General features: G+C 41.5%; 49 protein-coding genes and 1 other annotated feature (1 of these 50 running past the window's edge). Of the genes, 32 read left to right on the top strand and 17 right to left on the bottom strand.

All coding sequences use genetic code 11. The annotated features are described in order from the left end of the window. From xerD to ACN0T8_RS08390, 7 genes are all read left to right on the top strand, one after another. Positions 1-655 carry the 3' portion of a site-specific tyrosine recombinase XerD gene (gene xerD, locus ACN0T8_RS08420; RefSeq protein ID WP_417880185.1) on the top strand. 242 nt of this gene lie to the left of the window's left edge, so only the last 655 of its 897 coding nucleotides appear in the window; its start codon lies beyond the left edge, outside the window; it ends in the stop codon at positions 653-655. 48 nt (positions 656-703) lie between these two features. Next, positions 704-1,480 (top strand): bifunctional protein-disulfide isomerase/oxidoreductase DsbC, encoded by a 777-nt coding sequence (gene dsbC, locus ACN0T8_RS08415; RefSeq protein WP_417880184.1) that lies wholly within the window; start codon positions 704-706, stop codon positions 1,478-1,480. Then, on the top strand, positions 1,480-1,818 hold the full coding sequence (gene yqfB, locus ACN0T8_RS08410) for a N(4)-acetylcytidine aminohydrolase (RefSeq protein ID WP_417880183.1): 339 nt from the start codon (positions 1,480-1,482) through the stop codon (positions 1,816-1,818). Before dsbC ends, yqfB begins: the two co-directional genes overlap by 1 nt. 26 nt (positions 1,819-1,844) lie before the next feature. Next, on the top strand, positions 1,845-3,614 hold the full coding sequence (gene recJ / locus ACN0T8_RS08405) for a single-stranded-DNA-specific exonuclease RecJ (protein ID WP_417880182.1): 1,770 nt from the start codon (positions 1,845-1,847) through the stop codon (positions 3,612-3,614). Between the two features lie 114 nt (positions 3,615-3,728). Then, a protein-coding gene (prfB, locus tag ACN0T8_RS08400) for a peptide chain release factor 2 (RefSeq protein ID WP_417880181.1) occupies positions 3,729-4,827 on the top strand; the annotation gives its coding sequence in 2 pieces (ribosomal slippage) (positions 3,729-3,803 and positions 3,805-4,827; 1,098 coding nt in all). Between the two features lie 72 nt (positions 4,828-4,899). Continuing rightward, positions 4,900-6,423 carry a lysine--tRNA ligase gene (gene lysS, locus ACN0T8_RS08395; RefSeq protein ID WP_417880180.1) on the top strand — a complete coding sequence of 508 codons (1,524 nt, stop codon included), beginning with the start codon at positions 4,900-4,902 and terminating at the stop codon, positions 6,421-6,423. Positions 6,424-6,623: 200 nt separating this feature from the next. After that, on the top strand, positions 6,624-7,958 hold the full coding sequence (locus ACN0T8_RS08390; protein WP_417880179.1) for a sigma-54-dependent transcriptional regulator: 1,335 nt from the start codon (positions 6,624-6,626) through the stop codon (positions 7,956-7,958). Positions 7,959-8,055: 97 nt separating this feature from the next. Here ACN0T8_RS08390 and ACN0T8_RS08385 read toward each other — a convergent pair whose 3' ends face one another. Beyond that, positions 8,056-9,090, bottom strand: coding sequence for an NADP(H)-dependent aldo-keto reductase (locus ACN0T8_RS08385; RefSeq protein WP_417880178.1), 1,035 nt, complete (start codon positions 9,088-9,090; stop codon positions 8,056-8,058). Positions 9,091-9,241: 151 nt separating this feature from the next. Between ACN0T8_RS08385 and ACN0T8_RS08380 the strand changes: the two genes are divergently transcribed. Continuing rightward, positions 9,242-9,550: a DUF6482 family protein gene (locus ACN0T8_RS08380; RefSeq protein WP_417880177.1), complete on the top strand. Its 309-nt coding sequence runs from the start codon at positions 9,242-9,244 to the stop codon at positions 9,548-9,550. A gap of 40 nt (positions 9,551-9,590) precedes the next feature. Here the strand turns inward: ACN0T8_RS08380 and mutH are convergent, their stop codons facing one another. Further along, on the bottom strand, positions 9,591-10,265 hold the full coding sequence (mutH, locus tag ACN0T8_RS08375) for a DNA mismatch repair endonuclease MutH (RefSeq protein ID WP_417880176.1): 675 nt from the start codon (positions 10,263-10,265) through the stop codon (positions 9,591-9,593). Positions 10,266-10,871: 606 nt separating this feature from the next. Here mutH and rppH point away from each other — a divergent pair. From rppH to ACN0T8_RS08345, 6 genes are all read left to right on the top strand, one after another. Beyond that, the gene (gene rppH / locus ACN0T8_RS08370; protein WP_417880175.1) at positions 10,872-11,387 is read left to right on the top strand and encodes an RNA pyrophosphohydrolase; all 516 of its coding nucleotides are present in this window, start codon (positions 10,872-10,874) and stop codon (positions 11,385-11,387) included. Positions 11,388-11,436: 49 nt separating this feature from the next. Then, positions 11,437-13,686 (top strand): phosphoenolpyruvate--protein phosphotransferase, encoded by a 2,250-nt coding sequence (gene ptsP / locus ACN0T8_RS08365; RefSeq protein ID WP_417880174.1) that lies wholly within the window; start codon positions 11,437-11,439, stop codon positions 13,684-13,686. A 187-nt stretch (positions 13,687-13,873) separates the two neighbouring features. Continuing rightward, positions 13,874-14,713: a prolipoprotein diacylglyceryl transferase gene (lgt, locus tag ACN0T8_RS08360; protein WP_417880173.1), complete on the top strand. Its 840-nt coding sequence runs from the start codon at positions 13,874-13,876 to the stop codon at positions 14,711-14,713. A gap of 3 nt (positions 14,714-14,716) precedes the next feature. Then, positions 14,717-15,568 (top strand): thymidylate synthase, encoded by an 852-nt coding sequence (locus tag ACN0T8_RS08355; RefSeq protein WP_417880172.1) that lies wholly within the window; start codon positions 14,717-14,719, stop codon positions 15,566-15,568. Positions 15,569-15,696: 128 nt separating this feature from the next. Further along, on the top strand, positions 15,697-16,623 hold the full coding sequence (gene nhaR, locus ACN0T8_RS08350; RefSeq protein ID WP_417880171.1) for a transcriptional activator NhaR: 927 nt from the start codon (positions 15,697-15,699) through the stop codon (positions 16,621-16,623). A gap of 4 nt (positions 16,624-16,627) precedes the next feature. Then, complete coding sequence (locus ACN0T8_RS08345) at positions 16,628-16,924, top strand: ArsR/SmtB family transcription factor (protein ID WP_417880170.1); 297 nt, start codon at positions 16,628-16,630, stop codon at positions 16,922-16,924. Between the two features lie 99 nt (positions 16,925-17,023). Here ACN0T8_RS08345 and rpsT read toward each other — a convergent pair whose 3' ends face one another. Next, positions 17,024-17,284 (bottom strand): 30S ribosomal protein S20, encoded by a 261-nt coding sequence (gene rpsT / locus ACN0T8_RS08340; RefSeq protein WP_089124807.1) that lies wholly within the window; start codon positions 17,282-17,284, stop codon positions 17,024-17,026. 559 nt (positions 17,285-17,843) lie between these two features. On the opposite strand from rpsT, the gene murJ reads away from it, so the two are divergent. The 8 genes from murJ (at position 17,844) to ACN0T8_RS08300 (ending at position 27,841) form a co-directional block, all read left to right on the top strand. After that, on the top strand, positions 17,844-19,400 hold the full coding sequence (gene murJ, locus ACN0T8_RS08335; protein ID WP_417880169.1) for a murein biosynthesis integral membrane protein MurJ: 1,557 nt from the start codon (positions 17,844-17,846) through the stop codon (positions 19,398-19,400). A 99-nt stretch (positions 19,401-19,499) separates the two neighbouring features. Continuing rightward, entirely contained in the window at positions 19,500-20,483 is a 984-nt protein-coding gene (gene ribF, locus ACN0T8_RS08330; RefSeq protein ID WP_417880168.1) for a bifunctional riboflavin kinase/FAD synthetase, read from the top strand. Positions 20,484-20,544: 61 nt separating this feature from the next. Continuing rightward, the gene (gene ileS / locus ACN0T8_RS08325; RefSeq protein ID WP_417880167.1) at positions 20,545-23,403 is read left to right on the top strand and encodes an isoleucine--tRNA ligase; all 2,859 of its coding nucleotides are present in this window, start codon (positions 20,545-20,547) and stop codon (positions 23,401-23,403) included. Then, a complete protein-coding gene (gene lspA, locus ACN0T8_RS08320; protein ID WP_417880166.1) occupies positions 23,403-23,906 on the top strand; it encodes a signal peptidase II in 504 nt (167 codons plus the stop codon). Before ileS ends, lspA begins: the two co-directional genes overlap by 1 nt. Positions 23,907-24,025: 119 nt before the next feature. Continuing rightward, positions 24,026-24,454: an FKBP-type peptidyl-prolyl cis-trans isomerase gene (gene fkpB / locus ACN0T8_RS08315; protein WP_417880165.1), complete on the top strand. Its 429-nt coding sequence runs from the start codon at positions 24,026-24,028 to the stop codon at positions 24,452-24,454. Between the two features lie 82 nt (positions 24,455-24,536). Then, positions 24,537-25,493 carry a 4-hydroxy-3-methylbut-2-enyl diphosphate reductase gene (gene ispH, locus ACN0T8_RS08310; RefSeq protein ID WP_417880164.1) on the top strand — a complete coding sequence of 319 codons (957 nt, stop codon included), beginning with the start codon at positions 24,537-24,539 and terminating at the stop codon, positions 25,491-25,493. Positions 25,494-26,280: 787 nt separating this feature from the next. Continuing rightward, entirely contained in the window at positions 26,281-26,424 is a 144-nt protein-coding gene (locus tag ACN0T8_RS08305; protein ID WP_417880163.1) for a hypothetical protein, read from the top strand. 34 nt (positions 26,425-26,458) lie between these two features. Continuing rightward, a complete protein-coding gene (locus ACN0T8_RS08300; protein WP_417880162.1) occupies positions 26,459-27,841 on the top strand; it encodes a hypothetical protein in 1,383 nt (460 codons plus the stop codon). A gap of 317 nt (positions 27,842-28,158) precedes the next feature. Here the strand turns inward: ACN0T8_RS08300 and ACN0T8_RS08295 are convergent, their stop codons facing one another. Beyond that, complete coding sequence (locus ACN0T8_RS08295; protein WP_417880161.1) at positions 28,159-29,649, bottom strand: carbon starvation protein A; 1,491 nt, start codon at positions 29,647-29,649, stop codon at positions 28,159-28,161. Positions 29,650-29,907: 258 nt separating this feature from the next. On the opposite strand from ACN0T8_RS08295, the gene ACN0T8_RS08290 reads away from it, so the two are divergent. Continuing rightward, positions 29,908-30,255, top strand: coding sequence for a DUF2799 domain-containing protein (locus tag ACN0T8_RS08290; RefSeq protein WP_417880282.1), 348 nt, complete (start codon positions 29,908-29,910; stop codon positions 30,253-30,255). 45 nt (positions 30,256-30,300) lie between these two features. Continuing rightward, positions 30,301-32,085, top strand: coding sequence for a cation:proton antiporter (locus tag ACN0T8_RS08285; protein WP_417880160.1), 1,785 nt, complete (start codon positions 30,301-30,303; stop codon positions 32,083-32,085). Positions 32,086-32,282: 197 nt separating this feature from the next. On the opposite strand, the gene btsR is transcribed toward ACN0T8_RS08285, so the two are convergent. Next, on the bottom strand, positions 32,283-33,017 hold the full coding sequence (gene btsR, locus ACN0T8_RS08280) for a two-component system response regulator BtsR (protein WP_417880159.1): 735 nt from the start codon (positions 33,015-33,017) through the stop codon (positions 32,283-32,285). A 10-nt stretch (positions 33,018-33,027) separates the two neighbouring features. Next, positions 33,028-34,707 carry a LytS/YhcK type 5TM receptor domain-containing protein gene (locus ACN0T8_RS08275; protein WP_417880158.1) on the bottom strand — a complete coding sequence of 560 codons (1,680 nt, stop codon included), beginning with the start codon at positions 34,705-34,707 and terminating at the stop codon, positions 33,028-33,030. A gap of 210 nt (positions 34,708-34,917) precedes the next feature. Here ACN0T8_RS08275 and ACN0T8_RS08270 point away from each other — a divergent pair, with 210 nt between their 5' ends. Together ACN0T8_RS08270 and tyrA are read left to right on the top strand one after the other, a co-directional pair. Next, positions 34,918-35,991: a 3-deoxy-7-phosphoheptulonate synthase gene (locus ACN0T8_RS08270; RefSeq protein ID WP_417880157.1), complete on the top strand. Its 1,074-nt coding sequence runs from the start codon at positions 34,918-34,920 to the stop codon at positions 35,989-35,991. Positions 35,992-36,164: 173 nt separating this feature from the next. Then, positions 36,165-37,295 carry a bifunctional chorismate mutase/prephenate dehydrogenase gene (gene tyrA, locus ACN0T8_RS08265; protein ID WP_417880156.1) on the top strand — a complete coding sequence of 377 codons (1,131 nt, stop codon included), beginning with the start codon at positions 36,165-36,167 and terminating at the stop codon, positions 37,293-37,295. 122 nt (positions 37,296-37,417) lie between these two features. Here tyrA and ACN0T8_RS08260 read toward each other — a convergent pair whose 3' ends face one another. Both ACN0T8_RS08260 and ettA read right to left on the bottom strand, forming a co-directional pair. Further along, on the bottom strand, positions 37,418-38,488 hold the full coding sequence (locus ACN0T8_RS08260) for a M23 family metallopeptidase (RefSeq protein WP_417880155.1): 1,071 nt from the start codon (positions 38,486-38,488) through the stop codon (positions 37,418-37,420). A gap of 249 nt (positions 38,489-38,737) precedes the next feature. Next, positions 38,738-40,405 (bottom strand): energy-dependent translational throttle protein EttA, encoded by a 1,668-nt coding sequence (gene ettA, locus ACN0T8_RS08255; RefSeq protein ID WP_417880154.1) that lies wholly within the window; start codon positions 40,403-40,405, stop codon positions 38,738-38,740. 214 nt (positions 40,406-40,619) lie between these two features. On the opposite strand from ettA, the gene ACN0T8_RS08250 reads away from it, so the two are divergent. After that, positions 40,620-42,614 (top strand): transglycosylase SLT domain-containing protein, encoded by a 1,995-nt coding sequence (locus ACN0T8_RS08250; RefSeq protein ID WP_417880153.1) that lies wholly within the window; start codon positions 40,620-40,622, stop codon positions 42,612-42,614. A gap of 4 nt (positions 42,615-42,618) precedes the next feature. Continuing rightward, positions 42,619-42,957 (top strand): trp operon repressor, encoded by a 339-nt coding sequence (trpR, locus tag ACN0T8_RS08245; RefSeq protein WP_417880152.1) that lies wholly within the window; start codon positions 42,619-42,621, stop codon positions 42,955-42,957. A gap of 13 nt (positions 42,958-42,970) precedes the next feature. Here the strand turns inward: trpR and yjjX are convergent, their stop codons facing one another. The 4 genes from yjjX to ACN0T8_RS08225 all read right to left on the bottom strand — a co-directional run bounded on the left by yjjX (position 42,971) and on the right by ACN0T8_RS08225 (position 46,427). Then, positions 42,971-43,516, bottom strand: coding sequence for an inosine/xanthosine triphosphatase (yjjX, locus tag ACN0T8_RS08240; RefSeq protein ID WP_417880151.1), 546 nt, complete (start codon positions 43,514-43,516; stop codon positions 42,971-42,973). Further along, complete coding sequence (gene pheA, locus ACN0T8_RS08235; RefSeq protein WP_417880150.1) at positions 43,517-44,737, bottom strand: prephenate dehydratase; 1,221 nt, start codon at positions 44,735-44,737, stop codon at positions 43,517-43,519. A gap of 11 nt (positions 44,738-44,748) precedes the next feature. Beyond that, positions 44,749-44,869 (bottom strand) — a sequence feature (Phe leader region). A gap of 110 nt (positions 44,870-44,979) precedes the next feature. After that, positions 44,980-45,318, bottom strand: coding sequence for a ribosome hibernation-promoting factor, HPF/YfiA family (gene hpf / locus ACN0T8_RS08230; protein WP_417880149.1), 339 nt, complete (start codon positions 45,316-45,318; stop codon positions 44,980-44,982). A 380-nt stretch (positions 45,319-45,698) separates the two neighbouring features. Beyond that, positions 45,699-46,427 (bottom strand): outer membrane protein assembly factor BamD, encoded by a 729-nt coding sequence (locus ACN0T8_RS08225; protein WP_417880148.1) that lies wholly within the window; start codon positions 46,425-46,427, stop codon positions 45,699-45,701. Positions 46,428-46,587: 160 nt separating this feature from the next. Between ACN0T8_RS08225 and rluD the strand changes: the two genes are divergently transcribed. The 3 genes from rluD to clpB all read left to right on the top strand — a co-directional run bounded on the left by rluD (position 46,588) and on the right by clpB (position 50,978). Continuing rightward, the gene (gene rluD / locus ACN0T8_RS08220; RefSeq protein ID WP_417880147.1) at positions 46,588-47,559 is read left to right on the top strand and encodes a 23S rRNA pseudouridine(1911/1915/1917) synthase RluD; all 972 of its coding nucleotides are present in this window, start codon (positions 46,588-46,590) and stop codon (positions 47,557-47,559) included. A 6-nt stretch (positions 47,560-47,565) separates the two neighbouring features. Continuing rightward, a complete protein-coding gene (gene pgeF, locus ACN0T8_RS08215) occupies positions 47,566-48,303 on the top strand; it encodes a peptidoglycan editing factor PgeF (protein ID WP_417880146.1) in 738 nt (245 codons plus the stop codon). 98 nt (positions 48,304-48,401) lie between these two features. Beyond that, positions 48,402-50,978 carry an ATP-dependent chaperone ClpB gene (gene clpB, locus ACN0T8_RS08210; protein WP_417880145.1) on the top strand — a complete coding sequence of 859 codons (2,577 nt, stop codon included), beginning with the start codon at positions 48,402-48,404 and terminating at the stop codon, positions 50,976-50,978. Between the two features lie 62 nt (positions 50,979-51,040). Here the strand turns inward: clpB and ACN0T8_RS08205 are convergent, their stop codons facing one another. The 5 genes from ACN0T8_RS08205 to ACN0T8_RS08185 form a co-directional block, all read right to left on the bottom strand. Further along, positions 51,041-52,030: an isopenicillin N synthase family dioxygenase gene (locus ACN0T8_RS08205; RefSeq protein ID WP_417880144.1), complete on the bottom strand. Its 990-nt coding sequence runs from the start codon at positions 52,028-52,030 to the stop codon at positions 51,041-51,043. A 116-nt stretch (positions 52,031-52,146) separates the two neighbouring features. Further along, positions 52,147-52,620: a nucleoside deaminase gene (locus ACN0T8_RS08200; protein WP_417880143.1), complete on the bottom strand. Its 474-nt coding sequence runs from the start codon at positions 52,618-52,620 to the stop codon at positions 52,147-52,149. A gap of 11 nt (positions 52,621-52,631) precedes the next feature. Then, positions 52,632-53,405, bottom strand: coding sequence for an ABC transporter permease (locus ACN0T8_RS08195; protein ID WP_417880142.1), 774 nt, complete (start codon positions 53,403-53,405; stop codon positions 52,632-52,634). Between the two features lie 50 nt (positions 53,406-53,455). Beyond that, complete coding sequence (locus ACN0T8_RS08190; protein ID WP_417880141.1) at positions 53,456-54,271, bottom strand: ABC transporter ATP-binding protein; 816 nt, start codon at positions 54,269-54,271, stop codon at positions 53,456-53,458. Continuing rightward, on the bottom strand, positions 54,268-55,275 hold the full coding sequence (locus tag ACN0T8_RS08185; RefSeq protein WP_417880140.1) for an ABC transporter substrate-binding protein: 1,008 nt from the start codon (positions 55,273-55,275) through the stop codon (positions 54,268-54,270). Before ACN0T8_RS08185 ends, ACN0T8_RS08190 begins: the two co-directional genes overlap by 4 nt. 486 nt (positions 55,276-55,761) lie before the next feature. Here ACN0T8_RS08185 and ACN0T8_RS08180 point away from each other — a divergent pair, with 486 nt between their 5' ends. Then, on the top strand, positions 55,762-57,114 hold the full coding sequence (locus ACN0T8_RS08180; protein WP_417880139.1) for an amidohydrolase family protein: 1,353 nt from the start codon (positions 55,762-55,764) through the stop codon (positions 57,112-57,114). Positions 57,115-57,671 lie beyond the last annotated feature (557 nt).

The following is a 57,671-nucleotide window of genomic DNA, read 5'->3' as shown; positions in this document are numbered from 1 at the left end:
ATTATTTCAATATTTTACTCGTGAGAAGTTGCGTAGCGACGATCCTAGCGCGTTATTAATTGCCCCTAAGTTGCCGAAACGCTTGCCGAAAGATTTATCTGAGCAACAGATTGAAGCTTTGCTCGATGCACCAATTGTTGAAGACCCTCTAGAACTACGTGATAAAGCCATGCTAGAACTGCTTTATGCTACCGGCTTACGTGTGACTGAATTGGTGAGTTTGACCATGGAAAATATGAGCCTGCGCCAAGGAGTAGTGCGCGTGATGGGCAAGGGGGGTAAAGAGCGTCTCGTACCGATGGGAGAAAATGCTATTGAATGGATTGAAACCTACATAGAGCAAGGTCGCCCGGCATTATTGGGTGAGAAAAGCTCAGATGTGGTTTTCCCGAGTAAACGTGCTCGGCAAATGACCCGTCAAACCTTTTGGCATCGCATTAAATTTTATGCTCAACATGCTGGTATTGATTCTGAAGCGCTGTCTCCACACGTATTACGCCATGCCTTTGCGACGCATTTACTCAATCATGGTGCTGACTTGAGAGTGGTGCAAATGCTGCTCGGACATAGTGACTTATCGACCACACAAATTTATACTCATGTGGCAACCGAAAGATTAAAACAAATCCACCAAGAGCATCACCCTAGAGCTTAGTTCTAGGATGTGTTATTGGACAACTTTTATCCATATTGTAGGTGTTTTATGCATTTTGCTTCTTTGTTTGATTCAATTAACGTTAAGTCAGTTTGTGCTAAAGGAGCATTGGCTTTTTCCGCATTGATATTTTCACTATTGAGTTTGCCAAGTTTTGCGAGCACAGAAGCTAATCAAGCTGAAATCAGTGCACGCTTTGTGAATCTTGGCATTAAAGTGACAGAGGTCGCGCCATCACCGATTGATGGTTTATATGAAGTGATCACGAATCAAGGCATTTTCTTTTCGAGTGCGACGGGTGACTTTTTTATTCAAGGCAAAATGTACAGCCTAGATAAACAAGGTAACTTCAGTGATTTAATGGCGAAAAAATACGCGAAGCAAGTTGAGAAGTTTGCTGATGATATGATCGTCTATAAAGCCAAAGATCAAAAATATGTGGTAACGGTATTTACCGATATTACTTGTGGTTACTGCGTAAAACTGCATAAAGAAATACAAAAATATAACGATCTAGGTATTACGGTTCGTTATATGGCATACCCTCGTCAAGGGCCGACTGGTGATGTTGCGCAAGCGATGGCTAAAGTATGGTGCGCAGATGATCGTAAAAAAGCTTTGGATGATGTGAAGATCAATCGCAGTTTTGATTTTGATAGTAACAATTTACCTAAATGTCAGAAAATGATCAGTGAGCAATATGCTTTTGGTGCTCAATTAGGCATTAGTGGTACGCCTGCCATTTTATTGTCTAATGGCCGAATAGTAGGTGGTTACTTACCAGCTAACGATTTACTTGAGGCGCTAGACGCTGAAAATTTATAATGAATAATCTATCTAACACACCGACCGAAATGACATTTTTTGCTCGCTTTGAAGACGATATTCTGACGGGCAAAAAGACCATTACTATTCGAGATGAAGCAGAAAGTCATTATGTGCCTGGCAGCGTAGTGACAGTATCGACCTTAGAGCAAGGGCGAGTCTTCTGCCAATTGAAAATATTATCCGTCACGCCGGTATTATTATCTCAACTTACCGAATTTCATGCCGAGCAAGAGAACATGACATTGCCTCAATTGAAATCCGTGATTCAAGACATTTACCCCGGTTTAGAACAGTTATTTGTGATTGATTATCAGCTTTATTCTACAAATGCTTAAACTCTCCTTAACCAATTAAGAGTATTATGACGACTATTTCTCGCCGACCTGATGTTGATCTTTCTATCTTACCTGAGTCGATTTCACCCTTATTACGTCGCATTTATATTAATCGTCAGATCCAGAATGTCAGCCAATTAGAAAAGGGCGCGAAAGGACTACACTCTTATCAGGCGTTGCATGGTATTGAGCTTGCAGTGTCGTTATTGTTTCAAGCGATTAAACAGAAACAACGTATTATCGTGGTTGGTGATTTTGATGCGGATGGCGCGACCAGTTCGGCTTTATCTGTACTCGCGATTCGTATGCTAGGTAGTAGTAATGTCGACTACCTAGTGCCTAATCGTTTTGAAGATGGTTATGGCCTAAGCCCTGAAGTGGTCGATCAAGCGATTGAGCGCGGCGCGCAAGTGATCATGACAGTGGATAATGGCGTCTCTTCTATTGAAGGGGTGCGTTATGCCAAGGAGCAAGGGTTAATTGTGATCGTCACCGACCACCATTTACCTGGTCATGAATTGCCAAATGCCGATGCGATGGTTAATCCTAACCTGCAACAATGCTCTTTTCCTTCAAAAGCATTAGCGGGTGTCGGTGTGGCGTTTTATCTCATGCTGGCTCTACGTGCTGAAATGCGAACGCAACAATGGTTTGCTCAACAAAATATCCCCGAGCCTAATTTAGCAGAACTGTTAGATATAGTCGCACTCGGCACCGTAGCCGATGTGGTACCACTGGATGAAAATAATCGAATTTTAGTTCATCAAGGCTTGCAAAGAATTCGTGCTGGTAAAGCGCGCCCGGGCATTCAAGCGTTAATTGAAGTGGCAAAACGTGATGCTAAGCGTCTTGTGGCAGCAGACTTTGGCTTTGCGCTAGGGCCAAGAATTAATGCGGCTGGACGCCTTGAAGATATGTCGTTTGGGGTCGAGTTATTACTGAGCAACAATATTCATGCCGCGCGCCGCATGGCCAGTGAACTGGATGGTTTAAACCACATGCGCCGTGAAATTGAGCAAGGCATGAAGCAAGAAGCAATGGCATTTTGTGAGCGTTTGCTGAACGCGAAAGGCGGCCTAGAAGATAAGTCGAATTTGCCGTATGGCTTAACTTTATTTCAAGCCGATTGGCACCAAGGGGTAATTGGAATTTTAGCCTCACGTATTAAAGATGAATTTCATCGTCCAGTGATCGCATTTGCCGACGGCGGTGAGTTGTCGAATGGAGAGCTTTCTTTAAAAGGATCATGTCGTTCGATTCCCGGGCTTCATATGCGTGATGTTTTGGATAAGATCGACACTCAAAACCCTGGGATCATTGTAAAATTTGGTGGTCATGCGATGGCAGCGGGTTTAACGATCTACCAAAATAAATTCGAACAATTCTCTCGCTTGTTTGATTTGGCGGTACGCGAAGAGCTTGATGAATCAGCGCTGGAAGGTGTAATTTTATCCGATGGTGAATTAAAGCCAGAAGAATTTTCGATGCATACCGCAGAAGAGTTACGTGCTGGTGGTCCTTGGGGGCAAGCTTTCCCTGAGCCGATTTTTGATGGTGAATTCAAATTATTGCATCAAAAACTGGTGGGTGAAAAACATTTAAAAATGATGTTAGAGCCGCTGTTTAAAGGTCATCCAACAGGCATTATGATTGATGCGATCGCCTTTAATGTTGATTTACGCCGTTGGCCAGATGCTTCCGTGAAAACCGTTCACTTAGCTTATAAACTTGATATAAATGAGTTTCGTGGCAATCAATCATTGCAATTGATGGTTGATCATCTAGAAGCTAAATGAAACGAGTAAAATTCCTGTATATTCATCATCAATTTAGGTAGAATTCTGCGCCTATCTATGCATTGAAAATAGCATGGAAAATGAATTTATTTCTCAAATAAGTGATAAGCCAACATGTTTGAAATCAATCCGATTAAAAACCGCCTTCAGGACGTTGCCGAGCGCACCAATGTTCTGAGGGGGTATCTTTGACTACGATGCTAAGAAAGAGCGTCTAGAAGAAGTCAATGCCGAACTTGAACAACCTGATGTCTGGAATGAACCTGAGCGCGCTCAAGCCTTAGGTAAAGAACGTTCAGCTTTAGAAGCGGTTGTTGACACTATTGATCAACTGGATCAAGGTTGTGATGATGTTGAAGGACTATTAGAACTTGCGGTTGAAGAGCAAGATCAAGAAACCTTTGACGAGATCGAACCTGAACTTGCCGATCTTGAAGCGAAATTAGAAAAGCTTGAGTTCCGCCGCATGTTCGCTGGTGATCACGATGCTTCTGATTGTTATATCGATTTACAATCAGGCTCTGGTGGTACCGAAGCACAAGATTGGACTTCGATGATGCTACGTATGTATTTACGTTGGGCAGAAGCCAAAGGGTTCAAGACGGAAGTGATTGAAGTATCAGAAGGGGATGTGGCTGGCCTTAAAGGCGCGACAGTCCGTATTTCTGGTGAATATGCTTATGGTTGGCTACGTACCGAAACCGGCGTGCATCGCTTAGTTCGTAAATCACCATTTGATTCAGGTGGTCGCCGTCATACCTCATTTGCGTCGGCATTTATTTACCCTGAGATTGATGACAACATCGAAATTGATATTAACCCATCGGATTTACGTATCGATGTATATCGTGCATCTGGTGCCGGTGGTCAGCACGTAAACACCACGGAATCGGCGGTACGTATTACGCACGTACCAACGAATATTGTGGTGCAATGTCAAAATGATCGTTCTCAGCATAAAAATAAAGATCAGGCGATGAAGCAGCTTCGTGCAAAATTGTTTGAGTTTGAATTGCAAAAGCAAAATGCTGAAAAACAAGCCAATGAAGATTCGAAATCTGATATCGGTTGGGGCAGCCAAATTCGCTCTTATGTATTAGATGATTCTCGTATTAAAGATCTTCGCACAGGCGTGGAAAACCGAAATACTCAAGCAGTATTAGATGGCGATCTTGATAAATTTATTGAAGCAAGCTTGAAGTCAGGACTCTAATTTCAGCAACAAGCTAAGCGCAAAGAATTCCTCTTCTTTTAGAAGATAACTCATTTTTTATAAGGGCACATGATGACTGAATCAAACAGCCAAAACCAAATTGATGCAGCAGAAGAAAATAAACTGATCGCTGAGCGTCGTTCTAAATTGGATCACATCCGTCAAAGCTGTAAAGCAAACGGCCACCCAAATGATTTTCGTCGTGAGCACTTAGCGGCAGATCTTCAAGCGGAATTTGGTGAAAAATCAAAAGAAGAATTAGAAACGCTGAATCATATTGTCGCGATTGCTGGTCGTGTAATGGCAAAACGTGGTCCATTCCTCGTGATTCAAGAAACCTCTGGCCGTATCCAAGCGTACGCTGCGAAAGATGTACAAAAAGAATTAAAAGAGAAATACCAAGGTCTGGATATCGGTGACATCATCGGTGTGAAAGGGGCATTGCATAAGTCAGGTAAAGGCGATCTTTACGTGAATATGGAATCATACGAGTTGCTGACTAAAGCACTACGTCCACTGCCTGAAAAATTCCATGGCTTAACTGACCAAGAAATGCGTTACCGTCAGCGTTATGTTGACCTGATTGTAAACGAAGATTCACGTACTGCTTTCATTATTCGCTCTAAGCTTGTGATGGCAATTCGTAACTTCATGGCGAAAAAAGGCTTCCTAGAAGTTGAAACGCCAATGATGCACGTTATCCCTGGAGGTGCAACAGCGCGTCCATTTATTACTCACCACAATGCGTTAGATATTGATATGTACCTACGTGTTGCTCCAGAGCTTTATTTGAAGCGTTTAGTTGTCGGTGGTTTTGATCGCGTATTTGAAGTAAACCGTAACTTCCGTAATGAAGGTCTATCGCCTCGCCATAACCCAGAATTCACTATGATGGAATTCTACATGGCGTATGCGGATTACAACGATCTTATGGATCTTACTGAAGAAATGCTAAGTACAGTTGCGATTGAAGTGCTGGGTGAAACCTCTATGCCTTACGGCGAAGAGCGTGTTGAGTTCGGTGGTAAATATGCACGTATGAGCATGATCGATGCAATCAAACAATACAATCCAGACCATGCTGATATTGCTAACTTAAATGAAGAAACGGTAAAAGATCGTGACTTTATGGTTAAGATTGCTAAATCAGTTCATGTCGAAGTAGAAAGTTTCTGGACTTGTGGTCAACTACTTGAAGAGATCTTTGGTGAAACCGCTGAACCTCAACTTATTCAGCCTACCTTCATTACAGGTTACCCAGCAGATATTTCACCACTGGCTCGTCGCAGTGATTCGAATCCCTTCTTTACTGATCGATTTGAATTCTTTATCGGTGGCCGTGAAGTGGCGAATGGTTTCTCTGAACTCAATGATGCAGAAGACCAAGATGCACGCTTTAAAGCACAGGTTGAAGCCAAAGATGCAGGTGATGATGAAGCGATGTTCTACGATGCTGACTACATTACAGCACTTGAACACGGTTTGCCGCCAACAGCGGGTCAAGGTATCGGTATCGATCGTCTAGCCATGCTATTTACAGATACTCATACTATTCGTGACGTGATCCTATTCCCAGCAATGCGTCCACAGCAATAAGTGAGAAAGTAATACCGGATTATTGCCCACCATCTCATTGGTGGGTTTTTTTTATCTGAAATTCGAAAAAAATATTCTAAGCATCTATTTTTATTAAATAAACTGTCCGTCTCAAAAATAAGAACCCCTTTCATAGCTTTAATAATGTTGTCCTGTGTATGATTCCTTATCTGATGAATAAGTAGTCAAAAGGATACGATATGGAAAAGTATTTCCGAATGAATTCGCTACCGGGTTCGCTTTTAGTGATTGGAGGGCGACTCGATACTTGGCATGAGAAAGTAGTACTCGCAGGTTGGAAAGTGGAACGCTGTGGCGATTTAAGGCTCGGTCAAACCATGATCGAGCGAATTGGTCCGTGTATTGGGCTGATTGATCTTACGAATGATGACTTCAGTTTAAGTGCGATTGCCTATTTAGTTACTAATAATAAACATGTCCGTTGGATGGCTTACATAAAAGAGCACCAACTCAATCAAGATTCTATTTGTCAGTTCATCGTTAACTTCTGTATTGATTTCTTCACTTTGCCTATGCCAGAAAAACTATTGTTAAGCAGTATTGGCCATCAGTTAGGCATGTTGAAAATAGAGAAGAAGGTATGGCCAGAAAATATGTTGGATAACCAAGCTCTCTTAGTCGGTGATTCTTTATCAACTAAGCGCTTGCGTGAGCAGGTTAAACGTATTGCCAATACTGATGCTAATATTATTATTGCGGGTGAAAGAGGGGTTGGGAAACAGCTCGTCGGAAAATTAATTCATGACGCTTCATCACGTAGCACATGTGCTTTTGTGGTTGTTAATTGCAGTGCTTTACCAGAAAAACGTTTTGAAAGAGAGGTTTTTGGTTTTGAAAGAGAAAGCCAAACACCAGGCTTTAAAACTAAACTTGAAGAGGCAGACCAAGGAACCTTACTGCTGAAAGACATTACTGCATTGCCAAAAAGCCAACAAACTCATTTATTGCACTTTATTAATAATCCAGTTATTCAGACTGATAATGGCGAAAAAACCTTAGATATTCGAATTATAGTTTCAAGCCATAATAATCTTGAGCAAAAGGTACAAGAATCGGAGTTTTCTGCTGAGTTGTATTATCTATTAAAAATTCTTAAAGTGCATGTCACCCCTCTGAAAGATCGTTGTGGTGATATTGCCAGTATAGCGCATTATTATATTCAACAATTTAGTCGAGAATATAACACTCAAGCTCGTAATCTTTCTTCTCAAGCTCTTAAGGCTTTAACCCAATATCATTGGCCCGGAAATGTCAGAGAATTACTTAATCAAATTAAACGAGCAGTCTTAGTTTCTGATGGAATAGTGGTTGAATTAGAGCATTTTGATTTACCGTCTCAAAGCCAAAAAATTCGCACCTTAAAAATGATCAGAGAAGATTCTGAAAAAGAAGCACTAGTGAAAGTATTAGAGGCACATGATGGACAAGTATCGCTCGCTGCGAAAGAGCTGAAGATATCGAGAGCAACTATGTATCGCTTGCTTGGTAAACATAAATTGGTCTCAGAGGCGTGAAACGATAACGGCTTACTGGTGGTTATGAATCACCTACGACAGAAAAGGGAAGTGCTCACTTACTTCCCTTTGTGTTTTTAAAATTATTAAGTATGAATTATGGACAAGGATTAGGGTACTGAACACCTACTTGATGAAGATCTTGCAGTAGTTCGTCAGAGAGTTGGGTATCGATACTATCAATGTTCGCTTTTAGCTGTTCCATTGTGGTGGCACCGATAATATTCGACGCAACAAATGGGCGTTGATTAACAAATGCTAATGCCATTTGTACCGGATCAATATCGTGTTTTTTAGCAATATCGATGTAGGCTTGGGTTGCGGCCTCACCTTGTGGCGTAAAGTAACGAACAAAGCGTTCAAATAAGCTACAACGAGCGCCATCTGGTCGAGCGCCATTGAGATACTTGCCACTTAATACCCCAAATGCTAGTGGCGAATAAGCCAGTAACTCGACACCTTCATGATGACTAATTTCTGATAGACCAACTTCAAAGCTGCGGTTGAGTAGGTTATACGGGTTTTGAATCGATACGATCCTTGGCAAATCATGCTTTTCCGCTAAACGTAGCAACGTCATCACGCCCCATGGAGTTTCATTTGATACACCGATATAACGAGTTTTACCCGCTTTCACTAACTCCGCTAATGCTTCTAATGTTTCGATAAGAGTGACTTCTTGCTGTTCATCTAAATAAGGGTAGTTGAGTTGTCCAAAGCGGTTGTTATTACGTTGAGGCCAATGTATTTGGTACAAGTCAACGTAATCGGTTTTGAGACGTTGTAAGCTGCTATCCATTGCGAGATGAATATTACGACGATCGAGACTCATGTTTTCACGAATGTGAGACATACGGCCTGGGCCTGCCACTTTGGTCGCCAAAATGATTTTTTCGCGTTTACTTGATTTTTCTAGCCAATGACCAATATATTCTTCGGTGGATCCTTGGGTGCTAGGCTTTGGCGGAACAGGATACATTTCTGCGGTATCGATGAAGTTAACCCCCCTTTCGAGCGCATAATCTAATTGTTCGAAAGCTTCTTTTTGAGTGTTCTGTTCACCATAGGTCATTGTACCTAAAGCTATTTTACTGACTTCTAAATTAGAGTGCGGGATTTTGTGGTATTTCATTGCACATCCTTGGGCGATCGTTGAAAAATCATATAAATGGTTTGTTCAATATATAGCAAAAAAGCTCGAGTAGTAAGTCAGTTAGCTAAGGTTAGATTTTTGTTCTAGACTGGAATATAACACCATGAATTGTCCTGAGTGGGAGGTAAGGATGAGAAAACAGCAATTGGATCACTGGTTGCAAGCGAGTAAAAATGAGGAGTGTGACCCTCCTAAAGTATTTGTGGTGAGTTGTGCTGATCTTTCCCACTATTCACTTGCTGTTGAATATAAACATCGACTTGAGCCGATCATGGAAAAAGATCAATTAGCTTATTTCAATTCTTTAGAATCGGTAAAGGATGAGTTAAAAAAATTAGGCTTATCCAGTGCTTATCTTAGATTGCATAATGCTTATGATGAATTTGGCGCTGAGGGACTCGATCTTTTTCAGGATATTGAATTACATCTCGCTTCTTAGTGGATTAAGTGGCAGGGTTTTACTAGGTAACAGACGGTGGCTATGAAGATCGTTGCAAATGATTTAGTAAAATATTCGCTGTGAATTGTTTCCGTAAATAAAAGCCTCTTGGTAAGGCCTTGATAGGCTGCCCATTGGCACTATAGGCTTCTGTTACCACTTTACTATTGGCCGCTTTAGGTCGTAGCTGCATTACTTCCCCGTGCTTGGCCGTAATCTGCTCTACCTTCCCTAGTACGATAAATTCCATCAACTCTTCCCAATCTTGTTGAAGTTGTTGTTCTTCTTGAGCACTTGGAGACCATAAGATTGGACGACCAACTCGGCGTTCAGCAAGAGGGATATCTCGTTCACCTTCAACCGGGATCCATAATACTTTTGCGAGTTTATGCTTAACATGGCTATTCTGCCAGGTTAGCCCATTGACTCCGGTTAAGGGGGCAACAGATATAAATGTAGTTTCCAATGGTTGACCATTAAATCCAATTGGAATGGTTTTTAATTCAATGCCTAAATGCTCAAAATCTGGTTGAGCTTTACTGCCAGATTCGGCACCTAAATGCCATTCAAGTAATTGTCCTACCCAACCTTTTTCCCGTTTGAGATTTTCGGGAACAGTAATACCAGCTTGGTGTGCTAAAGAAGCAAAAGAACGAGCAACAATCTTTTCGGCTCGTTGCATCAATTCTTGTTCTGTCTTAGGGGGTAACGGCATAGCAAATGATCTGATTAAAAAACAAGGGTTCTATAGTACATTATTTTTAACAAGGATCTTATTCGCTTTGATCTTATTATGTTGTTAAATTAACTTATCCACAGGTTTTTTTCTGGATGGTGAAAATAAAAGTGATGACGATCACTTTATTCACATTTGCTGTAATAAAAGAATATGTATGAGTCCTTTTTGAGCGCTTTAGTATGATCTAATGTGGATAATATAAATCATGATGGATCTTTGACCGATCTGTGCCTATAAAAGATCCTAAAGATCTTTTATTTGTCTTCAATTGGATTTTTGTTCCTATTGTTATGTTTTTAAATAACTTTATTCTATTTTCGCATGACAGTTTGACTGTTGTATTTGAGTGTTAAATAAGCCATTTAATGGTTTTATCGTTTTCTTCACACATTTATTCACAGAAATAGTGAATAAATGCCACAGCAACTCAATTTTTGTGTTGATAACTTATTATTTAAGCTAATTTGATTAAAAAGTGGATGTTAGGTAATAAAAAACGCGATATTGTGCTCTTGAAATTTGCCCCTTTTGTGGATATGTGAAAAAATCACTGGTAACAGAGATTTATATTAGAGGTTAGCCGTGATAGATGGCGATGGTTACCGCTTAAATGTGGGAATTGTAATATGTAACAACCATGGTCAGGTATTCTGGGCAAAACGATACGGGCAGCATTCTTGGCAATTTCCACAAGGTGGGATTGATGACGGTGAAACACCGGAACAAGCACTATTTCGTGAATTGTATGAAGAAGTTGGGCTAACAAAGAAAGATGTGAAAATCATTGGAGTCAGTCGTCATTGGTTAAAATATAAATTACCAAAACGTCTGGTGAGATGGGATTCCAAGCCTGTGTGTATTGGCCAAAAACAGAAATGGTTTTTACTACGGTTAGAGTGTGATGAATCAAACATCAATATGAACCGTGGACGAACCCCTGAATTCGATGGTTGGCGTTGGGTGAGTTTTTGGTATCCAGTCAGACAAGTGGTTTCTTTTAAAAGGGATGTATATCGACGAGCAATGAAAGAATTTGCTTCGATTGCGATGCCTTTTCGAGATCCTAAAATGAAAGGTAAGAGAAAAGTGCGTCGATAAGTCTTTATCTGGTTAATAACTAGGTAAGACCTCATAAAGGTGAATGTGAATGCTTATTCAACTAAGGGACATCGTTGAACAAGTATCTAAAGCAGACGATCTTCGTCAAGCATTAGATATTTTGGTAAAGGATACTTGTAAAGCGATGCACACAGAGTGTTGCACCGTTTATTTAGCCAATAACGAGCAAAGTCGTTTGGAGCTAATGGCCACCCAAGGGCTAAAGTTTTCTGGCCAAACTATTCACATTCCTTTTGAAGAAGGTTTAGTAGGGCTGGTTCGTCGCAGCGCCGAACCTCTCAATCTATCTTATGCACAAAAACATCCCAATTTTAAATATTTCCCTGAGCTTGGGGAAAATGTTTATCAATCTTTCCTCGGAACTCCGATCATTCACCGCCGCCAGATATTAGGCGTGTTAGTGATTCAGCAACGATCACCAAGATCATTTAGTGAAGTAGAAGAATCGTTCCTCGTGACACTTGCCGCTCAGTTGGCGGTCATTCTTGCTCATTCTCAAGCCCAAGGTCAATGGCAACTCAATGACCATCAAGTCCATTCCTATAAAGGCATAGCAGCTTCGTCTGGCATTGCAATTGGTCAAATTTGGTGGGATGACACTCATCCAGATCTTTCCCAAATTGCTCCAGCTTCTTGTTTAGATATTAATCAAGATCAAGAGTGGCTGGCGCTTGCGATTGAAAGTGCGATTGCGGATTTTCGCCGGATGCGTAAGCGTTTTGATAGTGAATTAAATAAAGATACTTTAGCAATCTTTGAGCTATTTGTTCACTTATTGCATGATCCTATGCTGCGTGCCGATTTGAATAAACAGATAGAGAAAGGCGATCGAGCGGATTGGGCGTTAAGACAAGTCGTCGAGCTTTATGCTGAGCGTTTTGCCAGCATGAGTGACTCTTATTTACGAGAACGATCCAACGACATTAAAGAGCTTGGACAGAGATTACTGTATTTCTTACACAATAGTGAAGTTCGAACTCCTAGTTTTAAAAATCCGGTTATTTTGGTGGTTAGGGAACTGACTGCTTCAATATTGGCTGCGATTCCTAAAGATAAGCTGCTTGCGGTTATTTCATTGGAAGGTGCCGCGAATTCACATGCGGCCATTTTATCTCGTGCACTTGGTATTCCTGCCATCATGGGCGCGCAACTTAAACCAGAATCGATATCGGGTAAATTCGGTATCGTAGATGGTTATAGTGGTGATATCTTTGTTGAACCTGCTGCCCAATTACTTACCGAATATCAATCGTTAGCTAATGAAGAAGAAGAACTTTCAGATTTAGTTGCTCAGGAATTATCGGAACCCGCCGCTACCCAAGATGGCAAGCGAGTAGAATTGATGCTCAATGCCGGCCTTAGTGCCGATACCAATATTGCGGTTAACCAAGGCGTTGATGGGGTTGGTTTGTATCGTACGGAAATTTCGTTTTTATTGCATAATCGCTTTCCTTCCGAAGAAGAACAAACCCAACAATACCGCACGATTTTAGCGACTTATCCGGATAAACGCGTGGTAATGCGAACCTTAGATATCGGTGGTGATAAAGCATTACCTTACTTCCCAATTGAAGAAGATAACCCTTTTCTAGGGTGGCGTGGCATCCGTTTTACTTTAGATCATCCAGATATCTTTTTAATTCAACTACGCTCAATGTTAAAAGCCAGTACCGGGCTAGGTAATTTAAATATTATGTTACCTATGGTGTCGGGATGCCAAGAGATTGATGAATCTCTGATCTTGATAGAGCGTGCTTATCAAGATGTGTCGCAGGTCGATCCTAATATTCAGCGGCCACAAATCGGTATTATGCTCGAAGTACCTTCAATGCTGTATTTATTACCGTTAGTGGCGCATAAAGTGGATTTTGTATCAGTTGGTACTAACGATTTAACTCAATATCTACTGGCGGTTGATCGAAATAACTCTCGGGTGTCGGATGTGTACGAACATGTTCATCCTTCAGTAGTAATGGCACTTAAACATATTTATGATATGTGTCAACAATATAAACTGCCAGTGTGTATTTGTGGTGAGTTAGCAGGGGATCCAATAGGTGCCTTGCTGCTTATTGGTATGGGATATCGCTCATTGAGTATGAACACATCCAATGTTGCCCGAATCAAATATATTCTACGTAAATCTGACTCTACAGAATTGCAGCAGCTCCTTAATACTGCGATGAAGCAAGCCTACGGTACTGATATCTATAACCTAGTATTTCAATATCTAGAACAGAAAGGTTTGGCTGGCTTTATTCGTGCTGGTAAGAAATAAGAGTTTTTATTACGTAATTTCTGAGCCGCTAATTAATTTGATTGGTATTACTGTATCTGTGTAGGCTTTACTTTATTATACTCGCCAATAAATTATCTTTTTATGTTTGATGGCACTAAAGCTGTCACTCTTGGTCAGATAGTATCTACCTTCTATTATTTTTTTACTTTAAAGCAGAGAGACTTTTATGAGTCAGGGATTTTTAGTCTTCCCACAGATTGATCCGATCATTTTCTCTATCGGGCCAATTGGTGTGCGTTGGTATGGATTGATGTATTTACTAGGGTTCGCTTTTGCAATGTACGTTGCTAACAAGCGGGCTGATAAACCAGGCAGTGGTTGGACGCGTGAGCAAGTTTCTGATCTACTCTTTGCAGGCTTCCTTGGGGTAGTACTTGGTGGCCGCATTGGCTATGTGCTGTTTTATGGCTTTGACTACTGGATGGAAGACCCATTGTATCTGTTTAAAGTCTGGACGGGGGGGATGTCATTCCACGGTGGCTTGCTCGGTGTGATCACTGCCATGCTATGGTATGCACGTAAAAACCAACGTACTTTCTTTGGTGTGGCAGACTTTATTGCGCCATTAGTTCCGTTTGGTCTAGGTGCTGGTCGTATCGGTAACTTTATTAATGGTGAGCTATGGGGACGCGTGACTGACGTGCCATGGGCGATGATTTTCCCAACTGGTGGCCCATATCCACGTCACCCATCTCAATTGTATGAATTTTTACTTGAAGGGGTCGTGCTCTTCTTTATCTTAAATTGGTTCATTCGTAAACCTAGACCTGCTGGTGCGGTGTCGGGGCTATTTTTGATTGGCTATGGAGTATTCCGCTTCTCAGTGGAATTTGTTCGTCAGCCAGATGCACAGCTTGGTTTATTTGATAACTTTATTTCGATGGGGCAAATTCTATCCACACCTATGATTATTATTGGTGCCTTGATTATGATTTGGTCATATAAAACTCAGAAACCGCTTGTATATTCAAATGAAAAAGCCAGCAAACCAACCAAAGGGAAGTAAGTTGTGAAACAATATTTAGAACTTTGCCAGCGTATTATTGATGAAGGGCAATGGGTTGAAAATGAGCGTACAGGTAAACGCTGCTTGACGATTATTAATGCCGATCTAACTTATGATGTTGGTAACAATCAATTTCCTTTAGTGACCACACGTAAGAGCTTTTGGAAATCGGCAGTTGCTGAGTTGCTGGGTTATATTCGTGGTTATGATAATGCGGAAGATTTCCGTAAGTTGGGCACCAAAACATGGGATGCTAATGCTAACTTAAACCAAGCTTGGCTCGAGAATCCTTACCGTAAAGGTGAAGATGATATGGGCCGTGTTTATGGTGTTCAAGGGAGAAGCTGGACAAAACCGGATGGTGGGCACATCGATCAATTACGTAAAATTGTCGATGATTTAATTCGTGGTGTCGATGACCGAGGTGAGATTCTAAACTTCTATAACCCTGGTGAGTTTCATATGGGATGTTTACGCCCTTGTATGTACAGCCACCACTTTTCCCTACTTGGTGATACGCTATATTTAAACAGTACTCAACGTTCGTGTGATGTACCGCTAGGCCTTAATTTCAATATGGTTCAAGTGTACGTGTTCTTAGCGATTATGGCGCAAATTACCTGTAAAAAAGCTGGCGTTGCGTATCATAAGATCGTTAATGGTCATATTTATGAAGACCAACTCGCACCAATGCGTGATATTCAATTGAAGCGTACGCCGTTTGACGCGCCTAAATTCCATATTAACCCTAAGATTAAAACGTTAGAAGATTTAGAAACTTGGGTAACGCTGGATGATTTTGAGGTGACAGATTATCAATGTCACGATGCGATTAAGTATCCATTTTCAGTGTAGAGTGTCCGATAGGTAAGCATAATCGACTATCAGCCCTTATTTGGTCACATGTGCCTAATAAGGGCTTTTTAATAGTTCGGTAAAAGCATATTATGAGTCAATTAATTATGGTTTTTCCGAGGCAATAAATGTCACATTTGAATTATAACCATCTGTATTACTTTTGGATGGTCTGCAGACAAGGCTCAGTAGCAAAAGCGGCTGAAGCTTTGTTTCTAACACCTCAAACGGTGACTGGACAAATTAAAGCATTTGAAGAGCGTATGAATGGCAAGTTGATGAAGCGTAGTGGTCGTAGTGTGGAGCCTACCGAGCTTGGTCAATTGGTCTTTAAGTATGCCGATAAAATGTTTGGTCTCAGCTACGAAATGCTGGATATCGTTAATTACTCTCAGCAAGAAAATGTATTGTTTGATGTTGGGGTAGCGGATGCATTATCGAAAAGGCTTGTCAGTAAGATTCTGTTAAATACCGTGCCGGAAGATAACAGTATTCACCTACGCTGTTTTGAGTCGACTCATGAATTACTATTAGAGCAACTCTCTCAACATAAGTTAGATATGATTTTATCGGATTGCCCTGTCGATTCGAGTCAAAGCCCTGGGTTGTATAGTAAGAAGCTAGGGGAATGCAAAATGAACTTTTATTCTTCTCAGCCGATTGAAAATAATGATTTTCAATCGGCATTGTCTCAAAGAAAATTACTGATTCCAGGAAGAAGAACTTCAATGGGACGTAATCTCATGCATTGGTTTGAAAGATTAGGGATTACCCCTAATATTTTAGGCGAATTTGATGATTCAGCATTAATGAAGGCCTTTGCTCGTTATCACACTGATGCCATTTTTCTTGCTCCTAACTTATACTTATCAGAAGTTGAAGATGAGTTTTCTCTGCATTTGATTGCAGAAGTCGAAGATTTGAAAGAAGAATATTATGTTATTTTTGCAGAAAGGATGATCCAACATCCTTCTGTAAAGAATTTATGTGATGCGGATTTTAGTCGGTTATTTCAACCACTCCGAGATCATTCCCCTTATTCAATAGTGAGATAATAAGATGGATTTTAAAGAGATGGAAAGTAATCTTTCTCAAGCAGTGGTTCTTCTTAAAGCCATGGCCAATGAAAATCGATTACAGATATTATGTATTTTGCATCAAAATGAATTATCAGTTGGGCAGTTGTGTGAAAAGTTACCTCTAAGTCAATCGGCATTGTCTCAGCATTTGGCGTGGCTACGCCGAGATGGACTGGTGATTACTCGTAAAGAGTCACAAACTGTATACTACTCATTGCAAAGTGATGAAGTAAAAGTTTTGATTAAGCAGTTGCATCATTTGTATTGCGATAAATAATCACTCCGAGAGCCGAGAGCCGAGAGCCGAGATACTAGAAATGCAGATATAAAAAAACCGACCCTAAGGTCGGTTTTTAGCAATTAAACAACTTTAAAATTAAAGTGCTTTGATCGCTGCAGCAAAACGAGACTTGTGACGAGCAGCTTTATTCTTATGAATAAGGCCTTTAGTCGCCATGCGGTCTAGTAATGGTGTAACTTCAACTAGTGCAGCAGTTGCAGCTTCTTTATCGCCAGCTTCAATAGCCGCGATAGTTTTTTTCATGTAAGTGCGCATCATAGAACGACGGCTAGCATTGTGCTGGCGACGTTTCTCAGCTTGGATAGCGCGCTTCTTAGCAGATTTACTGTTTGCCAAGGGTCTAACTCCCAAAAAACTTTAGTTCGGTGACAATTTAAGGGCGAGGACTATGCCTTTTCCCTTAAAATATGTCAACAGATTTGTGCAAAAACCAATCTTTACCAAACAAAAATTTTGGTGAAGTATGGCTATCGCGGTTAAGATGGCGTGAATTCTATCAGCATTTGAATACCAATGCTATACCCAAGTAACTTCAGGGTGCAAGTTTCAGCAAGAATAAAACAAGCTTTAGGCAAGGCAAATTGAATATGATCATAGTGATTCTATCTCTGTTCAATTTAACGCAGCATAACGCTTGTTTTAACTTGCCCTTCGAGAGCTTCATCCAAACCTTTATGCTGCGTCAGATTGATTTGAAAGGTGCCTACATTCCTTCGCCAATCTTCCTTGCCTAAAGGTCTGGATGATAGCTCTGAATTCTGCATCTTGAAGTCACTTGGGGATATAATTATCTCATTACAAAGTCACTCATTGATGGCAAATTTATGCTCAAATAGCGATAAATTGGCCACTGAGGGCTTATTGTCGTTTATGACTATTTTTTATCGAGGCACGCGTGAGTCGAAAACTATTACGATCTGGGCTAATTGTTAGCGCCATGACATTTGTTTCTAGGGTATTAGGCCTGGTACGTGATGTTGTTGTTGCTAATTTAATGGGAGCTGGTGCGGCTGCCGATGTATTCTTTTTTGCCAATCGAATTCCTAACTTTTTGCGTCGTTTATTTGCCGAGGGCGCATTTTCTCAAGCTTTCGTTCCTGTATTGACTGAATATCACGCGTCTGGCGATATGGATAAAACTCGTCAACTTATCGCTAAAGTTTCAGGGACACTTGGGGTGCTTGTAACTATTGTGACACTACTAGGTGTACTTGGTTCTGGTGTGGTCACTGCCGTTTTTGGTGCTGGTTGGTTTATGGATTGGCTGAATGATGGCCCGAAAGCTGACAAGTTTGTCCTGGCTAGCTTCTTATTGAAGATCACTTTTCCTTATTTGTGGTTTGTCACTTTTGTTGCTTTATCTGGTGCAATTTTAAATACCTTAGGTAAGTTTGCGGTTTCATCATTTACTCCGGTGTTTTTAAACATAATGATGATTTTAGCCGCGTTATATATTTCCCCCAATCTCGATCAGCCTGAAGTGGGTCTCGCTATTGGGGTATTCTTAGGCGGCTTGGCGCAGTTTTTGTTCCAAATTCCATTTTTATTAAAGCAAAAAGTGATCGTCCGTCCGCAATGGGGTTGGAATGATCCCGGTGTGAAAAAAATCCGCACTCTAATGATTCCTGCATTGTTTGGGGTATCGGTTAGTCAAATTAACTTATTGTTTGATTCTGCAGTGGCCAGTTTTCTTGCGACAGGTTCAATCAGTTATCTTTATTATTCGGATCGCCTATTGGAATTTCCGTTAGGTTTGTTTGGTATCGCAATTGCAACGGTTATCTTGCCGGCCTTATCACGTAAGCATGTCGATGCTGAAAATGATGGATTCTCCAAGACAATGGATTGGGGCGTTCGCATGGTGCTGCTGCTCGGTGTGCCTGCGATGTGTGGATTAATTGTGCTTGCTAAGCCAATGCTGATGGTGCTGTTTATGCGTGGCGAGTTTTCTGCTGCGGATGTACAAAATGCTTCTTTGTCGTTGTTTGCTTATGCCACTGGCTTACTGAACTTTATGTTAATCAAAGTATTAGCACCGGGTTACTACTCAAGACAAGACACGAAAACTCCAGTTCGTTATGGCATCATAGCGATGTTGACTAATATTGTGTTCAATGCGATTTTTGCTTACTTCTTTGGTTATGTAGGTTTAGCACTGGCAACATCGCTTTCAGCCTTAGTTAATATGGGGTTATTATATCGCGGTCTACATATTGCCAATGTGTATCGACTATCAAAAGAAACGATTGTTTTTGCTATGAAAATTGCTCTAGCTGGTGGTTTGATGGTGGCCGTAATTGATTGGCAGATGGCTGATTTTGCTACTTGGCTAACTTGGTCTATTTCTGTGCGTGCAATGTGGCTAGCGGGTTTGATTGGTTTAGGTGCCGCGGTTTATCTGGTTTCTGCAACGTTATTTGGTATTCGCCTGAAACACTTGAAGGCCGATTAATTGGCAACAACAAAGGTGCGTGATGCTCGCATATTAAGGGCATTACGTATATAATTCGTCGGTTTAACGCGAAGCAAAAATTTGGTAAATAAAAACCGTATGGAATTGATTCGAGGCATTCACAATATTCAAGCGCATCATTCAGGATGTGTGCTCAGCATTGGTAATTTTGATGGCGTTCATTTAGGGCATCAGAAAGTATTAAAGCAACTTTGTGAACACGCTGAGACTTTAGATCTACCCTCGATTGTGATGACATTTGAGCCTCAGCCCATGGAGTTTTTTGCGAAGCAAGCTGCGCCAGCAAGGCTCACTCGATTGCGAGATAAGTTTGCCCAATTATCTAAATGTAAAATTGATCGCTTATTGTGTGTTAATTTTAATCAAAAGTTTGCCAGTTTAAGCCCTGAAGATTTTATTAGTGAGTTGCTAGTTAAGAAACTTGGGGTTAAGTTTTTAGTGGTTGGTGATGATTTTTGTTTTGGAAAGAATCGCCAAGGTACTTTTTCTGACTTGCAAAAAGCAGCGGATAAATATGGCTTCCAAGTGGTCAATACACAAAGCTTTTGTATGCCAGAACGTATTGCTCAACAAGCTGACTCTTCAGTGAGAGTCAGTAGTACTGCGATTCGCCAAGCATTAGCGAGTGATGATTTGGCGTCAGCCGCGGCTATGCTAGGTCGTGACTACAGTATTAATGGTCGTGTATCACATGGCCGTAAGTTAGGCCGAACCATTGATTTTCCAACGGCGAACATCCCATTAAAGCGTAATGTGTCACCAGTGTCTGGTGTCTATGTGGTGAAAGTGATCGGAGCCGATGGCAATGCGGTGATCGGTGGTGTTGCTAATGTCGGTAACAGGCCAACCGTTAATGGTGTACGTCAACAACTTGAAGTGCACTTGTTTGACTTCAAAAGTAATCTATACGGTAAGCAACTAGAAGTAGTTCTACTACATAAAATTCGTGATGAACAAAAATTTGATTCATTTGAATTATTGAAACAACAAATAGTATTAGATGCTCAAGTGGCAAGGGTGTGGTTACTTGAGCACAACATATTTTCAGAGATGGCTGAATAAGCGCTACATCTCCAAGAAAATCCTTATTTAATATCGCCCAATGTAACGGAATTAAGAATCGATGACTGACTATAAAGATACTCTGAATCTACCTGAAACGGGGTTTCCAATGCGCGGAAATCTGGCTAATCGTGAGCCAGAAATGCTTAAGCGTTGGTACAAAGAAGATCTTTACGGCGCAATCCGTGCTGCAAAGAAAGGTAAAAAATCCTTCGTATTACACGATGGCCCTCCATACGCCAACGGTGATATTCATATTGGTCACGCGTTAAACAAGATTCTTAAAGATATTATTATTAAGTCAAAAACACTTTCTGGCTTTGATGCTCCATACGTTCCTGGTTGGGACTGTCACGGTCTTCCAATTGAACTTATGGTTGAGAAGAAAAAAGGCAAGCCGGGGCAAAAAATCTCGGCGGCTGAATTCCGTGAAGAATGCCGTAAATATGCGGCGGGCCAAGTAGAAGGTCAAAAAGAAAGCTTTAAGCGTTTGGGTATCATGGGCGAGTGGGACAAACCGTACCGCACTATGGATTTTAATACCGAAGCGAACATTATTCGTGCTTTAGGTAAAATTGCAGACCAAGGTCATTTACTGAAAGGTTTCAAACCGGTTCACTGGTGTACTGACTGTGGTTCAGCTCTAGCTGAAGCGGAAGTAGAATATAAAGATAAAGTATCGCCTTCTATCGATGTGCGTTTTAAAGCTGCTGACCAAGCTGCGACCGTTGCTAAGTTTGATTGCAAAGAAGGTCATCAAGGTGAAGGTGATGTATCGATTGTTATTTGGACGACCACTCCTTGGACATTGCCTGCAAACCGCGCGGTATGTTTGCGTGACGATCTTGAATACGTATTGATTCAAGTTGAAGCTAATGGCGAACAAGCTGCTGAGCGTGTTATCGTGGCATCAGATCTAGCGAAATCTGTGATGGATCGCGCAGGTATCGAGCATTTTCATAACTTAGGTTTTGCCAGTGGTAAAGATCTTGAATTAACGCAATTCTCTCACCCATTCTACGACTTCAGTGTTCCTGCTATCTTGGGCGATCACGTTACAACGGATTCTGGTACTGGTGTGGTTCACACTGCTCCTGGCCACGGCCAAGAAGACTTCGTAGTTGGTAAACAATATGATTTAGAAGTGGCTAACCCAGTGGGTTCTAACGGTGTTTACTTACCTGATACCGAGCTATTTGCGGGTCAACACGTCTTTAAAGCGAACGATTCAGTACTTGAAGTATTGAAAGAAAAAGGTGCACTTTTACATCACCACGCTTATGAGCACAGCTACCCACATTGTTGGCGTCATAAGACTCCAATCATCTTCCGTGCAACACCACAATGGTTTGTATCGATGGATCAAGCGGGTCTACGTGCCAAAGCATTAGGTGCAATTAAAAATGTGGAGTGGATGCCGGAGTGGGGTCAAAGCCGAATCGAAGGTATGATCGAAGGTCGCCCTGAATGGTGTATCTCTCGTCAACGTACTTGGGGCGTGCCAATCGCTTTATTCGTACATAAAGAAACCGCTGAACTGCACCCTAACTCTCCTGAGCTTATCGAGAAAGTCGCGAAGCTAGTAGAAGAAAAAGGCATTCAAGCTTGGTGGGATGTAGATGCCGCTGAACTAATGAGCGAAGAAGATGCCGCTAACTACGAGAAGGTTCTTGATACGTTAGATGTATGGTTTGATTCTGGTGTGACTCACTACGCCGTTGTAGACAACCGTGATGAATTCAATGGTTATAGTGCGGATTTATACCTTGAAGGTTCAGATCAACACCGTGGTTGGTTCCAATCATCATTGATCACTTCGATCGCAATGAAAGATGAAGCACCTTACAAGCAAGTACTAACACACGGTTTCGTCGTTGATGGTAAAGGCCGTAAGATGTCGAAATCTATCGGCAATGTGGTTGCACCAAAAGATGTCACTAACAAGCTGGGTGCTGACATTTTACGTCTATGGGTCGCTTCAACTGACTACACGGGTGAAGTAGCGGTTTCTGATGAAATCCTAAAACGTAGTGCCGATGCGTATCGTCGTATTCGTAACACTGCACGTTTCTTCCTTGCGAACCTAAACGGTTTCAACCCAGCAACGGATATGGTCGCGCCAGAAGATATGGTGGCATTGGATCGTTGGGCGGTCGCGCGTGCACAAGCCGCACAAACTGAGATCGTCAAAGCGTATGAACAATATAATACTCATAGCGTAACACAGCGGTTAATGCAGTTCTGTTCAATTGAAATGGGTTCATTCTACTTAGATGTGATTAAAGACCGTCAGTACACCGCGAAACAAGGTAGTCATGCACAACGTAGTTGCCAAACTGCACTTTACTACATCGTAGAAGCACTGGTTCGTTGGATGGCGCCTATCATGTCATTCACTGCCGATGAAATCTGGAACGAAATGCCAACTAAACTACCAAATGGTGAAGCTCGCGATCAGTTTGTGTTTACGGGTGAATGGTTCGATGGTTTATTCGGTCTAATTGAAGGCGAAGAGCTAAATAACGAATTTTGGACGCAAATCCAAACGGTTCGTGCTTCAGTGAACAAATTGCTTGAAGCGGCTCGTAACGACAAAACGATTGGTGGTTCATTACAAGCGGAAGTGACTCTGTACGCAGATGACGCCTTAGCTGCAACCATCAATAAGCTTGAAGATGAATTACGCTTTGTATTATTAACCTCTAAAGCACAAGTGAAGCCACTAAGCGAGAAAACTGACGCAGCTAAAGAAACCGAAGTAGAAGGTTTATTGGTAGAAGTGGCTGCTTCAGAAGCTGAGAAGTGTGACCGTTGTTGGCACCATGTGGCCGATGTTGGCACCATTGCTGGTCATGAAACCATTTGTGGCCGTTGTGTGACTAACGTTGATGGCGACGGCGAAGTCCGCAAGTTCGCGTAATGAGTAAGCTTATCAAACAAACAGGGCTTCGCTGGCTATGGCTGGCGGCTCTGGTGTTTTGCTTAGACATTGGCATTAAGTTAATTGTTATGGATAACATGGGATATGGTTGGTCAAACCGTATTGAAGTGTTGCCGTTTTTTAATCTACTTTATGTTCATAACCTAGGTGCAGCATTTAGCTTCTTAAGTGATCAAGAAGGTTGGCAACGTTGGTTGTTCTCAGGCATCGCATTTGTGGTGAGTGGCATGTTGATGTGGTGGATGCGTAAGCTACCTGCTACTGAGCGTTGGAACAATGTTGCTTATGCTTTAGTGATTGGCGGTGCTCTCGGCAATGTATTTGACAGAATTGTGCATGGCTTTGTTGTCGATTATCTCGATTTCTTCTGGGGTAATTATCACTGGCCAGCCTTTAACTTGGCGGATTCAGCCATTTGTATCGGTGCCGTTATGATTGTGCTTGATGGTTTTCGCTCTAAAAAAGAGCAACCAGACGCCTAATTCGTTACTCAAGCCTCAGTTTAAAAGCGCCATTGGTTTTCCAGTGGCGCTTTTTTATATAATCCGTTAACGTTTCTCGTTTCTCGGGTAAAACTGATTTTAAAGAATAAGGATTTTTCGTGTCGATAATTACAGAAGATAGTACGGTTACTTTGCATTTTACCATTAAGCTGAAGGATGGCTCGGTAGCCGATAGTACTCATAATATGGGAAAAGCGGCTAAATTTACGATGGGTGATGGCAGTTTAAGCCCTAACTTTGAAACTTGCCTTATCGGTTTAACGAGCGGTGAAAGTAAAGCAATAGAGCTTGAAGCCAAAGATGCTTTTGGTGAGCCGAACCCTGACTTTATTCAATATATGGATAAAAATCGCTTTAATGGTCAAGAGTTAGAGGTCGGCACCATTATGGCGTTTAATGGCCGAGATGGCATGGAAATACCGGGCATTATTTCCGAAGTTACAGGTGAATCGGTAAAGGTTGACTTTAATCATCCACTTGTCGGCCAAGACGTAGTTTTTGACGTAGAAATCTTAGCAGTAGAATAGCTGACATTTAGGGATAATAGTTGCCTGTAAAAACGTTATCGGTAGAATAGCGCCATTCATTGCCGCTTAAGTGATCAAAGATATGACCCAAGACATGAAAATTTTGTTAGCCAATCCACGTGGCTTCTGTGCTGGTGTAGACCGTGCGATCAGTATTGTTGAACGTGCATTAGAAATGTATCAGCCGCCAATTTATGTTCGTCATGAAGTGGTGCACAATCGTTTTGTGGTTGAAGGCTTAAAGCAACGTGGCGCAGTGTTTGTTGAAGAATTGTCTGAAGTGCCAGATGACAATATTGTTATTTTCTCAGCACATGGTGTTTCTCAAGCGGTTCGCCAAGAAGCAAAAGATCGCCAGTTAACGGTTTTTGATGCGACTTGTCCTCTGGTAACCAAAGTACATATGGAAGTGGCTCGTGCGAGTCGCCGTAATATGGAAGTCGTATTGATCGGTCATGCTGGACACCCAGAAGTCGAAGGCACTATGGGGCAATACGCCAGCGAAACGGGTGGTATGTATCTAGTAGAGCGTCCAGAAGATGTTGCTAAACTAGTGGTAAAAGATCCGACTCACTTACATTACGTTAGCCAAACCACACTTTCGGTTGATGAAACCTCTGATGTGATTGATGAGTTGCGTAAAACCTTCCCAGAAATTCAAGGGCCGCGTAAAGATGACATTTGTTACGCCACTCAAAACCGTCAAGACGCAGTCCGTATTTTGGCTGGTAGTGTTGATGTGATGGTCGTCGTAGGCTCGAAAAACTCGTCAAACTCAACACGCCTGAAAGAGCTATCGGAAAAACTGGGCACGCCTGGTTATCTCACCGATTGCCCTGAAGACATTAATCCAGCTTGGTTTGATGGTAAAACGAAAGTCGGCGTTACCGCAGGCGCATCGGCTCCTGAAGAACTCGTCCATCAAATCATCGAGCGCATTAAAGAGCTGGGCGGACGTGATGTAGAAGAAGTACTAGGCCGCGAAGAAAATATGTTCTTTGAAGTGCCAAAAGAACTGCAAATTAAGAATGTAGAGTAGCGGTAAAGAGGTTTCTCGTTGCTCGGAAGAGATAGTTCGAGACAAAATCAAATAAGGTCGCTAGATGAAAGTCTAGCGGCCTTTTTGTTTTTTAGGTTATTCTATTTTGAAAAGTTGTCATCCTGAATAGTGAAGGACGAACGTAGTTCAGGATCTCTCTTATTATCTTGAGACTCAAAATTCACCGCACATTATTAGAGCGTCATTCCAGCCGAGCCTAAGCGAGAGCAGGAATCTACTTATCACGCGCTGAATATTTACAGTGTTTTTTTACGCTAATACCATTACACAACAAGCGATCACAAATAACTCCCTCCCTTTACCAACGAAAAATACTTGGCATCAAGATTTATAGCCAAGGGAGGGCGGGGAGGGTTGATGTGAGTAGTTTATTTGTACCCCAAAGTATTTTGCCTAACCAACCCCATCCAGCTTCCCCTTATATCGACTTCTGCTGCCAAGTGGCTTCATCTATCAAGGGGAAGAGCTAGTCTTTGTTGCTTGTAGTTGCAATATCTACCCAAGATTTATCGCACATTATTAGAGCGTCATTCCAGCCGAGCCTAAGCGAGAGCAGGAATCTACTTATCACTCGCTGAATATTTACAGTGTTTTTTACGCTAATACCATTAAACAACAAGCGATTACAAATAACTCCCTCCCTTTACCAATGAAAAATACTTGGCATCAAGATGTATAGCCAAGGGAGGGCGGGGAGGGTTGATGTGAGTGACTTATTTATGCCCCGAAATGAGTTAACATATTTTCTCTAAAATAGAGCTCCCTAATGAAACCGACCTTACCATTTATCAATATTTATCAATCACCTTGTACTGGTGCTGTAAACATTCAATTTACTAACTGGATGCCATTGTATGGAGTGAGATTTTTAGAGCAGATTAATGTTGGTGAGTTAATAAAAGCAGTATAATGGAAAGAAATTTGTGATTGAGCGGTAGGTGTTTATGCATTTTGATACAAACTTTAGTTCTAGCGTTAGATCGTCTGAAATGGAGATACACTGCATATCTGTACGTATTTGGCAAAATCATGCAGATGGTTTGAGACTGAATGGTCATGGTACGATAAAGCAGAATAAGTTTGGAACTTTGTTTCTGGAAATGGTTTGTACAGAGACTGTATATAAACCTATTGGTCAATTACAGCCTCAACTAAGGTTTCCTCAAGATCACTTGAATCCAGAGCATGAGTTGTTTGCTGAACTCGTTGATATATCAGGTAGAGTATGGAAAACACAAGGCTTTAAGCTGGAGCTTTCATGCTTTCAACTAAAGACTAATAAAGTAATTTATACACTTTTACCATACATTGCTTCTGAAGAGTTTCGAGAAGAAAGTGTGGATACGCCATACTTGCACCTAGAGTTCGAACAAGAAATAGATATTCCATTCAATAAGAGTAATAGAACATTATCAACATCAACTGGATCTGAATCATTTGGTTTTAATGAGCTTTGCTTTGAGGTCGATGGTTTAGATATCAGAGTTGTTAATGAGTCAGATTATCGGTTTGTTAAAGTTAAAGGCAATTTCGTACCAGAAGATCTGGAGAGATGTATCAGGTTCTATCTTGGCTTTTCTTGTGGTGTTTTTCTTCAACCTTATATTTTGTTTACCAATGTAGGAAATATAAATAAATGCACAATTCGAAGTTTTAATAACCAGATATCGCATAAACGTTCAACTAACCCGATACCAAGTAATGTCCAGATACCTAGAGGGAGTAATAATTATAGTGTTGGTTTATTTCAACGAGTTCTGGCTTTGTATTCTGATAATATTAATCACTTTGACTGCGTAAGTAGCCAATGGGAGAGGGTATGGCGTGGATTCAATTCCTCAGATGATATTGCCGAACTAGTACTATCTGTTGCAGTAGAGGGGGTTCTGAATGACATATATATTCCAGATTTCAAGCAATCGCGACAGGACCAAAAATTAGTAGAAGCTATAAAAGAGATTAAGCTAAAGCTTAAAAAGCTGGACATTGACGTTATGTATTTTAACCGCCTTCAATCAAGCGTCTCTTATTGGAAGAACATTACAGCAGCAAGAGCACTTGATATTTTAATAGAAGAAGATGTTTTAGCTAATAATGATAAAAGGCTCTGGAATAGTATTCGAAATGCTAGTGCGCATCCTGTATCAAAAGAGCTTAGTAATGTACAAGAGCAGAAAAAGAGAGATGAGCTGTACTCCTGTATCGATATTTTTCATAAACTCGTATTAAATGTACTCGCATATTCTGGACCTGTTACATTATTTTCTTCTGAAGTTCGACAGGCAGTGTTGTTGGAACATAGACAGGTTCTTAGCAAATCAGACTAAGATTACACATTGTGAGGACCGAAGTTTTAGCAAAATAACTGACACGCTTTTGTCCAACGTTGAGTTATCCATCTCTCTAGCTCAATTTATGTTTAAAAGCCAGATCCCGCATCTTCTTCGCTTAGGCTCATGTGCGAGATGACGGGGCCGGAGCGATTCATTTTTGTCCAAAATGATACCTAATTAACTCAAAATTACTAACCGTAAGTGCCTTATCAACCGTGCTTCATATACAAAAAGACCGACAGCCTCTCAACTATCGGTCTTTATCTTTTCCGAGAAGCAACGCGCTCTAGTTTCGAGCTTCCGAGTAACGCTTACACCGTCTCAGGTTTCGCGTTTAACTTATCTTCTTCAGCTTGGTCGAATTCTGGGTCGCCTTTGCCTTTCGATATTTTAATTACATAGCCGGTGATGAATAGCATCGCCACTACACCAATGATGGTTGAGATTTGCATGTCTAAACCAAAGCCTAGCGTGCTGCTGTTTAAGATAAAGGTAATACATACCGTCGTCATAAACATGGCAGGAATAGTCGTGATCCAGTGTAACTTGTTAAAGCGTAGTAGGTAAGCTGAAGCCGTCCATAACATCATTACTGCGGTCATTTGGTTAGCAAAACCGAAGTAGCGCCAGATGATGCCGAAGTCTACTTGAGTCAAAATGCCGCCGATAACAAATAATGGAAGTGCCATTAGTAAGCGGCTTTTTAGTGTTTTTTGTTCCATGTTGAAATATTCAGCAAGGATCAAACGGCTAGAACGGAAGGCGGTATCGCCAGAGGTGATAGGAAGAATTACCACACCTAGGAAAGCAATGACGCCACCGAATACGCCAAGTAAACCAAATGATGATGAGTAAACGACATTACCTGGGCCACCGTGTTTCACCGCTTCGCCTAGTGCATCCATTGAACCAAAGAATGACAACGCAACCGCACACCAGATTAGTGCGATAATACCTTCACCAATCATGGCACCAAAGAATACGAAACGACCGTTCTTTTCATTTTCCAAGCAACGAGCCATTAAAGGTGACTGAGTGGCATGGAAACCTGAAATCGCACCACAAGCAATGGTAATGAATAGGGCCGGCCATAGTGGTAGATCGTGTGGGTTCATGTTGGTGAACATGTCGCTAAATTTATAGCCAGCAAGAATAGCTTGGTCACTTGAAAATGCGATTGCACTAATTAAGCCAACAGACATGAAAATTAACAAGAAGCCGAATAGAGGATAAAAACGACCAATGATTTTATCGATTGGAACGATAGTCGCTACAATATAATAAGCAAAGATAATCACAACCATAGTGCCCATTGAAACGGTCGCACTGGTTTGCTCGTTCACTAGGTTGCTGATCATGCCTGCTGGCGCGGAAACAAATACCACGCCGACTAATAGCAGTAAAATAATCGCAAACACATTCATGAAGTGTTTCGCACCTTTACCTAGATAGCGACCGGTAATCGATGGAACCGAAGCACCGCCGTTACGGATAGAAAGCATACCAGAGAAATAATCGTGAACCGCACCAGCAAAGATGCAGCCTAAAACAATCCAAAGCATCGCCGCTGGGCCGTAAAGGGCACCCATGATTGGGCCGAAAATTGGGCCGACACCGGCAATGTTTAATAGTTGAACCAGGTAAACTTTCTTGTTCGACATTGGGACATAATCGACGCCATCTTGCTTAGAGTAAGCCGGAGTAGTACGGTTTTGATTAATGCCGAAAACTTTTTCAACGAAAGCTCCGTAAATAAAGTAACCAGCAATCAATGCGGCTACACAAAAAAGGAACATCATCATAATTATTGTCCTGTTCAATAAGAGGGGTGAGGAGTACGGCATACATAATAATCCCAGCTTTAGTAACAAGCATTTAACCTTTTGATGAGTGGTCGCATATAAAATTGAACGGTCATTACACCTAATAAGTGGTTTTATTGTTAACTTATCGGTGCTTTTCTGATTTGTTTTAAATGTGACCTGTGTAATAGTTGTGATAAATATCAGTGTGATGAACAGAAGGAAATATCAATGAATCAAGCTCAAGTGAAGAAGTGGATGAAAAATATGAGTGTAGTAGCAGGTCTACTTTTAGTGGTTGCTTGTACTAGCACAGCAGAAGATTATGCCAAAGCGGGTGATTGGAATGCGGTTGGTTATTCTGATGGCATTAAAGGTAAGCAGCACCGTACCGCGGGAGATTTTCAAGACTTTAGCAAAGTAAATATTAATGATTATGTCGATGGTTACTTAAAAGGCATCAATGAATACTGCAACCCTAATCATGCTTACCAAATCGGGTTAAGCGGCAATTACTATGAAGGCGTGTGTGAAGGAACCCCAGATTCACAAAAGTTTCGTATGGAATGGCAACGCGGTTGGAATGATAGTCAGATGAATAACTAATGTTATCGAATATTTGTGAATAGTTAATAATAGGTAGTATGTTTGATGCTCACTGAAGATCTAGGTTTAATGCTGGCCGCTGTTGGGGTAGTAGGGCTAGGGTGCCAATGGCTTGCATGGCGAATGAAGTTGCCAGCGATTTTATTTCTATTGATTGCCGGCTTTATTATTGGCCCGATTACGCATCTCTTTCAACCGAATGAAATGTTCGGCGATCTGCTTTTTCCTCTTATCTCCTTAGCCGTTGCGGTGATCTTATTTGAAGGGAGTTTGACGCTTAATCTCAAAGAGATCCGCGAAGTAAACCGAACCGTGATCAACATTGTCACTATCGGGGCGTTAATGACTTGGGCGATGACCAGTGTATTTACCTTCTATTTACTTGACTTTAGTTGGCCGTTGGCGTTGTTATTCGGCAGTTTGACTGTGGTGACGGGCCCAACAGTAGTGGTGCCACTCCTACGCACGGTAAGGCCAAAATCTAAGCTGGCTAACATATTACGTTGGGAAGGGATTCTCATTGATCCAATTGGCGCGCTATTTATCGTGATCGTGTATGAGTTTATTGTTTCTAGTAGCAAGATGCACAGTTTGCATGTGTTCGGTTTGATCTTATTGATCGGCATCGTACTCGGCGGCTTAGCGGGAATGTTATTGGCGCAGATATTAAAACGCCGTTTATTACCGGAGTATTTGCAACCATTTGCCGTGTTAACCTTAGTACTCGGCGTATTTGCGGTTTCTAATGCTCTGGAGTCCGAGTCAGGCTTATTGTCGGTCACCGTGATGGGGATGTGGCTTGCGAATGCCAAAGGCGTCAATATTCAGAATATTCTGCATTTTAAAGAAAATCTAACCATCTTATTGATTTCTGGTTTGTTTTTAATGCTTTCCGCTCGAATGGAGTTAGCAGACTTTGCCACTTTAGGTGTCGCTTCTGCGGTACTGTTTGCTGCAATACAATTGGTGTCACGCCCTATTGCGATTTTTATTGCTACTATTGGCAGCAGTCTTAATTTTAAAGAGAAATTCTTTATCGCTTGGGTGGCGCCACGAGGCATTGTTGCCGCATCTATTTCGTCACTATTTGCCATTAAGTTAGTTGATGCGGGGGTTGAAGGGGCGAGCTTGCTGGTTCCGTTAACCTTTATGGTGATTGTGGGAACCGTGGTACTGCAAAGTATTACTGCTAGGCCATTAGCCAATACACTGAGCTTATCTGAGCCTTCGCCGAGGGGCTTCTTGATTGTCGGGGCGAATGATGTCGGTCGAACCTTCGCGATTGCTTTACAAAAATATGGCTATCGAATCGTTATTACAGATTCTAATTGGGAGTACATCCGTAAAGCGCGTATGCAAGGGTTAGAAACCTACTACGGCAACCCAATTTCCAGTCATGCAGAGGAATATTTAGATTTAATCGGCATTGGTAATTTGATCGCGGTGACGCCAGATAAGCACTTTAATGTCGTGGTAGCAAAATATTTCATGACTGAATTTAGCGAGCGCCGAGTGTTTTTCTTAAATGGCAAAAGCAAAGAAAATCAGCACGAAAAGCATCGTCTTGTAGAAGAAAAGCATGGCAGAACTTTGCTAGGCGATGATGTGAGTTATAAAAAACTGGCGAGCCTGATTAACCAAGGTGCTGAAATCAAACACACTAAATTAACCGCTGAATTTAAGTGGCAAGATTATGTGATGAAATACGTCGATGGCCACCGTCTATCGTTGTTTACCGTTGATCCTAAAGGTAATATTCATATTCTTTCTAACGATAGTACTCATACGACGGAAGAAGGGTGGACCGTGGTGAGTTTGATAAAAGAATAGGTTCGAATCTCGTAGCTAGAGCACTTCGTTTCTCGTGGCTCGGAAATACTGTCGAGTCACGAATACCGAGAAACGTTTTTCGGAAAACATGGAAAGTTTTTCTCGTAACACTAAGCGAAGCGTTCACGCTACTCGTAACTACCATGCTCTTTCTAGCAGCGAAGCAAATCTAGGAACTCGTTACTAGGTACCTGTGTTTACACTATTCCCAACTCTTCTTTCAGTGGTTTTAAATAGCGACGGCTAATGGGAACTATTTGTCCACTTTGGGTAGTTACTTCGCCTAAACCGTTATCGAGTAGTTTGATCTCTTTGATTTTTTGTGTGTTGATCAAATACTGGCGATGGCAGCGTAATAACTCTGTTTTCTCTTCCAATGTTTTTAGTGTTAATTGGCTGGTGGCGGTTTGCTGGGCGGTTTGAATATGAACACCAGAAAGATCGCTAAATGCCGATTCGATCTCTTGTAATGAAATGATCATGATCCGGTTGTGGCCCATGCAAGGTACTTGTTGTAAGCGCTTTGGTGTCAGGGCTTCAATTTGGGCTTGAGTGTGTAATGCTTCTTTATTTTGTCCCGCTTTGAGCAAACGTTGAATGCTTTTCTCGAGTCGCTTAGGGTCGACCGGTTTTAGGAGGTAGTCAAAAGCATTATCTTCAAAAGCTTGAATGGCATATTGGTCAAATGCGGTGACAAAAATAACATGCGGCATGGTGTCGGGATCAAGCATACCGAGTAATTCAATGCCGCTGACTTGCGGCATTTGAATATCAACGAAAACGGCTTCAGGTTTTAAGCTATTGATTTGCTTTAAGCCTTCAATAGCATTACTCGCTTGGGCAATCACTTCTACCTGACCGGTTTCTTGTAATAGTTCGGTGAGCTCTTCACGAGCAAATAGTTCATCATCAATGACAATTGCAGTTAACATTGGCTATCCTTTATTGACCAATTTTTTCGTAAGGGATTACAAAACTCATGCGAGTAAATTGATCTTTATGACAATGGGTTTGCAAGGCGGCAGTTGGACCAAAATGGTTGGTCAAACGCTTATCAACAATTTCCATTCCCAAGCCTTCATGAGTGGGTTGTGGTGGAATAAAACTACCTGCATTATCTTCCACTACGATTCGATAACCGAGTGAATTTTGTTGGCTTACAATGCGGATTTTACCACCTTCCAGTTTATTCGAAACACCGTGTTTAATCGCATTTTCCACTAAAGGTTGTAGGGTAAAACTCGGTAATGATTTTTCAAGCAATGCCTCATCAATATTAATTTCTACTTCCAAGCGATCGGTAAAACGGGCTTTTTCAATGGTGAGATAGGCGTTCACATGTGCTAGTTCTTCTTTAAAGGTAACGGTTTCTATGTTCTGTTTTAAGTTGCTTCTAAAGAAGTGAGAAAGGTGTTGAATCAGTTCTCGTGCTTTATTGGGATCGCGACGAATAATTGCACTGATAGTATTGAGCGCATTAAATAAAAAGTGCGGGTTTACTTGAGCTTGTAATAATTTAATTTCAGCCTGACTCAATAATGCTTGTTGACGCTTAAAATCGTTATACAGAATTTGGCTCGAGAGTAGTTGCGCAATCCCTTCTCCCATTGAACGGTTAATATTAGACAGCAGTTTACGTTTCGGTTCATAAAGTTTAATTGTTCCAATCACTTCTTTACCGACTCTTAATGGGATCACTAAAACAGAACCTAGTTTACAGCTTGATGATAGTGAGCACTGGTAAGGCGCTTCTCGTCCATCGAGGTACATCACTCTGTTTTGTTCCATCGCTTGAATGGTGCAATCAGAAGAGATCGGCGTATTCGGTTTATGGTGATCATCGCCAAGGCCGATAAAAGCTAAGATCTTATCTTTATCAGTAATAGCTACCGCACCTACATTGGTTTCCTCATAAATAATTCGAACAATTTTTTTTGCATTGGTTGAATTAAAGCCTGAACTCCAAATTCCGACACTGCGCTCAGCAATAGTTAATGCACGACGAGAAAAAGTGGCCGAGTATTTCTCATAGATGGTTTTTCGATCCTGCAAGATGCTGACAAACAGTGCTGCGCCCACACAATTAGCAATGATCATTGGTGCAGCAATATTGGACACAAGGGCATAAGCTTGATCAAATGGTTTGGCGACGGAGATGATGATCAGCATTTGGGCTGCTTCGGCAACAAAAGTAATCGACAATACAATGATCGGATTAAATAGTTGTTCAGTTTTGTCTTTTTTTACTAGATAAAGGTGTAGTAGTCCGCCAATTAACCCTTCTGCGGTGGTTGAAATAGCACAAGCTATATCGGTGAATCCACCTAAACTATAACGATGAATTCCACCAGTAAAGCCTACTGCAAAGCCAACAATTGGGCCGCCAAATAGTCCACCCATCACTGCGCCAATAGCTCGAGTATTGGCTATAGCATCATTGATATGTAAACCAAAGTAGGTTCCCATTATGCAAAATAATGAGAATAAAACATAGCAACTGAACTTATGAGATAAGCGAGAGGAAATGTTCAACATTGGTAAAAAGATCGGCGTTTTACTGAGCATGTAGGCTAACACTAGGTAGACGCACATTTGTTGAAGTAGAGAAAGTATTAAGTCCATAGTACCTTTATAGCTCATAGGCTAAAGTAAATGATATTGCCTTTATGTAAAATTAAAATTACATGTGTTTATTTTGCTTTACAGTTCTAGGTGTTGTAGTTTTCAGGATAGTGATGCTTGCAAAGTTAGTTAATACTGTTAATTTGGATTTATCAAGCACTGAGAGTTGACTCAGATATACGGTGTATTAAATTTTTTACAGGTGACATTATGTACAAAAGCGAATTAAGCAATATCAATATCAGCGATGAACAAGTCATTATCACGCCGAATGAATTAAAAAACAAAATTCCATTAAGCGAGAATGCTCGTCAGTTTATCCAATCATCACGTCAAACTATTTCTAACATTATACATAAGAAAGATCACCGTTTGCTTGTTGTTTGTGGTCCGTGTTCAATTCATGACATCGATGCAGCTAAAGAATACGCAAAACGTCTTAAAGCATTATCAGCTCAACTGGATGATCAAATTTACCTAGTGATGCGTGTTTACTTTGAAAAGCCACGTACTACTGTTGGTTGGAAAGGTCTGATTAACGATCCGCATTTGGATAATTCATTCGATATTGAACAAGGCCTGCATATTGCTCGTCAGCTATTGGTTGATTTAGCCGAAATGGAAATTCCATTAGCGACAGAAGCGCTGGATCCAATCAGTCCTCAATACCTTGGCGATACATTTAGCTGGGCTGCAATAGGCGCGCGTACTACCGAGTCTCAAACTCACCGTGAAATGGCCAGTGGCTTATCGGTTCCGGTTGGTTTTAAAAATGGCACCGATGGCAGTTTAAGTACGGCCATTAATGCGATGCAAGCCGCTTCTTCTAGCCACCGTTTTATGGGCATTGATAGTGATGGTCAAGTCGCACTTCTGACAACCCAAGGTAATGGTAATGGTCATGTGATTCTACGTGGCGGCAAGCAAACCAACTACGATTCAGTGTCGGTGAATGAGTGTGAACAAGAGATGGCGAAACATGGGTTAGATGCCGCACTGATGGTTGATTGTAGTCATGCCAACTCACGTAAAGATTATCGTCGTCAGCCATTAGTGGCAGAAGATGTGATTCATCAAATTCGCGAAGGCAATAAGTCGATTATTGGTCTAATGATTGAAAGCCATATTAATGAAGGCAATCAAGGTTCTGATATTCCATTGTCTGAAATGCAATACGGGGTATCGATTACCGATGCTTGTATTAGTTGGGAGACTACCGAAACCTTGTTACGTCATGCACATAAAGAATTAGTTCCGTTTTTACAAAAGCGCTTAAAAGGGTAGAGTAGAGGGTTCAAAAGGAATTAAGTGCTATCCCCTGCGTACTTGAAGCTGCAGCATTGTTAACGGTGTCATTGGCCCCAATCTATAGGTAACCTATGGGATATGGACCTCATTCACTTGTCGTCTCACTGCAACTTCAGTTACTTTGGGTATTATGAAGTTAGGAAAAATAAATGGCCGTTGAATTAAATGAATTAAGAGACCAAATTGACGCTGTGGACAAACAAATCGTTGATCTTCTGGCTCAACGTTTGTCTTTGGTAGAAAAGGTCGGTGAAGTAAAAAGCAAACATGGTTTACCGATTTACGCACCGGATCGTGAAGCAGCGATGTTGGCTTCTCGTCGTGAAGAAGCGGAAAAACGTGGCGTTCCACCGCAACTTATTGAAGATATTCTGCGCCGCACCATGCGTGAGTCTTACGCCAGTGAAAAAGATTCTGGCTTTAAGTGCCTCAACCCAGAATTGCGATCTATTGTGATTGTGGGTGGTAATGGTCAGCTCGGCGGCTTATTTAAGCGTATGTTTGAGCTTTCTGGCTATCAGGTGAAAATCTTAGGTAGTCAAGATTGGGAGAATGCAGAAGAAATCGTTAAAGATGCAGGAATGGTCGTAGTTAGCGTGCCAATTCACCTAACTGATTCGGTAATAAAAAAACTTCCGGCATTACCAAGCGACTGCATTCTATGTGATTTAACTTCGATTAAAGCCGAACCACTCTCGGCAATGCTCGAAGCGCATGCTGGTCCAGTGGTTGGTTTACACCCGATGTTTGGCCCAGATATTCCAAGCATGGCAAAACAGGTAATTATTTGTAGTGAGGGGCGCCAACCGGAAGCTTATCAATGGTTGCTCAATCAATTTGAAATTTGGGGGGCGAGTATTTGTGAGATTGATGCTGAAGAGCATGATGACGGCATGACTTTAATTCAAGCGCTGCGTCACTTCACGTCATTTGCTTATGGCTCGCACCTATCTAAAGAGAACCCAAATCTTGATACTTTAGTGCAGCTAAGTTCTCCTATTTATCGTTTAGAGTTAGCGATGGTCGGTCGTCTGTTTGCGCAGGATCCTGATTTGTACGGCGATATTATTATGTCGTCACAACGCAATATCGATATGATCAAACGCTTCCATCAACGTTTTGGCGAAGCCATTGAGATTTTAGATCATCGTAATAAAGCTGAATTTGTGAAGCAGTTTAATTCGGTATCAGAATGGTATGGATACTACTCTCAGCAATTTATGCGTGAAAGCCAAAACTTGTTAAAACAAGCGAATGATGCCATGCATCGCGGCAAGTAATTATCCCCGTTGTACCTGAGCTGCCACTTGTTGCCGACGTTTATTTACTTGTCGCCTCACTGTTATTCAATTACTTTGGGTATGAATTTCTTGAGCCTTCTCTTATCGATAGAGAAGGCTCTTTATTCTTCTACGGTTACCCATCCACCTTCTTCAATCCCAAAATCTTGTAATCTTTCTTTTCTCTTTATTTTATCTTGTCTGGTGAGTTTACTGGGTTGGTTTGCAATGTCATTGATGGGTTGTTTAGTACTCATTGCCAAGAGTAGTTGCAAATTAATTGTGCGATTAAGCTGCTTAACTAGGCTTGCCCAAGGCACGTATGATTGTTTCTTAAATAGCTGTTCGATGTTTTCGGGTTGCCATCGCATAAAATCTTGTGGATCTAAGGTTTTACCAATAAAGCGAACTTCATAGTGCAAATGTGGACCTGTTGAGTTACCACTAGTGCCACAAAACCCGACTCGGTCACCTTTCTCTACAAATTGTCCCGGCTTGACTGCAAATTGGTTTAAATGAGCATAGAGAGTGGCAAAGCCCAAGCCATGACGAATCTTTAATAAGTTTCCATAACCTTGGTTGCTGGCGCGGGTCATTTCAACCACGCCATCGGCGGTGGCAAAAATAGGAGTACCAAGAGGGCAGGTTAAATCTATACCTAGGTGTCGTTTCCATTTACCGCTAATGGGGTGTAGTCGGTCTCCGTAAGGCGAAGAGATCCGTCGATAGTTGACCGGAATATCATTGGGGATTATGCGAAACAAGCTGGCTTCAATAGCTGGTGGGAGGGGGAAGTTGATTTGTTGTGAATTGTCTATTATTGCGAGAGCTTGTTCTAAGTTGATTCCAGTGGGGGCGATTGAAACATCGTTTAGATTATCAATTTGATCATGATCTTGTTTTTGCAAAGCTTCTTGCAGGTTTTGATTGGTGACAAGTTGTTGTTGGTACTGTTTTTTATAGAGTTGTAATTCTTGGTTGAGAATATCGAGTTCATTTCGGCTGTTTTGCCACTGGGTGATTGCTACCCATGTGATTGAAAATAAAAATAGGATAGTAATGATAGAGAATGTTTTGAATAGCTTTTGGCCTATCATGTGCTTAAAGAACATCATAGGCCAAATACTCTGTTCGTGCTTGGCGGTAATGTGAGAGTGTAGGTTGTTCGGCAATGTGGAATCTAAGTCAGACATAAAGCACACAAGGTTAAAAATCTGGAAAGCTTATGGTCTACAGTAATTTGTGGAATGGGAAAAGGTTGGGCTAAATTAGGCGATAAAATTTACAGCGCTGTTCTCATTTTGAGGTGAGAAAACCAATTCGAAAATATAATCAGCAGAAAAAATAAAGCCATCACATAGAGCAATGGCTTTAGTGGTTGGTATCAGTCAGGCTACATGCTTATTTAGCGTATGTTTACCTATCTACAACTAGCGGTATGACTACTTAGTTACACGTTTATACTTGATGCGGTGAGGTTCAGCAGCCGCTGCACCTAAGGTTTGTTTCAACCATTCGCTGTACTCAGTGTAGTTACCTTCGTAGAAGTTTACTTGGCCTTCATCGCGGTAATCAAGAATATGTGTTGCGATACGGTCTAGGAACCAACGGTCATGCGAGATAACCATGGCACAACCTGGGAATTCAAGTAACGCTTCTTCAAGAGCACGAAGCGTTTCAACGTCCAAGTCATTGGTCGGCTCATCGAGTAGTAATACGTTACCGCCCGCTTTAAGTAGCTTCGCTAAGTGAACACGGTTACGTTCACCACCAGAAAGCTCACCAATGCGTTTTTGCTGATCAACACCACGGAAGTTAAAGCGAGAGCAGTAAGCGCGCGCTGGAATTTCGAAGTTGTTGATCTTGATGATATCAGCGCCTTCCGAGATTTCTTGGAAAACCGTGTTGCTATCATTCATGCTGTCGCGGAACTGATCAACGGAAGCTAGTTTCACCGTTTCGCCTAATTCAATAGTGCCAGAATCTGGTTGCTCAGTACCACTTAGCATTTTGAATAGTGTTGATTTACCTGCACCGTTGGCACCAACGATACCGACGATGGCACCTTTGGGCATGCTGAAAGATAAATTATCAATCAAAACACGATCGCCAAATGACTTGGTTAGGTTGTTAACTTCAAGAACCTTATCACCTAAACGCTCACCCGGCGGAATAAATAACTCATTGGTTTCATTTCGTTTTTGATGGTCAGATTTGTTTAGTTCTTCAAAGCGCGCCATACGAGCTTTTGACTTCGCCTGACGACCTTTTGGATTTTGGCGAACCCACTCTAGCTCTTTCTCAATCGTTTTCTTACGAGCATTTTCAGACGAAGCTTCTTGTGCTAAACGCTCATCTTTTTGCTCTAGCCATGAGGTGTAGTTGCCTTCCCATGGAATACCTTCACCACGGTCAAGTTCTAAAATCCATCCTGCTGCATTATCTAGGAAGTAACGGTCGTGGGTAATCGCCACCACAGTACCGCTATAATCAACTAGGAAGTGCTCAAGCCAAGCTACCGATTCCGCATCCAAGTGGTTGGTTGGCTCATCAAGTAGTAACATGTCAGGTTTTTCAAGTAGTAGACGACAAATTGCTACACGGCGACGCTCACCACCAGAAAGATGTTCAATTTTGGCATCCCATTCCGGAAGACGAAGCGCATCTGCGGCACGCTCTAGAGCATTTTGTAGATTGTGACCATCTTTAGCTTGAATTAATGCTTCTAGTTCGCCTTGTTCTTTTGCCAGCGCATCAAAGTCAGCATCAGGTTCTGCGTAGGCTGCGTAAACCGCATCAATTCGTTTTAATGCATCCGCGACATCGGCTACCGCTTCTTCTACAATTTCACGTACGGTTTTTGATTCATCCAGTACTGGTTCTTGGGGAAGGTAACCAACATTTAAACCTGGTTGAGGGCGCGCTTCGCCATCAATATCGGTATCAATACCAGCCATTATGCGAAGTAGGGTCGATTTACCTGCGCCGTTTAGGCCGAGGACACCAATTTTGGCACCAGGAAAAAAGCTTAGTGAGATATCTTTCAATATTTGACGTTTCGGTGGCACAATTTTGCTCACACGAGACATGGTATAGACGTATTCAGCCATAGCCGCTCGGATCCTATTCTTTAGAATAAATTGAAAACCTTAGTTTACTCTTTCTCACGTAAGATTCACACTAGAGGAGTGTAAACAAGGGTATTATGCTTATCTAATGAGTTGGCTTTTATGGAAAGTAGCAATTAATTCAACTCATTAAAATTTATCAATATTTATCATTTCACGTTATTTGTGAATTCATCATCAGGGAAGTTTCAAATTCATGCTGGATTGTAAAAAGACTTTATTTCTCTGTGTTGTATCGGTGAGTGGTACGTTACCGGCCGCTTATGTTACTGCTCAGTCTATTAGTGCTACTCATGTGAAAGAGTCTAAAATTACTGATTCAACAGAGAAAAAATTATCACCGCTTGAGCTTCAAAGACAGATTTATGAGCAAGCTCAAGACTTACTCGATAAAGACGATGTGCAAGCCTATCAAGAGCTTCGTCCGCAAATTGCTAACTATCCGTTAACCCCTTATGTGGATTACCGAGTTTTTCTGACCGATATCGAACATCGAACTCCTGAAGAGGTGAATAGCTTTACTGAAAAGTACCAATCTTTTCCGTTTTCAGCTCGCATAAGGGCCAATTACCTTGATGCGTTAGCCAAAACCAATCAATGGAAATTATTGACGGAATATCAAACCGAAGAGCCTAAAGATCAACGGTATCGCTGCCACTACTATTTTGCTAAGTGGACGCAAGGTGAAAAAGAGCAAGCTTATAAAGGCGCGGAAGATTTATGGCTAACTGGAAGCAGTGTGTCTCCGGCTTGTGATCCTTTGTTTGATGAGTGGGCGAAAGCTGGTTTACGTAGTGATGAGATCATTTTGCAGCGCATGTTACTCGGCTTCAAATCTAGCAATTCACGCTTATTCAAATACCTAGATAATTTACTGACGAGCGATCAAGCTAAGCGTCAATCGAAAGAGCTCCAAGCTTTATATGCTGACCCAAGTAACGTATTAGATTTCAGCAAAAAATCAAAAATCACACCATTTAACCAGCAGTTAACCGAATATGCATTTAGACAATTAATTCGTAAAGATACCGCTAAAGCGGTGGAAGATTACGATCAGGTAGTCAAAGGTCAAAAGCTCTCGAAATCTGCGCAGGTTGAGTTATCTAACTACGCCAGTGCTTGGTTAATGAATACTCGTTCAAGTAAGTTAGCCAAATGGCGCGATCAAATGCTGAGTAAGCAAGGGTTAACCAATCGTCTTGAACGACGTGCTCGTATTGCAATCCAAAATGGTGACTGGAATGATTTGTCTCTCTGGATCAGAAAGTTACCGAAAAAAGATCAGGAAAGCTTGCGTTGGCAGTATTGGTTAGCGCGAGTGGAGTTTGCTCAAGGAAAAGATAAACAAGCGACTCAACGTCTAAAGAAGATATTAGGTCAGCGTAATTTTTATAGTGCTGCGGCAGCAGAGTTACTTGGTGAGCCAATTCGCTATCAAAGTAAGATCTTAAATGAAAAATTACCTGACATTTCTAAAAACCAAGTCGCGCTAGATCGCATCGGTGAAATGATCGCAGTCGATAAAATTTATGCGGCAAAAAGTGAATGGCGTTGGTTGTTATGGCACAGTACCAAAAGCGAAAAGAAAGCATTAGTGAAATATGCTGCCAATAAGCGTTGGCATAACTTTACAGTTGTGGCGACGATTGAAGCGAAGATGTGGGATTATATTAGTTTACGTTTTCCAATTGCTCATCGCTGGTGGTTTGACTTTTATGGTAAGAAAAATAATATTCCACTCATTACTTTAATGTCATTATCTCGCCAAGAAAGTGCTTTGGATATCGAAGCTCGCTCTCCCGTTGGCGCGAGAGGGATTATGCAAATTATGCCGACAACTGCTCAGCATACCGCTGATATCTATAATTTAGAATATAACGATAGTGATGAGTTGTATGATATTCAAAAGAACATTGAGATTGGCAGTTCTTATCTTGGTGGATTACTGGATGACTTTAATCACAATAGAATTTTTGCCTTTGCCGCTTATAATGCCGGACCGCACCGCGTGAAGCAGTGGCGCGCACGTACCAATCAAAGTATTGATGCTTACTCATTTATTGAGGCGATTCCTTTTGATGAAACACGTGGTTATGTACAAAATATTCTAATGTTTGAAACCTATTATCGAAACTTACTTGGTCAGGATGGAGCATTCTTAACTCCTCAAGAAGTAAAGGAAAAATATTAATCTGATGGATAAATCAAAGCAGCAAATCCATAATGATGAATCGGCACCCGAATTTGCTAACTGGCAAGATGTATTGACGCTACTGGAGCATTCTTGTCAGCAAGAGCAGTTGGATTTTCTACTGTCGATGTTATTGACCTATGATGAGCGAGAAGCCTTGTTAGCTCGAATGAATATATTACATGAGCTGATTAAAGGTGAGCGCTCTCAGCGTCAAGTTAGTCAAATGCTAGGGGTTGGTGTGGCGACGATTACTCGTGGTTCCTCTGAGCTGAAAAAGCTTCAACCAGAACAAAAGCAGCAACTGCAAGCGATGTTACAAGCTGCTGTGGATAAGGCTTAACTATCGCAATAGTTTAAAGTGGGAAGTGTTCGGTATTTAAAAATGGAATTAATGCCAATACTAACGCTTGATGATAAACCGAACTTCTGGTCAATTGGTGGTGTGTTAGCAAGCCTATCGCGCCACCTTTTTGTTTGATGTTGTTGGTCACAAAGATCTCATCCATAACATGACCAAGCTCTTTGCCTTGTTTTACCTTCTCAAGCACTACAGGCGGCAGCATTAAACAAGCCGAGCGTGATTCGCCGCGTTGTATTTTTCCTACACTAGGGTTACTTTCGATAATCATCCAAGCGTAAGTAAACGGTTCTGCAATTCCCGCTTCTAATCCAACATAAAAATCGCCATCCGGGATTGCCGTTTGAGCATTGTGTACTCGGTTTAGAGCACCTTGTTTAGTTTCCTGATCATTCATTGGTTGATCCGGCACTTCACTGGCGACCGACACCCCTTCAAATAGAAATTCAGTCTCAGGAAAACAGGCTGTAAAAGCGCTTTCCACGGCTGTTATTTTGGCTGGATTTAACGAGGCGACTACTACCTTTTTACTGCTTTTCATTTAGCCTTCCAGTTTGACTTGAGTCGGTTTGATATTTTCGATTGGGTAGCAACCTAACACTTTCAAGTGACGAGTGATTTTAGTTAGTTCGCTGATCGATTGTTGCATTTCGACTGAATCTAAATGTGCTTCTAAATCGACATAGAACATTTCTTCCCATGGATTGCCCATGATTGGGCGTGACTCTAGTTTCGTTATATTAATACCGTAGCGTTGCAGCACTAACAAAGTCTGCACTAGAGATCCTGCTTCTTGGGAGGTCGACATGATCAGCGTGGTTTTGGCTGGGATTTGAGTCGATACTTCGATTGGCTTACGCGCCACGATAATAAAGCGTGTGTGGTTTTCGGTTTGATTAGCAATGTTTTCTTTCACGACTTGTAAGCCGTAAAGTTTGCCTGTGGTTGAATTACCAATTGCCGCGACATCTGGACGGTTAAGCTCTTTAACTTTTTGCATCGCATCCGCAGTACTGACACATGATTCTAATGAAATATCATCTAAGCGACTTAAAAACTCACTGCATTGTTGGTGCGGTTGAGGGTGAGAGTAAAGTATTTTGATGTCTTCTAGGCGCATTTCTTGTGGCGCTAATAAGCAATGTTCAATGGGCAATGTCAACTCACCGACAATGTATAGCGTCGTATGCTGCAATAGGTCATACACTTCATTGATGGAACCTGAACTGGTGTTTTCAATAGGTAGCACGCCGAAATCAGCATGACCAGATTCAACAATTGAGGTCACTTCTTGAAAATGCTTGCAGTTAAGTTCAATCAGTTCTGTATTTTTACGGCTGAAATATTCAAGGCTAGCAAGGTGCGAATAAGAGCCTTTTGAACCTAAGAAGGCAACACGAGCTAACGGTTTCCGGCTTTCTTGTGGGTTGGCTAGGTTCTGTAGGTAAGCCTGTTGTAGTAGTACCGAATCTTCAATGATAGTGTGAAAAATTTTGGTGATGTAAGGTGCATCGAGTTGATATTTATCTTTACCATTATTGATTAGTTTGACCAGTAGCTCTTGCTCACGTTGTGCGTCACGAATAGGCTTGGCCGTTTCAACTTTACTTTTGGCGACATCTAAGCTTAATGCTCGGCGCTCAGATAATATCTTTAGCAGTTGATCATCGAGTTCATTTAAGCGAAGTCGAATCCTTTCTAAGGATAGGTGAGGTTGAGAATTGCTGGTATTCGGTGAAGAAGAACTGTGCTGCTTGGTCATGTGTATTTCCTATAAAAAAGCCTCCCAGAGTGGGAGGCTTTCTGTCCGTTTTTGGCTTATTTTTAAAACGACATCTAGCCCCACCGATTAGGATGGAAAAAAGAAGCCAAAAAAGAACAGAGTAGATGAATGCATAGTATTAATTCCTTTGGGTGAGACAGTACCATAAGCAAGCGCAAGGAAAGCGTCAAGCAAAAAAATGGCGCTCAATTGAGCGCCATACTATTCATGTCTGTTGAGTCTTAAATTTCTTCTGGTTCTTCTTCTAATTTTGGTTTTTCTGCCTGAGCACGTTTTGCTTCAGGTTTATGGCTTAGCTTATTAAGTTGTCGTTCGAGTTTTTGCTCTACCTCATTAATAGCTTTATATAAATCTTCATTGGATGCGGAAGCAACCAGGTGTCCTTTTGATGTGTTAATTGTGGCTTCAATCTTCTGTTGTTTACCTGGTTCGGTGCTAATAGTAGCATGACAGACAATTAGATCAGTTTGCCATTTTTCTAGTTTTTTAAATTTCGCCTCAATATGGTCACGGATGGAAGAGGTCACTTCAATATTCTTACCAGTAATGTTTAGTTGCATAGGTTATTTATCCTCTTTTTCCTTGATTCGTTAACTTCAGGTTACTGTGTTGCGCTGAAATAAATGTGAGCAATGTCAATTTTTATAAGGAACTTATGAATTGATGAAGTAAATGTGATCGTAGACAAAAGCAAGTGATATTCGAGGTTGAAAAGGCTTGTTATTTGTCTGGATTTAAGTAGATTGAATGGAATGGCTACTAGAGATTAACGTTTTTAGGGACGCTGTTTGAGCCTGAAATTAGGGCGCTTATTTTATCGACACTTCTTTGCTGTACTACTCCTACTCAAATACTCACTTTTCGCTTTTTTAAAAACAAAAAAAGCAACCGAAGCTGCTTTTTCGTTGTTTCTCTATTTGATTACGCTTTCAGTATTCGACTACTTCTTTTTGTTAAGCTCGATCAGTTGTTCGGTACGCTTAACGGCATCATCTAACCCGAGTTCTTTATAGGCTTTTAACTGGATCTTTAATGAATCTCGCGCTGCAATGGTGTCAGGGTAGGTTTTTTGGATTTCTTGGCAGCGATTGATCGCTGCAATCCAAGCTTCGCGACGTAAATAAAAATCGGCAGACGATAGGTCATATTCCGCTAAACGGTTTTTTAATGAACTCAAACGAGCGCGCGAATCTGCTGCATATAAGCTATCAGGGTAACGTTCTAATAAACGTTTAAAATCAATAAAGGCGGCTTTTACTGGCTCAGGATCTCTATCGTAACGATCCATGTTAAATAGCGAGTGCATAAAGTTTGAATCTTGCGCCATGTGGGTTAGGCCACGCATGTATAATACCCAGTCAGAGCGTTCATGAGTTGGATTTAAACGAGTAAATCGCTCAATCGTGGCTAAAGTTAATGGGTAGTCACCATTTTTGTAGTAGGCAAAAATTAAATCTAACTGTACTTGATCTGAATACGGACCAAATGGGTAGCGAGAATCTAATGCTTCTAACTTTTTAATCGATTCAGTCCAACTGCCAGCTTGAAGGTCTTGCTGAGCTTGGGTGTAAAGATCCGATGGTGGAATGTCTGGTACTGCGTCTTTATTGTCAGCACAGCCAGCAAGAAAGAGTAGGGAAACTAGTCCCAAAAGGTATAGGTGTTTCATCGTGAGGAGAAAATTCCTTGAATTAAATTTATCGCGTCCGTTACTTCTTACAACTTAACAGATACAATGGTGAATAACACTATTTTACCAATAACGGTGAATAGCCCTATTTTATCCATATTAATGGATATTAGTCTCATGGTTTTTTAAAAAGTTCGATATGGCTCAGCAGATAACACGCACCGATACAATTAAAGATTCTCAATTAGGCCAACGCTTAGATCAAGCGATTGCCGAATTATTTTCAGAATTCTCACGATCACGCTTAAAAGAATGGTTGCTTGAAGGCAAGGTTCAAGTGGACGGTGAAGTCATTACTAAACCTCGTATCCGTGTCATGGGGGGAGAAGTGATTACTTTGTTAGCTGAACTTGAAGATGAAGAACGTTGGGAAGCTCAAGATATTCCACTCGATATCGTTTATGAAGACGATCATTTATTAGTGATTAACAAGCCGAGAGATTTTGTTGTTCACCCAGGTGCAGGAACGCCGGATGGTACGGTATTGAATGCATTGTTGCATCACTACCCTGCGATTGCTGAAGTACCTCGTGCGGGTATTGTGCACCGTTTAGATAAAGATACGACCGGTTTGATGGTAGTGGCCAAAACGGTTCAAACACAAACTCGCTTAGTTCGTGCCTTGCAAAAACGTAGAATTACTCGTGAATATGAAGCGATTATTCTTGGTAATATGACCGCGGGTGGCATGGTTGAAAAACCAATTGGTCGTCACTCAAGCAAGCGTACTTTAATGGCGGTGAATGAATTAGGTAAACCTGCAGTAACTCATTACCGTGTGGCCGAGCATTTCCGTGTTCATACTCGTATTCGTTTACGTCTTGAAACGGGTCGTACCCACCAAATCCGTGTTCATATGTCATATATTCAACATCCATTATTAGGTGATATTGCTTATGGTGGCCGTGCGCGTATTCCTAAAGGAGCTTCACCTGAACTAACGAATATGATTCGAAATTTTGATCGCCAAGCACTACACGCGGTCATGTTGAAGTTTGTTCACCCTGCAACGGGCGAAGAAATGAAGTTCCATGCGCCGATTCCGCATGACATGGTGGTGATGACTGAAGCATTGCGTCAAGATGCGAAAGAAAATTTCGAAGAGGAATAAGGTGAGATGAATAATATTGTTCTACCAAATTGGCCTGCGCCTAAAAACGTCAAAGCGTTTGGCTCTACTCGTTTGGGAGGAACATCAACTGGTATTTATCAAGGGTTAAATCTTGGTATGCACGTTAATGATGACAGCAATATTGTTCAGGCCAATCGTGATGAAATCGTGCAATTGCATAATATGCCGACATCACCAGTTTGGTTAAATCAAACCCACTCGACCAAGGTGGTTGAACTATCAAAGCCAACACAACAAGTGTTAGATGCCGATGGTTCAATCACGAGTCACAACAAAATTGTGTGCGCTGTAATGACAGCTGATTGCTTACCGGTTTTGTTAACCAACACCGATGGTACTCAGGTTGCAGCTGTTCATGCCGGTTGGCGTGGACTTGCCGGTGGTATTTTAGAAAATGCCGTTCAGCAGTTTACTAAGCCGAGCCAAGTGATGGCTTGGTTAGGTCCTGCAATTGGCCCAAGTGCATTTGAAGTGGGGGAAGATGTTTATCAAACATTCACCCTGCATGATAGTCATGCCCAGGATGCTTTCATTCAGCATCGGTCTCATTCCAACAAGTGGTTGGCTGATATGTCGATTTTGGCAACTCAACGATTAAATCAAGCTGGAGTTGAGCAAGTGTTTGCTAGCCAACGTTGCACTTTTTCTGAACCAGAAAGCTTCTATTCTTATCGCCGAGATGGCATAACAGGCAGACAAGCGACCTTTATTTGGATTGAATAAATAGAGTAATTCACTTTTTCTACTTGAAAAGATCCTTCCTAGCATCCATTTATAAGCCATAACTAATGTATCTCACTTTTTGATAGTGGAGGCTTATTATGCGTTTCGATAAATTTACCAGTAAATTCCAGCTTGCCATTTCTGATGCGCAATCTCTTGCGCTAGGCCGTGATCATCAATTCATCGAACCTATTCATTTAATGCAGGCATTGCTTAATCAAGATGGCAGCACTATTCGTCCTATTTTTACCATGCTAGGAATTGATGCCACTCAACTGCGATCTAAAGTTGCTCAAGAGTTGGATAAGTTACCTAAAGTTACTGGCATTGGTGGTGATGTTCAAGCTTCTAAGAGCTTAGGTAACTTACTGAACGTCTGCGATAAAATTGCTCAACAACGTAAAGACAGTTACATCTCTTCTGAGTTATTTTTGCTGGCAGCGGTAGAAGATAATGGTCCGCTAGGCAAAATGTTTAAAGAATTTGGTTTAAATAAAGCGAATGTCACTAAAGCGATTGATGAGATTCGTGGTGGACAAAATGTTGACGACCCGAACGCGGAAGAAAAACGTCAAGCCTTAGAAAAGTATACCATTGATTTAACCGAACGTGCTGAACAGGGCAAACTTGATCCTGTGATTGGGCGTGATGACGAAATTCGTCGAACCATTCAGGTGTTGCAACGTCGTACCAAAAACAACCCAGTATTGATTGGTCAACCGGGTGTTGGTAAAACCGCAATCGTTGAAGGTTTAGCTTTGCGTATCGTTAATAATGAGGTACCGGAAGGGTTACGTAATCGTCGTGTGCTTTCGTTAGATATGGGTGCGCTAATTGCTGGTGCGAAATATCGCGGTGAATTTGAAGAACGCCTAAAAGCGGTATTGAATGAACTGGCTCAAGAAGATGGTAATGTGATTTTGTTCATCGATGAATTGCATACCATGGTGGGCGCTGGTAAAGGTGAAGGCTCGATGGATGCCGGTAATATGTTGAAACCTGCTTTGGCTCGCGGTGAGCTTCACTGTGTGGGAGCGACGACGTTAGATGAATATCGTCAATATGTCGAAAAAGATCCTGCTCTAGAGCGTCGTTTTCAAAAAGTGCTGGTGGATGAACCTACGGTTGAGGATACCATTGCGATTTTACGTGGTTTGAAAGAACGTTATGAGCTGCATCACCATGTTGAAATTACCGATCCCGCTATTGTGGCGGCAGCAAGTTTATCTAATCGTTATGTGTCGGATCGTCAGTTACCAGATAAAGCGATCGATTTAATTGATGAAGCGGCATCGAGCATTCGTATCCAAATGGATTCTAAACCAGAATCGATGGATCGTTTAGATCGTCGTATTATTCAATTAAAAATTGAACAGCAAGCATTGTTAAATGAAAGTGATGTGGCAAGTACCAAGCGCCTTGCCATTCTTAACCAAGAACTGGAAGAGAAAGAGCGTGAATACTCTGAGCTAGAAGAAGTGTGGAAAACTGAAAAAGCCTCACTTTCTGGTACTCAGCATATTAAAACTGAACTGGAACAAGCTCGATTGGATATGGATGTGGCTCGCCGTGCTGGTGACTTGCAACGAATGTCTGAGTTGCAATATGGCAAAATCCCAGAGTTAGAAAAGCAGTTGGAGAACGCCTCACAAGCCGAGAATATTGAGTTGACGTTACTTAAAAATCGCGTGACTGATGTTGAAATTGCTGAAGTGTTATCACGCCAAACCGGCATTCCAGTATCGAAAATGCTCGAAGCGGAGAAAGCTAAATTACTTTCGATGGAAACGGTGTTACATGAACGTGTGATTGGTCAGAAAGAAGCGGTAGATGTAGTATCGAACGCGATTCGTCGTAGTCGTGCTGGGCTGTCGGATCCGAATAAACCGATTGGTTCTTTCTTATTTTTAGGTCCAACCGGGGTAGGTAAAACAGAGCTATGTAAAACATTAGCAAACTTTATGTTTGATAGTGAAGAAGCCATGGTTCGGATCGATATGTCGGAGTTTATGGAGAAACATTCGGTGTCTCGTTTAGTCGGCGCACCTCCGGGGTATGTTGGCTACGAAGAAGGTGGTTACTTAACTGAAGCGGTCCGCCGTAAACCTTACTCGGTGATTTTACTTGATGAGGTAGAAAAAGCGCATCCAGATGTATTTAATATTTTATTACAAGTGTTAGATGATGGACGCTTAACTGATGGACAAGGCCGAACGGTAGACTTTAAAAATACCGTAGTGATCATGACATCCAACCTAGGCTCTGATCGTATTCAAGAAAAGGCGGCAACGTCAGATTATGAATCGATGAAAGCCGAAGTAATGGAGATCGTTAGTCAACACTTTAGACCTGAGTTCTTGAACCGCGTGGATGAAAGTGTCGTTTTCCATCCTCTAGGTCAAGAGCAAATCAAGTCAATTGCCTCGATTCAACTGGATCGCCTGCGTCAACGTCTGGCAGAAAAAGAGTATGAATTAGAGGTGAACGAAGATGTGTTGTCTTTAGTTGCGGCAGTTGGTTTTGACCCAGTTTATGGGGCTCGTCCACTGAAACGTGCGATCCAACAAATGGTTGAAAACCCGTTGGCTCGTTCGATACTGGCCGGGGAGTTAATTCCTGGACAGAAAGTATATTTAACGGTGAAAGAGGATGAGATCGTCGCTCATCAATCTTAATTAAATCGCCAAATCAAAGGGAGCAATGAGTTGCTCCCTTTTTTATTTGTTATCATTCAAACTTATTTCGAAAAATTGGCCTTAATTCTCATGTTCAAATACTCTTCGGCGGTCATTGCCTGATACTTTTTATTCGGTCCTTGAATCACCTGATCTTTATTGGCCTGACAGAAAAATGCCATGCTATAGCGTGAACCTTGATTTTCTTCAGGGTAGGGCATGCGAACGCGGTGCAATGTCGATTTCAATTTGTCATCACTCCAACGCATTAACATATCGCCAATATTACAAGTGATCACGCCAGCTTGTGGTTCTACATTACTCCAGACTTGTTGATGCTGAGAATCTTTTCCCGCGGCAACTTGCAACCCACCTTGATTCGGTTGTTGAAATACCATAGTCAAACAATCAAAATCAGTATGAGCACCCGCGCGCCAATGCTCTTCGCCTTGTGGTAGTTGCTTCATTGGTAAATAATGAAGCAGCCTTAATGTACTTTGATATTGCTCTGAACTCGGTTGGTGAACTTGAGTGAAAAAGTCGCGTTTAAATCCTAGCTTTTCAGCAAAGCATGACAATATATCCATACCAAGTTGCCAAGCTTGAGATTCAAAATTCAGCATGTCTTGCTGGAAACTGGCTAGGGGCGCTTGGTTTGGCCATATCCCTTTCATGTGAGGACGCGTGATTTGGTAGGATTCTTTTTGATCAGCTGTACCGGTGGAAGGGCGAACCTGCTGCTTGAATTCCCAGCCGGCATTTTTCCCCGGCTTTAGGCTTAATGGCTGTTTTTGTGATTGAGGAAGAGAGAACAATTGCTCACTAAGCTGAAAAGCGTGTTCAATATCCTCTAGAGCAATGGAATGGTTTTTAACTTGAAAGAAACCAATTTGGGTGGCGGCATGCCATAGTTCTTCTGTGACCTCAGCTCGGCGAGATTCAAATTGGCTCATATCAATGATGGGAATATTGCTATGTTCCGCATCAATGCCTTTTCTGCCGATGGTAGTTTCAAATTGCAGTTCATCCAGTGCGTAAGCTGTCGTTGTCATATTATTTCTCCAATAGTTAAGCCTGTGCTTAGTGATTGGAGCAATGTCCAGCAATGGTTACCCATTACAGACCGCTTCTACTCCTGTTGTGTTTATTCTGTTATGTATAAGAAGGTTTACCAAACCCCATCATGTATTCGTGCCGCTTGCTTTTCCATCAGTGGACCAATAATTTCCATTGGCCGTTGTCCTGCTGAAAAAACAGTGCGACAAGGGAGATCTAAGGTTGGGTTTTCAGGGTGATTACCGGTGATTTGTTTTAATCGATGTTCGCTTAATCCGTAAACCACTCTCCCTACGCCAGCCCAATAAATTGCTCCAGCACACATGGCGCAAGGCTCAGCAGAAATATACAGAGTGCAGTCTTTCAAATAATCAGGGCGATATTTTTGACTCGCTTCCGTCATGATTAATCGCTCAGCATGGCCAGTCATATCTTTATTTGGTAGATAGCCATTGATTTGTTCAAGCAGTACTTCGCCTTGAGCATTGACTAAAATTGCTGCAAAAGGATGAATGCCTTGTTGCTTAGCTTTTTCGGCTAAATCTAGACTTTGTTGTAAGTATTTTTTGTCTTGTTCTGGTGTCATGTGCTTGCTCCTTAATGGCTTTTATCTTGAGGTAAACTCCAAGCGAAGAAACCTTTTTGGATCCAATACGTGGATTTAAATAACAACATGCTTACTGCAGATAAAAACACTAAAGCTGCAAAAGCTTGTGGAATTTTGAAGTAAGAAGTTGAGAACTGAACGAAATAGCCTAAACCTTTTTCGGCGGCAACAAATTCTGAAATAACCGCACCAATCACCGACAACGTAATGGCGACTTTTATGCCACTAAAAATATGAGGAATGGCGTAAGGTAAACGGATCTGCCAGATGGTTTTCGCTCTTGATACATTTAGCGATTTGGATAACTCAATTAATTCGGGAGGGGTAGATAACATACCCGTAGTCGCAGAAACCACTAATGGGAAGAAGGTAATTAAGCAGGTAATGGCTAATCGAGGAGCATCACCAGTCCCTAAAATCACAATAAGTAGTGGCGCAATAGCAACCACAGGAGTTGATTGTACAATTACCAGTAGTGGGAAAACCGCTTTAGTTAAAAATTTGGAGCTGACCATCATGATCGCTAAAGGAATACTGACTAACAGCGATAAGCCAAAGCCTAATAATGCGATTCTTAATGTTGCCCAGAGATTATCGAGCCAGCGTTCAGCCGAGACTTGCATAAAAGCTTCTGCGATTGCTGACGGTGCTGGCAGTATGAAGTTAGGGATTTGAAATGCGCGGCAGATGATTTCCCAGATAGGAAGAATCGCCAACATTGCTAATAATGGAAGGCTATCTTTATAAAGTTTTTTTATAGACATACTATTTCCTTATAGTGACGTCGTATGAACAAAGAATATCGCTAGTTAGATTAGGCGACAGTCCTTATTTGAGAGATATTGCTTTCGTTTTCTTGCTGAGTTGAAGGGGGAGCATAAAAGTGCTCCCTGATTTTCCCTGTGTATTCAGCAAATAGTCGATGTTGAATGGTCTCGAGCGTTCGAGGGCGCGGCAGTTCGATATTGATTTCTTCAACCACAGTACTCGGACGCGGGCCCATCACTAATACTTTATCTGAAAGCAAAACCGCTTCAGAAATAGAGTGGGTAATAAATAACACCGTTTTAGGTCTTTCATTCCAAAGGCGTAGCAGCTCAAACCCCATTTCTTCACGTGTTAATGCATCAAGCGCAGAAAAAGGCTCATCCATAATTAAAATATCGGGGTCAAGTAATAATGCGCGGGCAATACCGACTCGTTGTTGCATACCGCCGGAAAGTTGATCCGGCATGCTGTTATGAAAATCTTTTAATCCCACTTTGTTGAGTAGCTGTTTAGCAAAATCACGTTCTTTATTAGTGATATGACCAAACTTATGTTTGAGTGGAAACAATACGTTTTCGATCACATTCTTCCACGGTAATAAGGTCGGCTTTTGAAAAACAATCCCTATATCTTCTCTAGGTTCGGTGACTTGGCGGCCAAATATTTCGACTTGGCCTTCGGTGGATTGCATTAGTCCGGAAAGCAATCTCAATAAAGTGGATTTACCACAACCAGAAGGACCAACGATCGAAATAAACTGATTCTTTTCAACATCAAAATTGACGTTGTTTAATACTTTTACCGAGCCATTGTCACTGTGGTAGGTGTGGCCAACTTGTTTGAAAGAAACAAAAGGATTCATGATTTACCTCCCGGCATAAAGTCACGAGAAATGGCGATCTCAGGATCAAACTTATTGACGTCGAGTTGTTGAGCTTCTGCTGTCCACTTCCAAGTTTCGGCAAGACGTTCAGGGGTAAAGGCACCGATGCCATCTTTATTACTGACTTCATTAATCACTAAGTCTTTAATCGATATTATGGTATCGGCAGCTTGTTGGGGGTCCACTTCGGGCACCATTTTATGAACATCTTGCGCGCTTTTATGAGGGTGTTCCCATGTATAGGCAACGGCTTTGGCATAAGCTTTGATAAAGCGTTTTGCGACCTCTGGTTTTTCAGCTAAGAAATGATCACTAGCAATAAGTGAAGATGAATAAAAATCTAACCCTGCATCATGCCAAGGTAGGATCTTCAATTTCTTTCCTACTGCTTTAGCTTGGCTTTGGTTTTTAACTGTGTCGGTGACCCAAGAGATCATTACATCTGATTTGCCAGTGATCAGCATTGGATTGAGTGCGCCTGGATCTGCTTTGGTGACTTTCACGCTGCTTTCATCAACATGGTTTTTACGCAGTAGTAGAGGTAAGAATACGTTAGCGGAAGTAAAAGGAGAGGTTGCCACACTTTTATTGGCAACATCTTTTACCGAGTTAATGCCTGAATCTTCTAATACATAAAAAGCATAAGGCGCTTTGCTGAAAACAGAATATATCGCTTTTACTGGCACATCATCATTGGCCTTGGCTACTAATAATGAAACGAGATCAGAAGACCCTATGTCTGCAGTACCAGTGGCAACTTTGGTGATAGCATCGGTTGAACCTTTACCTTGGCGAATGATGACATCAAGATCTTGCTCGGCAAAAAAACCTTGTTGAACGGCAACATAAACCGGCGCTTTATCTCCCCCCGGTAGCCAGTCGAGTTGGAAGTTGACTTTGTCCGCAGCCAAGACATTGACACTGGTGGATAGTGCAGCTGTGGTTAACGCTAAGTGGATGCATTGCTTGATTGAAAATTTCATTTGGTTCTCCTTTACTCAATATAATTCCATGTTGGCTTAATGATGATTCATATAGCACTTTGGCAATTTTTGGTAATGGTGAGCAATGTCCCGATGTTTTGCATCTAACCGCTTCTACTCACAGCTGTGGTTGTTACACATAGTTAATAGAGCAAACGTTATGCCAGATTCATATAAAAAATGGAAAATAGATTTATTGTTAGAAATAACATTTATTTAACAGCTAACTTTTTACTTTACCTTTATATCTAGGGAGAGTTTTGGTGCAGTGGATTGCGTTGAAAAAGTGCAGAATGTTAACTGTGCATTTATTTGGTGCAACAATTCTTATCTTGGACAATATAAAGCTATATATAGAGGGAATGACTTTCTGGCTTATTAATTGCTAGCTGAGTATGAATGTTATGTTGGATGAGTAGAAGCGGTTAGGTGCTTTAGCGCTGGGACATTGCTCATATCATGTCGAAAGATAGTGATGGAGTGATCATGAAATATCTAATTAAAAATGCACAAGGGATAGTAACGGAACAAGCGGCAACAGATATAAGGATAGAGGAGGGGGTAATAACGGAAATAGGCTCCGACCTTCTGCTACAAGAAGGCGAACAGCTGATTGATGCCAGCCAATGTGTGGTTTATCCCGGCTTCATCAATACCCACCATCATTTAGCTCAATCTATATTAAAAGGTATTCCTGCTGGACTAAACCAACCACTAGGTGATTGGCTTGTTAGTGTGCCTTATCAATATTGGCCTAAGATTACACCAGAAATCATGTACAGCGCAGCATGCCTTGGATTTTATGATTTAATTCGTTCTGGTGTGACAACTTGCGCGGACCACCATTATCTATATCACGCGAAGACCTCCCCTGAATTAGAAGCGGCAGTGTGGCAAGCGGCGGAAGATATGGGAATGCGCTTGGTACTTTGTCGAGGTGGTGCGACAACCAAAGGAACACACAAGGGACTCGCCAAGGCTGGGATTGAACCTGAATCTATCGATCTAATGTTACGCCGCCTGGATGATAGCTATAGTCTATATCATCAAAATAGTGATATGCCGATGCGACAGTTGGTGGTGGCACCCACGAGTCTAATCCACTCTTCTCCTACTGAAGATTTAAAACAGCTGTCGTTTTTTGCACGTCAACATAGCTTAAGAATGCACTCTCATCTATTAGAAGTGGAATTTGATCAGCAGCAGTCTCTATCTAAATATGGGAAAAGTGCTGTGGACTATGCCGCAGAATGTGAGTGGCTAGGTAATGACGTTTGGTTTGCCCATTTAGTTCAGGCTAACGAACAAGACATAAGAACACTGTCTGAAACAAAAACCGGTATATCACATTGCCCAACGTCTAATTGTCGATTGGGGAGCGGAATCGCCCCTATTATTGAAATGGAACAAGTAGGGATGAATATCAGCATAGGAGTCGATGGCTCGGCTTCTTCAGAATCGGGCTCTATGCTTCAAGAACTAAATCTAGCTTGGCTATTACATAGGGCAACTCATGGTGCTGTAAGTACGAGGATAGAAAATGTCGTTAAGTGGGGAACTCAAAATGGGGCTTCGCTATTAGGCTTGGATAAGGTTGGCAAAATAGAAGTAGGTTTCGCAGCTGATATTGTACTTTATGATTTAAACCAAGTGCGCTACCAAGGGTGTCATTCAACTTTATATGCGCCTATCTTATGTGGTGAGCCTGCCCAAATAAAACTAAGTATGATAAATGGCAATATGGTTTACCAAAATGAAAGCTGTTTAGTTGATAAAGAAAGACTGATAGCTAATGCTAAATCTGCATTTCGTGATTTACTCACTAAAGTAGGTAAGTGAGATGTATCTTATATTTTTTACTTTTTTGTGGAAAACCTGTGTGTTTGATCGGAGTAAATATGTATAAATAAAGGTTTGAGTGTAAAATGAGCATACGATGTTTATTTTTAATGTTTTTGATGAAAAGTGCTTGCCAAGATGAATCGGATCTCTATAATGCGACCTCACTGACACGGAGCACGCAGCCTAACGGCAGCAACGAGTCAGAGGTCAAAACCTTCTCGAAAAGGTTAGCAAAAAAAGTTTTAAAAAGTGTTTGACACGAACTTTTAAATCGCTAAAATGGCCGCCCTGTTCAACGAGACGCACTAAGCGATTTCAATAAGAACAACGCTCTTTAACAATTTAAACCTATCAATCTGTGTGGGCACTCGTTGATGATAATCAAAAAGATTTATCAATGAACTGAGTGACCAAATCGAGATTATCTTTCTTTTTATAAAGAACATAATCTTGGCACAGTCAATTCATTATCTTTCTGTTGGAAAGATAATAGCTTTAAATTACTTAGGTAGTTTGAAGTCAGTATTCATTGAGCCGGTCGAAAGACCAACAAA

Source organism: Vibrio sp. (assembly GCF_048266485.1).
Classification (GTDB): Bacteria; Pseudomonadota; Gammaproteobacteria; order Enterobacterales; family Vibrionaceae; genus Vibrio.
The sequence above is the reverse complement of the archived record's forward strand: the minus strand, read 5'-3'. Positions and strand labels throughout refer to the sequence as shown.

What these genes read in the sequence shown, in the direction of transcription:
- ACN0T8_RS08200 (WP_417880143.1), bottom strand. Translation starts at nt 52,620, where the DNA reads ATGACACCAGAACAAGACAAAAAATACTTACAACAAAGTCTAGATTTA.
- lgt (WP_417880173.1), top strand. Translation starts at nt 13,874, where the DNA reads ATGAGTCAGGGATTTTTAGTCTTCCCACAGATTGATCCGATCATTTTC.
- yjjX (WP_417880151.1), bottom strand. Translation starts at nt 43,516, where the DNA reads ATGAAAAGCAGTAAAAAGGTAGTAGTCGCCTCGTTAAATCCAGCCAAA.
- pgeF (WP_417880146.1), top strand. Translation starts at nt 47,566, where the DNA reads ATGAATAATATTGTTCTACCAAATTGGCCTGCGCCTAAAAACGTCAAA.
- trpR (WP_417880152.1), top strand. Translation starts at nt 42,619, where the DNA reads ATGGATAAATCAAAGCAGCAAATCCATAATGATGAATCGGCACCCGAA.
- rluD (WP_417880147.1), top strand. Translation starts at nt 46,588, where the DNA reads ATGGCTCAGCAGATAACACGCACCGATACAATTAAAGATTCTCAATTA.
- yqfB (WP_417880183.1), top strand. Translation starts at nt 1,480, where the DNA reads ATGAATAATCTATCTAACACACCGACCGAAATGACATTTTTTGCTCGC.
- ACN0T8_RS08345 (WP_417880170.1), top strand. Translation starts at nt 16,628, where the DNA reads ATGGATTTTAAAGAGATGGAAAGTAATCTTTCTCAAGCAGTGGTTCTT.
- tyrA (WP_417880156.1), top strand. Translation starts at nt 36,165, where the DNA reads ATGGCCGTTGAATTAAATGAATTAAGAGACCAAATTGACGCTGTGGAC.
- clpB (WP_417880145.1), top strand. Translation starts at nt 48,402, where the DNA reads ATGCGTTTCGATAAATTTACCAGTAAATTCCAGCTTGCCATTTCTGAT.
- lysS (WP_417880180.1), top strand. Translation starts at nt 4,900, where the DNA reads ATGACTGAATCAAACAGCCAAAACCAAATTGATGCAGCAGAAGAAAAT.
- ACN0T8_RS08205 (WP_417880144.1), bottom strand. Translation starts at nt 52,030, where the DNA reads ATGACAACGACAGCTTACGCACTGGATGAACTGCAATTTGAAACTACC.
- ACN0T8_RS08180 (WP_417880139.1), top strand. Translation starts at nt 55,762, where the DNA reads ATGAAATATCTAATTAAAAATGCACAAGGGATAGTAACGGAACAAGCG.
- ACN0T8_RS08250 (WP_417880153.1), top strand. Translation starts at nt 40,620, where the DNA reads ATGCTGGATTGTAAAAAGACTTTATTTCTCTGTGTTGTATCGGTGAGT.
- ACN0T8_RS08185 (WP_417880140.1), bottom strand. Translation starts at nt 55,275, where the DNA reads ATGAAATTTTCAATCAAGCAATGCATCCACTTAGCGTTAACCACAGCT.
- ACN0T8_RS08275 (WP_417880158.1), bottom strand. Translation starts at nt 34,707, where the DNA reads ATGGACTTAATACTTTCTCTACTTCAACAAATGTGCGTCTACCTAGTG.
- ACN0T8_RS08195 (WP_417880142.1), bottom strand. Translation starts at nt 53,405, where the DNA reads ATGTCTATAAAAAAACTTTATAAAGATAGCCTTCCATTATTAGCAATG.
- ACN0T8_RS08390 (WP_417880179.1), top strand. Translation starts at nt 6,624, where the DNA reads ATGGAAAAGTATTTCCGAATGAATTCGCTACCGGGTTCGCTTTTAGTG.
- mutH (WP_417880176.1), bottom strand. Translation starts at nt 10,265, where the DNA reads ATGCCGTTACCCCCTAAGACAGAACAAGAATTGATGCAACGAGCCGAA.
- btsR (WP_417880159.1), bottom strand. Translation starts at nt 33,017, where the DNA reads ATGTTAACTGCAATTGTCATTGATGATGAACTATTTGCTCGTGAAGAG.
- ACN0T8_RS08190 (WP_417880141.1), bottom strand. Translation starts at nt 54,271, where the DNA reads ATGAATCCTTTTGTTTCTTTCAAACAAGTTGGCCACACCTACCACAGT.
- ACN0T8_RS08290 (WP_417880282.1), top strand. Translation starts at nt 29,908, where the DNA reads ATGAAAAATATGAGTGTAGTAGCAGGTCTACTTTTAGTGGTTGCTTGT.
- ettA (WP_417880154.1), bottom strand. Translation starts at nt 40,405, where the DNA reads ATGGCTGAATACGTCTATACCATGTCTCGTGTGAGCAAAATTGTGCCA.
- ACN0T8_RS08305 (WP_417880163.1), top strand. Translation starts at nt 26,281, where the DNA reads ATGAAACCGACCTTACCATTTATCAATATTTATCAATCACCTTGTACT.
- recJ (WP_417880182.1), top strand. Translation starts at nt 1,845, where the DNA reads ATGACGACTATTTCTCGCCGACCTGATGTTGATCTTTCTATCTTACCT.
- ACN0T8_RS08295 (WP_417880161.1), bottom strand. Translation starts at nt 29,649, where the DNA reads ATGATGATGTTCCTTTTTTGTGTAGCCGCATTGATTGCTGGTTACTTT.
- hpf (WP_417880149.1), bottom strand. Translation starts at nt 45,318, where the DNA reads ATGCAACTAAACATTACTGGTAAGAATATTGAAGTGACCTCTTCCATC.
- ACN0T8_RS08300 (WP_417880162.1), top strand. Translation starts at nt 26,459, where the DNA reads ATGCATTTTGATACAAACTTTAGTTCTAGCGTTAGATCGTCTGAAATG.
- ispH (WP_417880164.1), top strand. Translation starts at nt 24,537, where the DNA reads ATGACCCAAGACATGAAAATTTTGTTAGCCAATCCACGTGGCTTCTGT.
- ileS (WP_417880167.1), top strand. Translation starts at nt 20,545, where the DNA reads ATGACTGACTATAAAGATACTCTGAATCTACCTGAAACGGGGTTTCCA.
- pheA (WP_417880150.1), bottom strand. Translation starts at nt 44,737, where the DNA reads ATGACCAAGCAGCACAGTTCTTCTTCACCGAATACCAGCAATTCTCAA.
- nhaR (WP_417880171.1), top strand. Translation starts at nt 15,697, where the DNA reads ATGTCACATTTGAATTATAACCATCTGTATTACTTTTGGATGGTCTGC.
- lspA (WP_417880166.1), top strand. Translation starts at nt 23,403, where the DNA reads ATGAGTAAGCTTATCAAACAAACAGGGCTTCGCTGGCTATGGCTGGCG.
- ptsP (WP_417880174.1), top strand. Translation starts at nt 11,437, where the DNA reads ATGCTTATTCAACTAAGGGACATCGTTGAACAAGTATCTAAAGCAGAC.
- ACN0T8_RS08385 (WP_417880178.1), bottom strand. Translation starts at nt 9,090, where the DNA reads ATGAAATACCACAAAATCCCGCACTCTAATTTAGAAGTCAGTAAAATA.
- ACN0T8_RS08270 (WP_417880157.1), top strand. Translation starts at nt 34,918, where the DNA reads ATGTACAAAAGCGAATTAAGCAATATCAATATCAGCGATGAACAAGTC.
- ribF (WP_417880168.1), top strand. Translation starts at nt 19,500, where the DNA reads ATGGAATTGATTCGAGGCATTCACAATATTCAAGCGCATCATTCAGGA.
- ACN0T8_RS08380 (WP_417880177.1), top strand. Translation starts at nt 9,242, where the DNA reads ATGAGAAAACAGCAATTGGATCACTGGTTGCAAGCGAGTAAAAATGAG.
- ACN0T8_RS08225 (WP_417880148.1), bottom strand. Translation starts at nt 46,427, where the DNA reads ATGAAACACCTATACCTTTTGGGACTAGTTTCCCTACTCTTTCTTGCT.
- dsbC (WP_417880184.1), top strand. Translation starts at nt 704, where the DNA reads ATGCATTTTGCTTCTTTGTTTGATTCAATTAACGTTAAGTCAGTTTGT.
- ACN0T8_RS08285 (WP_417880160.1), top strand. Translation starts at nt 30,301, where the DNA reads ATGCTCACTGAAGATCTAGGTTTAATGCTGGCCGCTGTTGGGGTAGTA.
- ACN0T8_RS08260 (WP_417880155.1), bottom strand. Translation starts at nt 38,488, where the DNA reads ATGTCTGACTTAGATTCCACATTGCCGAACAACCTACACTCTCACATT.